The following is a 55,448-nucleotide window of genomic DNA, read 5'->3' as shown; positions in this document are numbered from 1 at the left end:
TTTGCGACGGGCTCCTGCCCTGCCCAGTATTGCTCGATCCGGGCGACCAGCGCCTTCGGCAGCGGCACGTAGCCGAGCGCGGCGGCGTCATCAGCGCCGTGCGCGAAGGCGAGCCGGAAAAGGTCGTGCACGCGGCGATAGCGATGTTCCGAACGGCCCGAGACCTGAACGACCGCGAACACCGCCGTGCTGATCGGATAGGCGGCATCGCCGTCTCGATCGGTCAGCGAGGCGAAAAAATCGGTCGTTTGCGCCCAGTCGATGGACGTCGCGGCAGCCTGCACGCCCTCCGGCCCCGGCTTGACGAACTTGCCGGATTTGTTCTCGATCAGTGCGTAGGCAAGGTTGGCGCGCTGGGCCTGGCCGGATTCGGCATAAGCGATCGCGCCCTTCGTGTCGTGCACGGCTTGGATGAGGTTCTGGGTGCCTTCCGCGTCAGTGCCGAGCGGCCACGAGATCAGCGTATTGGCTCCGTACTTGGCCTTCCACTCGCCGCTGACCGCCGACAGATATTCGGTGAAGACAAAGGTCGAGCCGGAGCCATCCTTGCGGTGAACGACGCCGATCCTGAGATCGGGCAGCGTCAGATCCGGATTCACCACCTTGATCGCGGGATCGGACCATGACTGGATCTTGCCCAGATAGATGTCGGCCAGCAGCGGCCCCGTCAGGCGAAGGCTTCCCGGGCCAATGCCGTCGAGATTGACGACGACGGCGATGGCTCCCATCACGATCGGAAACTGATGGCGGCCGGCCTTCTTGAGTTCGGCGCCATTGATCGGCGCATCCGTCGCGGCAAAGTCGATGTCCGGCTGATCGAGACGCAGGACGCCGGCGAGTGAGCCGACGATTTCATAGTCGACCTTCCAGTCGGGCGAGACATAGTCGCCGCCGTCGGCGCGGGCGTTCTCGTAGGCCGTTGCCCATTTGCCGATGATCGGGGCGGCCAGTGTCGATCCGGTGCCGCGGATAGGCTCGGCCTGTGCAGCGGCCCCGATCATCAAGCCAACAGCAAGCGTGACGGCGCCGCTTATTTTCGCCGATTTGCGCCGTAGTGACGCAAAGCTTGCTGGAAACATCATGGCGATCCCCGACGCGCGAACAAATAGCTAGTTTTCAGTCTTGGCAGATATCAACAGTCATCCGCCCGGCGAACGAACGCCGGCAGAGAAACAACACCGCTCACCGTATGAACCTTGGTTATCGATTGGATGACAAAGATCTTTGCGGGTGAGGTTTTATTCGGACTTCCGCAATCGCTTGTCCCGACCGTCCCTCGGACTCGAAGAATTGGGGTCCGATGCACTGGACTCCAACGTTGCGGCTCGCGCGGCTCACCCTTCTCCCCTTGTGGGAGAAGGTGTCGCCGAAGGCGACGGATGAGGGGTGCTCCAGCTTGGCAACGACGGCGCTCCGTCCAACACCCCTCAACCGTCTTGGCGCTACGCGCCAATCCGCCTCTCCCACAAGGGGAGAAGGGAGAAGGAAGTCGACAACACCTTTACTTCGCGTCGTGGAAGATAATGCCGACGGTGTGGCGCAGGCCGGAGCGAAGCCGGCTGACGCCGTGCCTGAGATTGACGCGGTAGCTGCCTTTGCTGCCCTGGACCGGGCGATTGTGAACCGCGAAGGCGACGGCGTCGCCCTGACGCAGCGGCACCACCTCGGCGCGGCTCTGCATGCGCGGTCGCTGTTCGATCAGCACGAACTCGCCGCCGGTAAAATCCTTGCCGGGTTCGGACAGCAGGATCGCCACCTGCAGCGGGAAGGCAAGATCGCCGTAGAGATCCTGATGCAGGCAATTGAAGTCGCCGGGACCGTATTGCAGCAGGAGCGGCGTCGGCCGCTTCTGGCCCTGCTCGTGGCATTGTTTGAGGAACGCGGCGTGTTCGTCCGGGTAGCGCTGGGCGATGCCCATGCGCTCGTTCCAGTCGTTGGCGACCGCGGCGAGGCGCGGATAGAGCGCGGTGCGCAAGCCGCCGATCAGCTCGGGCAAGGGATAGCGGAAGTAACGATACTCGCCCTTGCCGAAGCCGTGCCGCGCCATGTGGACATGGCTGCGGAAATGGCTTTCGTCGGGATAGAGCCCGGCGATCTCCCGGCATTCTTCCGGTATCAGCAGCTTTTCCATCACGGCGCAGCCATAGCCGCTCATCTCCTCGGCCAATGCCTGCCAGTCATATCCGGCGACGCGCGCTTCCGCCGATCGGACCGCTGCTTCTGGAACCGTGTGTATGGTCATGGCTCTGCCTCCTCTGGCATCATCGGCTTCTGCAATCAGATGGGTGAATCGGCGCGTGCAAACCACCCGTTTCCTGCCAACCGGTTTAGGCACAACGCAAGGTTGCCATGGATCAGCTTCACCGCCGCGACGCAGCATGGATTTTGGCAAAATCGAGCCCATATCCCTGATAGGGAGCTTTGAGCGTGAAACTCGCGCGTGTAGCCCTGATTGCCGCGGCTTTTGTAGCCGCTGTGGCTGTTTGTTCTTCTTCCGCAGCAACAGGAGAAGCAAACGGCCAGGGGAGGACTGCGCTGCGCATCGAGATAGACGGCGCCATCGGTCCGGCGAGCGCCATGCAGTTCGAGGAAGCGCTGGCGGTGGCCGCAGAACGGAACGCCGAGGTTTTCATCCTGCAGATGAACACGCCGGGCGGGTTGGTCACCAGCATGCGTGAGATCATCGCCGACATCCTCGCCTCCCCGGTTCCCGTCATCGGCTATGTCGCGCCCGCCGGCGGGCATGCGGCGAGCGCCGGAACCTACATCCTCTACGCAACCCATGTGGCGGCGATGGCGCCCGGCACCAATCTGGGCGCGGCAACGCCCATCGAGATGGGCGGGCCGATGCCATCCTTTCCCGGCGACGACAAGAACAATGGCCCGGAAGCCGGCAAGGACCCGAAGAATCCACCGGCGGGCAATGCGATGATCGCCAAGGCGACGAACGACGCGGTTGCCTTGATCCGCAGCCTGGCCGAACTGCGCGGGCGCAATGCCGATTGGGGTGAAAAGGCGGTGCGCGAGGCGGCCAGCCTGTCGGCCAGCGCCGCACTGCAGGAAAATGTGATCGACTTTGTCGCCCGCGACACGACCGAACTGCTTCAGCTGGCCGACGGCCGGACGGTCGAGATCGCCGGCAGGAAAAAGGTGCTGGCGACCAAAAGGCTGCCGGTTGAAACGCTCGAGCCTGGCTGGCTCATCCGGCTTCTCGCCGTCATCACCGACCCGAACATCGCCGTCATCCTGATGCTGATCGGCGTTTATGGCCTCGTCTTCGAGTTCACCAGCCCGGGCGCGGTCGCGCCAGGCGTGATCGGCACGATCTGCCTGCTGCTCGGGCTCTATGCGCTCAATCTCCTGCCGATCAGCTATGCCGGCCTTGCCCTGATGCTGCTTGGCATCATCTTCCTCGTCGTCGAGGTCTTTAATCCCACAGTGGTGCTTGGGCTGGGAGGCGTGGCTGCGTTTCTGCTGGGCGCTGCCATGCTGCTCAGGATCGAAGGTCCCGGCTTCGAGATGTCGTGGGCCGTCATCGGCACCGCCGCCATCCTGACGCTCGGCCTGGCGCTGCTGACCGGCAGCTATCTGTGGGCGGCCCGCAAGAACGTTCCCCGTGTTGGCGCCCAGGCCATGCAAGGGCTGCCGGCCAAGGTCCTCGACTGGCAGGGCAGCGAGGGACACGTGCTGGCCCGGGGTGAGCGCTGGCGGGCGAAAGCCGACGAACCCATTGCGGTGGGCGACAGCGTCGAGGTGGCTGATGTCAGGGGTCTCGTGCTGACGATACGGCGCCGCAATGTGCGAAGCGATGGAGCAAGGCAATGATGCTCGGATATGTGGCCTATCTGGTGGCAGCGCTCGTCGTGGTCATGTTCCTGTCCGCGGCCATTCGCATCCTGAGGGAATATCAGCGCGGCGTGGTCTTCACGCTCGGCCGCTTCACCGGGGTCAAGGGGCCCGGCTTGATCATCCTCATCCCCTTCGTGCAGCAGATGGTGAAGGTCGACCTGAGGGTGGTGGTCCAGGACGTGCCGCCGCAGGACGTGATCTCGCGCGACAACGTCTCGGTGAAGGTCAACGCAGTGCTGTATTTTCGTATCGTCGACGCCGAGCGGGCGGTGATCCAGGTCGAGGACTTCATGACCGCCACCAACCAGCTGGCACAGACCACGTTGCGCTCGGTGCTCGGCAAGCATGAACTCGATGAAATGCTGGCCGAACGCGACAAGCTCAACAGCGATATCCAGGAGATCCTCGATCAGCGGACCGATGCCTGGGGCATCAAGGTCTCCGATGTCGAGATCAAGCATGTCGACCTCAACGAGAACATGGTCCGCGCCATCGCCAAGCAGGCCGAGGCCGAACGGCTGCGGCGTGCGAAAGTGATCAATGCCGACGGCGAACAGCAGGCGGCGGCAAAACTCGTCGAGGCCGGCAAGATGCTGTCCGAGACCCCGCAGGCCATGCAGCTGCGCTATTTCGAGGCGCTCCATGACATCGCCGGTGAACGCTCGTCGACGGTGGTGTTTCCGGTGCCGATGGATTTGCTCGGCCATTTCATCAGGCCGACCGGCGAGAAGACGTGAGCTCGAAGGCCGGCGATCCTTCAACCCCCTCTGCCCTGGCAGGCATCTCGCCCCACAACAATGGACCACTTCGTGGGGGCGAGGAACCCAAGCTGGAATGAGGCCGCGATCCTTCATGCCGGCCATCTCCGCCACGAGCGGGGAGATCGGCAGGTCGCCGCTGCGCGCCAATCAACCGTTCGTTGGCCGAACAGGGCTAACGGAAAAATCAGACATTCATGGCAATGTTGAACCCGCCTGCCCGAATGAAAGTCAGGCGACGGCTGGGTGCTGGCCCATCGAGAAGAAAAGGATTGCGCATGTCATCCTTGCTCAACACCGGACTATCATCGCTCAAGCGCAGTCTGATCATGCTGGCAGTCCTGGCCTTTTGCATCTTGCCGGCCGGGGCGTTGGAGCCCGTTGATCTCCCGGAACCGCCAGACACTGTGGCCTTCAATGTTCAGAACAACGGCAAGTCGGTCCCAGTAACGTTGCGACAGCTGGAAAAGCTCGGTCTCTACCGGGTCACCACCGCAAGTCCATTTGAAAAGGGGCAGCTTACATTTGAAGGCGTCCTGTTCCGCGATGTGCTCAAGGTCGTTGGATTGGAAGGCGAGGATTCCGTTGTTCTGCGGGCGGTGGACGAATATGTGCAGATAATTCCGCGCCAGGATTGGACGGAAGGTCCTCTCCTGCTTGCCACCCGCCAGAATGGAAAATTGCTGAACCGGCGCACGCAAGGTCCGACCCGGCTGGTCTATCCGCTCAACGACCACCCGGCCTTCGACACGCCAGTCCACAAACCACGGTGGGTCTGGCTGATCAAGACGCTCGAGCCTGGCGGCTGATCGAGCTCCGGCGTGGCTCGAATGGCACGCTTTGAAGGCTGGCGCGTTCCCGTCACCTACGGGACCGCCATCGCGGCTGCAGCAGCCAGCTCTGCGGTCCTGATCACCGTACTGTTTCTCAGCCTCAGCAAGATCGAATATTCGCTGCCGCGGTTCGGCTTTTTCGCCATCCGCGAGTTCCATATTGCAATACGCGATGTAACTCACCTCAAGGACATGACATCGCTCGCCAAGGCCGCCCCCGGCTCTGCAGACAGCCTTGAGCAGTTATCAGCGGCGAACGACCTGGTCTACATCCGCTTCAAGCGGATCGACGGCACCGGGACGGCAAGCGAGATTCCCGCCTACGCAAGTATCGTTCCGCGTATCGTTGACGCGGTGACACGGCTTGATGCCATGATTGCGGCCGGGCTGCCTCTCGACGAAAAGATTTTGAAGGAAATGGGGTTGGAGCTCGAGCATCTCGTAGCGAGGATGAACGACGAATATTACAAATATGGAGATGAGATCAACGTGGATCTCTATTCGGCGGAAAAAAGCCTGAAGAGATTCAACTACCAGATTGCATTCGCTCTGGCGGTCTTGTCGCTGCTGGCGATCGGAACTGCCGTATTGCTTATCGGCCGTCGGGAAACGATAAGGAAACTGGAGTTTCTGGCCTGGCGCGACGCGACGACGGAACTGAAGAACCGTGCCTGGATGTCAGCCAACAGGGACGTGATGCTGGACCAAGCAAGGCTGGCCGGCAAGCAACTCCGGCTTTTCCTGATAGATTTGGATCATTTCAAGAGCGTGAACGATACGTTCGGTCATCACATCGGTGATCTCTTGCTGAAAGCCGTCGCCGAAATCCTGCAATCGGTCGAACGGCCCGACGAAGTTGTCGCCATCCGTCTGGGCGGTGACGAGTTCGCCGTCATGGCGATCGGGGACCGGCACGCGGCAGCCGATGCGCTCGGCGATCGGCTTCGCGAGCAATTGAACCGGTTTGCCGAACTCGCTGGCCACCATGTGCGGATGGGAGCCAGTATCGGCATGGCGTGTTTCCCCGAGCATGGGTCGGATATTTCCACCCTGTTGCGCAACGCAGACAGCGCTCTTTATGTCGCCAAAGCGGAAGGACGCTCTGGCTTCGTGACGTTCTCGCCTGCAATCCTCAATCAGTTCGATATGCAGTTCGGCGAAGAGGCCGGGATCAAGCGTGCGCTTAACTGCGACGAGTTCTTTCTGGTTTGGCAACCGCAGTTCGAGCTGGCAACCGGCCGCATGATCGGCGCCGAGGCGCTTGTGCGCTGGCGCGACCCCGCTTCGGGAGCGATTCGTCTGCCGATGTCATTCATTCCAATTGCCGAACGAAGCGACCTGATACTGGAAGTCGACAAGGTCGTGCTGAGCAAGGCTTGCCTGCAGGCAGCTCGATGGGCGCCTGTTTCTGCCGATGATTTCGTTTGCTCGGTCAATCTTTCGGGCAAAAGCCTTCAGAACGATGCGTACTTCGCCCACCTTGTTCTGGTGCTGCAACAAACAGGACTGCCGCCCTCGCGCCTGCAACTGGAAATAACGGAGGGGGTGCTTATCCAGAACAGCCGAAACGCCTTGAACATGCTGACGGAAATTCGAAATATCGGCGTCGGTCTGGCACTCGACGATTTTGGATCCGGCTATTCAAGTTTCGGCTATCTTGCCGATTTCAACCTGGATCGGTTGAAGATCGACCGATCGTTCTTGAGCGGTCTGGAAGCGTCGAAGAAAAAACAGAACGTCGTTCGAGGCATTATAGCACTGGCCAATTCCCTCGGCTTGACCGTTCTGGCAGAGGGGGTGGAAAACGAAGCGCAGCTCGATTTCCTGATCGCCGAGCGTTGTCACAGCGCTCAGGGGTTTTTCCTGTCACAGCCGATCGAAGAAAATCGGCTGACGAACCATCTGGCTGCGAGGCGAGGCAGGATGAAAGATACGGACAAGTTCAGGCTGGGCCTTTCTGCGTAGAGCATTTGCACAGAGGATGTGGTCCTGAGCCTGAAAGCGTTGCTGCCGGCCGGCCGGCCTGCAGATGCGAAATCCTATGCGAACAAGCCGACTGCTCGATCGTAAAAATGGTCGAGAGCGCAGCGCCTGGCGGCAATCCGGGCGGCTTCAACCAATTCCTCGCGACCCGAGGCGCCGTCCTTGTAGGTTGCGATGACCACGCGCGCGATCATTTCGGCGTCCTCGTTGTCGAGCTCCGCTTCGCCGGACCGCAAAATTTCCCGAACCACACCCCTCAAGAGATCCAGTTCAATGGTTGAAAAGACGCCCATATAGGGCGCGGATTTGCACTCCACGGCCATCTGAATTCCTCCCGCCGTGACGATATCAAACATGCGACAGATTACAACTAAAGTATTAGGCGAGCGCGCGCTTTGGGGGTCGCCCATAGGCGTTGAAACGGAATGGGATTAGTCTGCGCGGTCCGGGGCTTCAGGGACGCGGCAAGAGAATGGATTTCAGTTCAGGGCAAGGCTATTTCCTCATCGGCGGCCTCATCCTGGTCGGTGCCGGGCTGCTGATCCTTTCGCTGATCGTCAATGCTCGTGTGGCGCACAGCGTGCGCCACGACATGCGCCATCGTGAAAAGCTGCTGGAATATTACCGCAACATCTTTTCCCAGCTCGGCGTCATCCTGATCGGAATTGGCGTTTCTCTGTTCATCTTCTTTTTTCAGCAGAATTATCAGGACCAGCGCAAACGCGAAACGGAACTCCAGCTGGTTCTCGCCAAACTGGCCGCGCGCATTGCTCGCGGGGCGGCCGTCGTCGAATACCTCAGCGAATTCGATGCGCTGCTGGATGATGGCGGACCCTATATCAGTCCGGAACTCGGTGGAACCAACGCCGCGATCAGCGCGCACGGGGCGGAAGTCGGCAAGCAGGTCGCCGAGATCCTTTTGGTTGAGCGCGATGTTGAGGTTCAAGGGTTCGAGATCCTGAACCTATCGCGCGACTTCGAGGCATCGTTCGTCGTCAACGAGCTCGATCCCGCGCTGTGGTTCAACATCGTCCGGGATGAGAGCGAGATCAAATATGCCACCACTCAGCTCGCCCTCGACTACAAGGACCTGCAGGATGCGATCGGCGGAGACTCGATCGCGGTTGCGATCGCAAATCCTGAAAAGGAGGCAAAGATCAAGCAGGAGGTGCTCGACATCTTTTATGATGCCGACCTCTTGCGCCAGCGCAGCCGGAGACTTCTCGGCCGTGCGTGCTGGCTTTTCAGCCAGGGGCGCAGCTTCGTCAAGCTTGGACCGATCGACGAGATCGAAGCCGATGCCAGGTCGCACCAGGAATGGATCGACCGGTCGAAACGCTTCCTGACGCAGTTGAAGTCGGGAAGCGGCGATTGTTTCAAATTGCTCCAGTTCAACCCGGCGCCCTGAGTTGAGAACGCGCCGGCAAGCGGCCCGCCGCCCCGGCGCGGCCTGGCCTAATCGCTGCTCATGCAGAACCGGATGACCATTCCGATCCAAGGCTCTATAACGGGCCGACAGAATTGCGATGATCAAGGGGAGACGATGCGCTACATACGTCCGCTTTCAATGGAAGATGCCGTTGGCCAGTTGGCCGGCTCGCCCGGCACCGCCGCCATTCTCGCCGGAGGCAGCGACCTCCTGGTGAGGATGAAAGGTGGCTTTATCGAGCCCGACCTGATCGTCGACATCAAGGCAATCGACGGACTGGGCGAGATCAGGGAAACGGCGGAAGGCTTCAGCATCGGTGCCGCGGTGTCCTGCGCCCTGATGGGAGAGAGCGCGGCCTTGAACAGGGAATGGCCGGGCGTCGTCGAAGCGGCCAAGCTGATTGGCTCTAAACAGGTGCAGGGTCGCTGCACGATCGTCGGCAATCTTTGCAACGCCTCGCCGGCCGCCGACAGTGTGCCGGCGCTGGTGGCCGCCGGCGCCAGGGCATTGATCGTCGGGCCAGGAGGCAGGCGCGCGGTCGCGGTGGAGGCAGTCCCGACCGGGCCTGGCAAGACGTCGCTCGCCAAGGGAGAAATCATCGAGGCGATCCTGCTCGACAGGCGCGCGCCGCGCTCCGGCGATGCCTATCTGCGTTTCATTCCACGCACGGAGATGGACATCGCCGTGGTCAGCGCCGGGGTGAACCTGACGCTCGACGAGCAAGGTGTCGTCAAATCGGCCCGCGTGGCGCTGGGTGCCGTGGCGCCGACGGTGCTGCTTGTGGAAGAGGCGGCCGAGGCCCTCATCGGCAGGAAACTTGACGAAGCAGCACTTGAGCGGCTCGCCAAGGTCTGCTCGGGGGCCTGCCGCCCCATCGACGACAAGCGGGGCACGGTCGAGTTTAGAAGAAAAGTTGCGGGTGTGCTGGCCAGGCGGGCCGCCACGACCGCCTATGCGCGTGCAGGAGGCAAGTGATGGCCGCAATTGCAGTCTCAACGACGATCAACGGCGACAATGTCGAGTACCTTTGCCACCCGGACGAGACGCTGCTCGACGTGCTGCGCGACCGCCTCGGGCTGACCGGCGCCAAGGAAGGCTGCGGCACCGGCGACTGCGGCGCCTGCAGCATCATCCTCGACGATCGGCTGGTATGCTCGTGCCTGGTGCTTGGCGCGGAGACCGAGGGCCGGCGCGTCGAAACCATCGAGGGCATGGCGCACGGCGACAGGCTGCATCCGCTGCAGCAGAAGTTCCTCGAACACGCAGCGCTGCAATGCGGCGTCTGCACGCCGGGCTTCCTGATCGCGGCGAAAGACCTGCTGGCCAAGAACCCCGACCCGACCGAGGAGGAAATCCGCTTCGGCCTCGCCGGGAACCTCTGCCGCTGCACCGGCTATGACAAGATCGTGCGCGCCGTCCAGGACGCCGCAAGCGTGATGAAGGGAGCCTGACGATGAACTTCGATCCGCGTTATTCCGGACGCAATTTCGCCTCCGTCGGCACGCGTCCCATCCGCCCCGACGGCGTCGACAAGGTAACGGGCCGCGCGCGCTATGGCGCGGATTTCAACATGGCCGGCCAGTTGGTCGGGCGTGTCCTGAGAAGCCCGCACGCGCACGCCACGATCAGGAAGATCGACACGTCGAAGGCGGAGAAGCTCAACGGCGTGAAGGCGGTGATCACCGCGGCCGACCTGCCCGACCTCACCGACGGCGATGCCGCCATGTACGACATCCTCGACAACTGCATGGCGCGCAAGAAGGCGCTCTATGACGGCCATGCGGTGGCCGCGGTCGCCGCGGTCGACGCCCGCACGGCAAGGCAGGCGCTGAAGCTGATCGAGGTCGACTATGAAGTGCTGCCGCACGTGACCGATGTCGACGAGGCGATGAAGCACTCGGCGCCCGTGCTCGACGACACCATCTTCACCGAGGGCCTTGAGCAAAAGCCCGTCAAGCCGTCCAACGTCACCAAACGCAGCCAGTACGGCCATGGCGACATCCATGAGGGATTTGGCCAGGCCGATTACGTCGTCGAACGCTCCTTCAAGACCGAGCAGACGCACCAGGGCTATATCGAGCCGCATGCCTGCGTGGCGAGCGTCAGTTCCGACGGCACCGCCGACCTCTGGGTCTGCACGCAAGGCCATTTCGTCTACCGCCAGCACTGCGCTCAGCTGCTTGGCATGGAAGCCTCCAAGCTGCGCGTCACCTCGTCGGAGATCGGCGGCGGTTTCGGCGGCAAGACCCACGTCTGGGCCGAGCCGGTGGCGCTGGCGCTGTCGCGCAAGGCCGGCCGGCCGGTCAAGCTGGTGATGACGCGCGACGAGGTGTTCCGCGCCTCCGGGCCGACCAGTGCCACCTCGATCGACGTCAGGATCGGCGCCCGCAAGGACGGCACGATCACCGCGGCCGAGGCGACGCTGCGCTATTCCTGCGGCCCCTATGCCGGCATGTGGGCCGAGCTCGGCGCCATGACCGCGTTCGCCTGCTACAATCTCGCTAACGTCAGGACGGTCGGCTACGAAGTGCTGGTCAACCGGCCAAAGACGGCGGCCTATCGCGCGCCATCGGCGCCGATGGCGGCGTTTGCAGTGGAAAGTGCCGTCGACGAGCTGGCCAAGGAGATCGGCATGGATCCGGTCGAGTTCCGGATCAGGAACGCCGCCCAGGAAGGCACCCGATCGTCCTACGGCCCGGTTTACGGCCCGATCGGCATCGGCCCAACGCTGGAGGCGGCGAAGAACCATCCGCACATGCAGGCGCCGCTGGGCAAGAACCAGGGCCGCGGCATGGCTTGCGGCTTCTGGTTCAACTTCGGCGGCCAGACCTGCACCGACCTCAACATCGGCATGGACGGCTCGGTCTCGCTTGCCGTCGGCACGGTCGATGTGGGTGGTTCCCGCGCGTCGCTGTCGCTGGTGGCGGCGGAGGAACTCGGCATCACCTATGAGCAGATCAAGGCGGTGGTCGCCGACACCTCCAGCCTCGGCTACAACGACATGACGGACGGCAGCCGCGGTACCTTCTCCTCCTCGATGGCGACGATCTCGGCCGCCCGCAACGCCATCAAGATCCTGCGGGAACGCGCCGCGCAGATGTGGGATGTTCCCGTCGACGACGTGCTCTGGGAAAACGGCCACGCCATCGCCAAAGGCGAGAAGTACGGCAACCTTGCGGCGCTGTCTCTGAAGGAGATCGCGGCCGGGTCAGGAAAGACCGGCGGGCCGATCGCCGGCCACAGCGAGCTCGTCGCCGACGGCGCCGGCGTCTCCTTCGCCACCCATATCTGCGATATCGAGGTCGATCCGGAGACCGGCGCCACGAGGGTGCTGCGCTACACGGTCGTGCAGGATGCCGGCAAGGCGGTGCACCCGACCTATGTCGAGGGGCAGTACCAGGGGGGTGCCGCGCAAGGCATCGGCTGGGCGCTCAACGAAGAGTACGTCTACGGCAAGGACGGGCGGCTGCAGAACCCCGGCTTTCTCGACTACCGCATCCCGGTCTGCTCCGACCTGCCGATGATCGACACGCAGATCCTCGAGATCCCCAATCCCAACCACCCTTACGGGGTGCGGGGCGTCGGCGAAACCTCGATCGTGCCGCCGCTGGCGGCGATCGCCAATGCGGTGTCGAACGCCGCGGGCGTGCGGATGACGCATATCCCGATGTCGCCGCCGCGGATTCTCGCGGCGATCGAGGCGGAACGGGGAGGCCGATGGTCGAAGTAACGCTCTGGGGATCGCTCGGCGCAATCGCCGGAGGCAAGAGCAAGGTCGAGATCGAGGCGAAGGATATTCGGGAGCTGTTCAGGAAGCTGGCTGAGCAGTATCCCGGCTTCGAGCCCTACATCGACCGCGGCATCGCAGTCGCCATAGACGGGGTTATCTATCGCGACACCTGGTCGAAGGAATTGCCGCAGGGCGCTGAGATATTCCTGCTGCCGAGACTGGCGGGAGGATAGTTGGCACCATCTTACCTCGGAGCGCTGCTGCGGTGCAGAACCTTTGATCGCGGAGGAACAGCGCGAGGGGGCGCGAAAGATCGCTACAGAGCGCTTTTATTCTGAGCCGCAGCATTCTTCGGCTTATGTAACGGAATGGATCCCAGGGTCTGCGCCGCGTCGCTTCGCTCCTTGCTCCGCCCCAGGATGACGAAGGCGCAGAGGAACTCTAATCTCCGACGCGCTGCAGCGTGCCGAGATTGTTATCGTTGAGAAACTCTATGGTTATGGCCGACGCCTTGCCGTCGGGGCCGATGTCAAAGCCTACGCCCGATGGCCTGTCCGGCGTCTCGGCGTCCGGGAAGGTCAGGAAGAGGTCGCCGTCGAAATCCTTCAACGAATATGACCGGGCGCCGGCCGGCCCGACCTTGAGCACAAGAGTGTCTCCCGCAGTCGACACGACCGCATCGCCGATGAAGTCGTTGGAGTAACGGCCTGCATAGGCGCTGGCTGGCCGGGCCGGACTTGCCGGAGACGGTGGCGCGGCATAGGTGGCCTTGGCCGCCGCGATTGCCGGGCCGAACAGACCCGCATAGGTATCGTCCCATGCCTTGATCCAATCCTTCTCGACCGTTCCGTCGAAGACGAGATCGGCGAAACTGTCGGACAGCCCTTCCGGCACGCCTGTCGAAAAGGCGTTGGCGACAATCACGATGCCAAGCTTCTGCTCGGGAAAGAGCGTCACCAGCGTGCGGGCGCCGACGCTGAAGGCGCCGGCATGGCCCCAGCTCAGGCCGTGCCGGCCGAATTCGACATTCCAGCCGAGGCCGTAGAAGGACGTGCCGCCTGAGACGGGGTTCCTGCCGCGCGCCATCAGGGGAACATGCGTCTGGTCCAGTGCATCGGCCTTAATGAGTGTCTCGCCGCTATAGACGCCGTTGCCGAGCATGAGGCGCACCCATTGCGAGAGATCGCGCGCCGTGGAGCTGACGCCGCCCGCGGGCGCCTGCGCATCCGGATCGCGCTTTACCTTCGCGGCCCAGACGCCGTCGATCTTGACGTGGAGCGCGGCGCGATTGGCCTGCTTGATGAAGTCCGCATGACGGGAGCTGGTCGAGGTCATTCCAAGCGGCCGGTAGAGCTTCTCCTCGGCGACCTCCTCCCACGATTTGCCTGTCGGCTTCGCGGCCGCGGTGGCACCCTCGGTCAGTCCGAAATTGCTGTAGGAGTAGCCGGCGCGAAAGCTCGACGATGGCGACACGAAGCGCAGACGACGCAGGATCTCCGCGCGATCGTAGCCAATGTCCTCAAGATCGTCTCCGGCGGTGCCGGGAAGCCCGCTGCGGTGCGAAAACAGGTCGCGGACCGTGAGTTCACTGGTCGGATAGGGCTCGGCGAGCCGGAAGGCGGGATCGAGATCGACGATTTTCGCATCCCAGGATACGATGCCCTCGCTGACCAGCGCCGCCACTATCGTTGCCGAGACTGGCTTGGAGAGGGAGGCGATCTGGAACACCGTGTCGGCGTCGACGGTCTCCGGCTTGCCGGCCTCGCGACGCCCGAACCCTCTGAGAAAGACCACCCTGTCGTCATGCACGACGCCGATGGCGAGACCAGGTACGGCACCGTCCGCGACGACACCTTCGGCGAGCAGTTCGAGCTTCGACAGGGCGGCAGTGATCCGGTCGGGCGTAAGGCTGTCGGCCGACGCCGCCTGCGGCGAAAGCACCATGACGGCGATGAAGGCCAACGTCCCCCAACGGCGGAAATTCCGACCCAACCCCACGCTCGAGCTCCTCCCCTGCAAGCACTGTCATACTACAGGCCGACGCAGGGAAGGCCAGCCCTCGCGTGCGCGATACAGCAAAGTCCGCTACGCGACGCCAAGCGGCCATCCCCGGTAGCCAACCGGTCAAAAATATCGAACGGACCATCGCTCGGCGGCGACGACAGTCATGAAGAACCCGAACGACAACAGCGATGAGAGCACGATAGCGGCGTCGAGCCGGTCGGACCAATAGTTGAAGGTCGCGTCGACGATCGTCGCCAAGACCTTGTCGGACCGGATCCATTCGCCAACGATCGCGCCGATCACCGCGGTCGCATCGCGGCGGTAAGCCGCCGGAGGCGGCGCCTAGTGGTGAAAGCCTGACGCTTGCTACCCGACGCGTAGGGCAGCTCAGGGTGGAAAGTTCACGTTGCCGTCATCGATCTGAACTGACAGGAAGGGCCAATTTCCGACATTGGCACTCAGTCGCTAACCGACCATTCCAGAAGTTCCGGTGAGAGCCTAGCGCACGGACAGCCGTCACTCCTCCGGCAAGCCCGCGAACCGCATGTCCTTGATCCAGCGTTCGAGGCTTCCGGGGGCGGTCCATATCTTCTCCCACTTCCTGCGTTCTTTACTGATGGATTGGCCGGGAGAGTCTTTGAGGAAAACCGCAAGCGCTTCCCTTGCCTCCCGCTCGTTTCCCAGACAAGCGTGGATCCCCGCAAGCATTCGGTGTGCGCCTGTCGGGATTCTAGACATTTTCCGCATCGCCGCCAGCGCAGCCCGGCAATCGTTCTTTTCCCAGAGCGCCCAGCTCATCTGCCAGTGGAGCAAATCAGAGTGAAAAGGATCGATGCCCTTGGCCTGCTCGATCCGATCGATCGCTTCGTCGATGCGGCCAACATACAGCAGCGGGTCCGTACTGCCGTGAAGGATGCTTGAATTGCTGGGGTTCAGCGCAATTGCCTGATCGAACTGTGCCAGGGCCTGCTCGATCTCTCCAGCTTCAGTATGGATGCGGGCGCGGATATGATGTGCCTCGGCATCGTCCGGAGCGAGCAGGATTGCCTTGTCGGCGTACTCGGCGCCACGCTTCAAGGCCTCGTCCCGGTTATGTTCCTTCTCGTGCCACCCGAATGTCACATCATGGCGATAGGACCAGGCCAGCCCGATATAGCCGAACTGGGCGTTTGGATCCGCTTCGATCGCCTTGAGGCTCAGTTGCCGCACCAGTTGGTTCCCCGCGGCCGTGAAAGCACTGCTGCGCATCTCGGCAATCGCCATCAGGTGATAGTGGAGCGCGCTGACCTGCGCGGCGTCGCTCTTTGGCAGGGGGCGCTGGATCCTGCGCCCGACCCGATCCGCAAGCGTGCGGATGATCTCCTCCTGGACGACGAACAGATCACCGATCTCGCGGTTGTAGGTGTTAGCCCACAGATGCGATCCGTCATGCGCATTCAGCAACTGGGCGGTCACTTGCAGCCGGTCTCCGATCTTCTGCTGGCTGCCTTCGAGCAGGTAGTCGACGCCGAGTTCATCTCCGATCTGCCTGGCGTCGGTGGGCTTGTCGCGGTACCTGAAACTCGAGTTGCGGGCGATGACGGCGTAAGTCTTGCTCCGCGAAAGCTCGGTGATGATCCCCTCGGCGACGGCGTCGCTGAGATATCCCTGATCCGCGCCGGCACTCATGTCATCGAAGGGAAGGACCGCAATCCTCGGCATGTCGCTCACTGTCGCCGACGGCCAGAACCGCCAGGTCGTCCCGGCCAAAACCAGAATAAGGGCGAGCACCGCTGCTCCTGCCCAAACCCAGCGCGGAGGCGATGACCGCGCTGGTTGGCGTGGGGCTTGTCCCTCAAGGATGACGCGGAAGGCCTGCACCGGTTCGGCGATATTCTTCACCTTCTGCTCGCCCATCGGCTCGAAGCCGAACGCCAACTTCCTCTCAACCTCCCTGGCGACCTTTGCCGAGACACAGATGCCGCCTGGGTCGGCCAGCTGCTGGAGCCTGGCCGCGACATTGACGCCCTCGCCATACCGGTCCTCGCCCTCGACGATCACCTCGCCAAGATTGATCCCGATCCTGACCCGGATCCGCTGGTCCTCGGGAACGGCGGCGTTCCGTTCCGCCAGCCCGCGCTGCAGCGAGACGGCGCATTCCACGGCATCCACCACGCTGCCAAACTCGGCGAGCATCCCGTCGCCCATAAGCTTGAAAATCTGGCCGTGATGGCGGGCAATCTCGGGCTCAAACAGATCCTTGCGTCCGGCACGAAGGCGCTCGAAAGTGCCCGCCTCATCGCGCTCCATTAGAGTCGAATAGCCCACTACATCTGCGGCTAGAATTGCGGCAAGCTTGCGGTCCATTGTTGGCCTGGCCCCGTCGGATCATAGTATTGGTTGTTCCGATAAGAAACTGACCTCACCAGTACTCAGCAAATCGCTACTTTCCGCGCGTTCATTGATGGCTGATGCGGCGACGGTTGACCAATTTCGTATTCTACCACATTCAAGACATTCGAGCTTACCTGCCGGAATGGCTCGTTTGGGTCGGTTCTTGCCGTCCACCGGCACCAAGCGTCAGACTTTCACCACTAGGTTCTGTTGACAAAGTGCATCGGAAGACAGGCCATAGTTCCAGCACATTTTGCTAAGCAGGCTGGCATGGGACGTGAGTTCATCCATGACGCTGGCAAAGCGCTTCTCAGTTTTCGTTTTTTTGTTGCATAGGACTTTCTACGCCCGAACGCGGGTTCGGTCATCACCTGCCAATATAGGCGGCTAGTTCGTCCGGCGTCCCATTTGGGAAGGCCTGTTTTAGAAAATTCAAGAACGCCGACACTCGCGCGCTGAGTAGCCGCCGAGATGGGTAGAGCGCCCATAGAGCGATCTCGGGGCCGTCGATATCCCCCCATAGTACCAGCGTGCCGTCAGCCAAGTCGTGGGCCACCAACGAAATGGGAAGACGTGCTGCACCGACGCCGGCTCGCACCGCATCCCGGACCATGACGAGCATCGACAAAGCGAGGACAGGCTCGATTGCAATTGTTGACCGGCCACCTTGTGTCTTCACGTGCCATGTTTGCCGATCGCCCGCCCAGCGCGCGACGCCAGGAGCGGCGAGTCCACCACTCGCGCGAGGAAGGTCAGGGCTCGCCACTACGACCAGGCGGTCGCGGAGAAACGCCCGTCCAACCAGGCTTTCGTCGGGATCTGGATTGACTCGGATTGCCAGATCGTAGCCTTCCTCGATCATGTCAACAGGCCGATCCTCAGTCGTAACCTCCAGCCTCACCTCCGGATATTTAAGGGCAAACCCCGCAGCAATCCTCCCCATTGCGGTCTGAGAAAAAAGCAAAGGTGCGCTAATCCGTAATCTGCCCTTGGGTCTCTGACCGCCCGAGGCAATCGCCGAAGCCGTCTCGTCCAGTTCGGCAAGCAGCGCCCCTGTCCGCTCGAAGAGCGCCCGTCCTTCTTCGGTGAGCTTCAGGCTACGCGCACCCCGTTCAAACAGGCGCAGATCAAGGCTGCTTTCCAATTCTCCAACGCGCCGGGACAGGGTCGCCTTAGGTCGGCCGGTGGCCCTTGCCGCTTTGCCGAAACCACCGTGGCGGGCAACGAGATTAAAATCGGCGAGGGCAAGAAAATCCATGTGTGTTCCACCAGCGAGACGGTGCGTCTAAAATTTCAGCCTGTTGGACGCTCAGTGAGCCACACATATTGGCCGTGTCAAGCAACCCAACAGGAGAAATTTCATGACCATTCTCGTTACCGGGGCCACAGGCAATATTGGCCGCCAAGTCGTCGAACACCTCGTCAATCGCGGCGCTGATGTACGTGCTCTCGTCCGCGATCCGTCGAAAGCCAACTTCCCGGCAGGCGTATCCGTCGTGCAAGGCGACTTTCTCGATGTCGATTCGCTGCGCAAAGCCATGTCTGGAGTTTCCACTCTGTTCCTTTTGAACGCCGTAGTTCCGGACGAATTCACCCAAGCTTTGGTCGCGCTGAACGTCGCCCGATCGGCCGGTATCGAGCGGATCGTATATCTGTCGGTGATCCACGCTGACGGCTACGTGAACGTGCCCCATTTCGCTGGCAAGTTCGGCGTCGAGCGAATGATCGAGCAGATGGACTTCAAGGCTACGATCTTGCGCCCAGCTTACTTCATCCAGAACGATCTGATGATCAAAGACGTCATCACCGGCTATGGCACCTACACAATGCCGATCGGCGACAAGGGTCTCGCCATGATCGACGTCCGTGATATCGCCGAGATCGCCGCCCTTGAGCTGCTGCGCCGTGAACAGGCCGCAGAGCCGCTTGCGATCGACTGGATCAACCTCGTCGGTCCAGAGACACTGACTGGGGCGGATATCGCCGCCATCTGGTCAGACGTGCTCGCCCGCCCGATCAACTACGGCGGCGACAATACCGAGGATTTTGAGCAAAATCTCAAGCAGTTCGTGCCAGCCTGGATGGCCTACGACATGCGTCTGATGGGCGAGCGCTTCTTCACCAACGGGATGCTGCCTGGGGCCGGCGACGTCGAGCGCCTGACTGCCCTGCTCGGACGTCCACTGCGCCCATATCGAGCCTTCGCCTCGGAAACCGCTGCCTCCGCCTGACGGAAGCGCAGCCCCTGTCTGATCACAAGGACTGTCATCATGATTTATTCAACTGCCACAGTTCCGGTGAACGCGGAAGGCGAAGTCCCATTGACGCGCGCTCAAGTGTGGAAGGGTCTCGAGCTGAAAGCACGCGACGCCCGCTTGTTCCTCGTCACGGGTCTCTGCACCCGTTGCGACGTTGTGGAGGAAAGCGCTACCCACTTCGTGCGTGAGGACACGATCGGTGGCCACGACCTACGCGAAATCGTCACGCTCGAGCCGGAAAGCAAGGTCACCTTCTTCCAGGCATCCGGTCCGCGCGAGGGAGCGATTGTCAACGAACTGTTCGAAGATGGAGAAGGCGCACTGCAGCTTCGCTTCTACTGCTACATTGGCCTGCGCGGCAAAGAGCCAAACGGTCGAGAGGAGCAGGCCGAGCAGGCTCAGTTCGCCAACGAAAACGGCTACAAGGCCGCCCTGCTGTCGACGCTTAAGCGGACCCGCGAACTGCTCGCAGCGGGAAAGCTCTAATCATCGCCAGAAACACAAGCAACAGGGCGGCTCTCAAGGAGGCGCCCTGCCTTCGCGGGAACAAATGATGCTACGTCCGTCGCCGACGCGTTCAGCCGCCTCTAACGGTATCGAACCGACCATCGCTCAGCGGCGACGACCGTCATGAAGAACCCGATCGACAACAGCGATGAGAGCACGATGGCGGCGTAGAGCCGGTCGGACTGGTAGTTGAAGGTCGCCTGGATGATCAGCGCGCCGAGACCTTTGTCGGAGCCGATCCACTCGCCGACGATCGCGCCGATCACCGCGGTCGCTGAGGCGATCCGCAGCGAAGCGAAAAGCAATGGCAGCGCGCGCGGCAGGCGCAGGCGCCAGAATACTTCCCAGCGCGTCGCCGACAGCACGCGGAACAGCTCATGCTCGCTGGGGCTCGCCGATTCCAGACTCCGGATCATGTTGATGAGCGTTGGGAAGAAACAGATCACCGCCGCGATCACGATCTTGGGCAGCATGCCGAGGCCGAAGATGAGGATGACGACCGGGGCCAGCGCCAGCACCGGGATCGTATTGAAGAACAGCACGACCGGAAAATAGGCCGCCTGCAGCGTACGGCTGTGAACGAAGACGACCGCCAGCAGCACTGCGGCGAGGTTGCCGAGCACGAAGCCGGAGAGCGCCTCGATGGCCGTCGGCCAGAGGTTCGACAGGAGGAGCGATCCGTTCCCGGCAAACACGCCCGCTATCGCGGTCGGCGTCGGAACGATGTAAGCGGGCACGCCGGCGAGCGGCAGCAGGAATTGCCATGCGAGAATAAGCGAGCCGGCGCCGAGGATCGGCAGCGCAGCCTGTGCGAATGGCGAAAGCGCGCCCTGGTTCACGACGCCGCTCCGAGGGCGGAGCGCATCCTGGCCATTGCCGCGACGATCGCCGGATCCTCGCGCGAGCATCTGTTGTCCGGCCCCTTCAGCGGACGAAGGTCGTGGTCGGCGACGATCCGGCCGGGATGGGCGGCAAGCACGATCACACGCTGTCCGAGATAGACCGCTTCGGCAATGGAATGCGTGACGAACAGCACGGTCGTTCCGGTCCGCCGCCAAAGATTCAGCAATTCGTCGTTGAGGCGGTCGCGGGTGATCTCGTCAAGTGCGCCAAAGGGTTCATCCATCAGAAGCAGACGTGGCTCGCCAAGCAGCGCCCGGGCGATTGCCAACCTTTGGCGCTGTCCGCCGGAAAGCTGATGCGGCAGGCGCTCACTGAGGGCCGACAGGCCGACGAGTTCGAGCAGTTCGTCGGCCCGGTCGTCTATCATGCGCGACAGGCTGCGGCGGCCGACCTGGATCGGCAGCCGAACATTCTCGCGCGCCGTGCGCCACGGCAAAAGGGTCGAGTCCTGGAAGACAAAACCCACGCCGCGGCCGGAGCGCACCGCCGACGGCGTTTCGCCCATCACGTGTATCGTGCCCGCGAGCGGCGCCAGAAGATCGGCGACAACGCGCAGAAACGTCGACTTTCCGCACCCCGAAGGCCCGAGGATCGACAGGAACGTCCCGGCCTCGACTGTCAGTTCGAGGCCGGAGATCACCGTCACGGGCGAGCGCCGGCCGGGATAGCCGACGTCGAGCCCGGAGGTTTCGATGGCCGGCGCCGCCATCAAGAGGCGGGCGCGCCGAGCTTCGGCCGTTCAGCCGCAGTGAGTTCGAGGAGCTTCGTCGTATAAATGTCCTCGGCCTTCGGCCTGCCGTTCGGATACTGGCCAATCTGGTCAAGCAGCGCGATCTGCCTCTCGATCGAGGCAGGATCGAAGGTGCCCCATCCATCCTTTTTCGTGTTGTCGTCGAACGACAGTTTCAGCACCAGGGGGATCGTCTTCTTTTCCCAGCCCGCATCGATCTCGGGATAGGCCGCGACAAGCTTGTCGACCGCCTGCTCGGGATTGGCGTAGACCCAGCCCCACCCCTTGGCGACCGCGCCGATGAATTTCGCCAGGGTCGCGGAATCGGATTCGATGGCGCTGTCGGTCGCGAAGTAGACGTTGGCATAGGACGCCAGGCCGAGCTCCGACAACAGCAGATCGATGCGATCGTCACCGACGACGCTGAGCGCCTGCGTGTTGGTGATCCAGCCGCCGATCGCATCGACGTCGCCACGAACCAACGGCGCCTTGTCGAACCCGACATTGACGATAGTGACCTCGGAAGGGTCGATCTTGTTCTTCGCGAGCATCGCGTCGATGGCAAAGCGCGCGGTCGGCTGCGTGCCGATCCGCATCCCCTTCAGATCCGCCACCGACCGGATCGGCTTCTCCGGTTTCGACGTCAGCGCATAGGGCCCGGTGCGATAGCCGCAGGCGATTATCCTCACCGGAACGCCGCTCGCCCGCGCGGCATAGAGTTGAGGCGATTCGGAGAATTGGCCGAGTTGAGCGGCACCGGACACCACTGGCGGCACGGTGGCGGCGTTCGGCCCGCCGGGGCTGAACTCCACTTCAAGCCCAGCTGCGCTGAAGTAGCCATTGGCGACGGCTGCGACGTCGCCGATCTGGCCGTTCGACATCAGCCAGTCATACTGGACGACGAGCTTGGCGGCTGCCGATGCGCTGGCGCCAAACAGCTGAAGTCCCGGCCCGAAAGCCGCGAGGCCGGCGGCGCCGGCCTTCAGGATCAATCTGCGATTCCACTGCGATGCGTTCCCACTCATCTTCTTGCTCCTTTGTTGGACTGCTTGCATGCGGCGCGGCCCTTCTTGCGAGGCCGTCGCGATCCAATCACACTTGCGTGTCGTGATAGTCGCCCGGTCCGGCGCCGGTCCAGGCATAGAGTTCCCACAGCGTGCCGTCCGGATCGTGGAAGTAGGCGCAGCGCGCGTTCCAGACATAGTCGCCGGGCGGCCCGACGAACGGCACGCCCTTGTCCGACAGTTCGGTGTAGAGCCGGTCGACCTCGCCGGCGCTTTCGAGTTCCATGGCGACGCATGCCTTGTGCGCCTGCTTCGGTGAGCGGACATTCGAGACGCCGCAGTGGCGATTGATGTGGTCCAATTGCCATGCGGCGAGCGTCACGCGCTCGGAATGAAAATCGACAAAGCCCTCGGCGCGGCGTCTGATCCGGTAGCCAAGCTTCTGCGTGTAGAAGTCGATGGTGCGGTCGATATCCTCGACAAGCAGGCAGATATCGGTGATTGCCTTGGTCTGCCCGAGCGACATGGTCATTTGCCTCGATTGATCGCGGTGAGCTCGACGCCTACGCGCGATGCGGCGCCTTCGATGTGCCGGCGCATCGCCTCGCCGGCAGCCTGTGGATCATGCGCGGCGAGAGCGTCGTAAATCCGCACGTGCTCGGCGACGTTGACCTCGACCAGGTCGTGGAGCGGATTGGTGAGGCGGGCATAGTGGATCGACTGGCGGATCTGCTCGCAGACGAAGGAAATGAAGGTGTAGATGTAACTATTGCCGGTCGCCCGGGCGATCGCCCGATGGAAAAGCAGATCGGCCTCGATGCTGCCATCCTCCCAGCGCTCCTCGCCGCCCATGCGGTCCAGCGCAGCCTTGATTGCGTCAAGATCATCGGATGTACCGCGCGCCGCGGCCAGCGTGGCGGACTCGGTCTCCAGGATGCTGCGCAGCTCGAAGACCTGCTCCATGTTGCGCTGGTCTTTCAGCGCCTCACGGTCGATCCGGATGGCGGTCCGCTGTTCCGGCGCCATGACGAATGCGCCTACGCCCTGACGCGCCTCGATCATGCCATCGGCGCGAAGCTGCGCGATCGCTTCCCTGACAACATTTCGGCTGACGCCGAACTTGTCGGCGAGCTGGCTTTCGGTGGGGAGCCGGGCTCCCGGGATGATGTCGCCGCCCTCGATCTCGCGGCTCAGATGCGAAGCGACGCGATGCGGAAGCGCCTCCACGCTGCCGATGATGGACGAACGCTGCTTCATGCGGCTTTCCCCTACAAATCGCCCGGACCAGGCATGAGACACGCGGGATTGAACAGGCCTGCCGGATCGAAGGCTGCCTTGATCGCGGTATGAAGCTGCCGTTCGCGTTGCGACAGGCCGGCCCAGAACACGTGACTGCGGCTGCGACCGACGCCATGTTCGGCACTGAACGAGCCGCCGAGCGCTCCGACCAGCTCGTAGAGCCGGGCCAAAACCGCCTGCCCCACGGTCCTCGCTTCGCCGGGCTCGCAATCTATCGGAGGCAGCACGTTGAAATGGATGTTGCCGTCGCCCGCATGGCCATAGGTCAGGGATGCCCAGCCAGGCCAGTCGCGCACAATGCACGCGCGTGCTTGCTCGATCAGCGTCGGCACCTGGCTGAGACGAACCGAGAGATCGGTGCGGACATGAAAGCCGCGCCGCGCCTGCCCCTCGACCAGGCCCTCACGGATGGCCCAGAATGTGGCGGCCTGCGAGCGGCTTTGCGCGACGACGCCGTCCCTGATCAGGTCGGCCTCGAGGGCGCGCGCCAGCATCGTTTCAAGAAGGCCGCCGGCATCTATCCCTGGCCCACAGGCGAGTTCGACGATCGCGTGAACCGGACATACTCGCGTCAACGGCGAGCGCAGATTCGGATCGATGAGATGGACCAGCGGCAGGCACTCCTCGCCGATGACCTCAAACGCGCTGAGAAGGTCGGAGCAGAGATGCCTTGCCATCCGGAACAGCTCGCACGCCTGGCGGAAGCTGCCCAGTCCGACATAGGCGGTCTCGACCTGCGTCGGCCGGGGCGAGAGCCTTACTTCGACGCCGGTGACGACTCCCAGCGTCCCTTCCGAGCCGATCATCAATTGCTTCAGGCTGTAGCCGCGATTGTCCTTGCGCAGCCCGTTCATGCCGTTCCAAAGGGTGCCGTCCGGCAGGACCGCCTCAAGCCCGAGCACCAGGTCACGCGTCATGCCGTAGCGCAGCACATTGATGCCGCCGGCATTGGTCGCGACATTGCCGCCGATCGTGCAGGATCCCTGTGCGCCAAGCGCGAGCGGGAAGGTCATCTCGGATGCTTCAGCGGCGTCCTTGACGTCCTGCAGCACGGCCCCGGCATCCGCTTGCAGCGTGAAGTCGAGCGGGTCGACGCGGCGTATCCGATTGAGACGCTCAAGCGACAGCACTGCGTAGTCCGAATTGTCTGGAATGGCGCCACCGGCAAGTCCGGTATTGCCACCCTGCACGACGATGGCGATACCGCTCTGCGAGCACCATCTCACAAACGCCTGGATGTCTTCCACCGATCCTGGACGCACGATGAAGCGGGCAATTCCGCGCCTGTCGCGGCTCCAATCGATGAGGTAGCGCTCCGCCTGGGGCGACCGTCCGTCTATCAGCGCATCACCCGCCAACTGCGCAGGCAGCTCAGCAATTGCGCCGGAAGCTTCGCGTTGAGAGGGGCGATCCGTGATCATCGGGTCAGATCATACGGTCATCCTACAACTTCGCAAGTCCTATTCTTCTCGATGCTTAGGGTCCACCTGCCCCGCTAAAAACGGATACCGGTCTCCTTCGAATAAGGATTGTGTCGAATACATTTCGCTGATTAGCTATCTTGCATAAGTCCGGGACATGATTGGCAAATGTTGTCCGGGGAGGACCGCGATGCCGGTGCTTGAGGTTCGCCACGTTTCGAAGAATTTCGGGGCCATCCAGGCCCTGAGCGACGTCAGCTTCCAGGTGGAGCGAGGCGAAGTCGTGGGTCTGATGGGGGACAACGGCGCCGGCAAGTCCACCGTGGTCAAGACCGTGGCTGGCAACTTCCCGCCGAGCGACGGCGAAATTGTCGTGGACGGCGAGGTTTGCCATTTCCATAAACCTGTCCAGGCCCGCGCCAAGGGGATCGAAGTCGTCTATCAGGACCTGGCGCTCGCCGACAATCTGACGGCGGCGCAGAACGTCTTCCTGGGCCGCGAGATCAAGAAAGGTCTCTGGCCGATCAGAGTGCTTGACAAGCAGGCGATGATCGACCGCTCGGCAGCGCTGTTCAGGGAACTCAAATCGGAAACCAGGCCGCGCGATCTGGTCAAGAAGATGTCCGGCGGGCAGCGCCAGGCGGTAGCCATTGCGCGAACCCGGCTTTCAAACGCCAAGCTGGTGTTGATGGACGAGCCGACCGCTGCCATCTCGGTGCGCCAGGTGGCGGAAGTGCTCGAATTGATCCGGCGCCTGAAAGCGCAAGGCGTCGGTGTCATGCTGATCAGCCACCGCATGCCTGACGTTTTTGCCGTCGCAGATCGCATCATCGTGCTCAGGCGAGGTTCCAAAGTTGCCGACAAGGACACCGGCAACACATCACCCGAGGAAATCACAGGACTGATAACGGGAGCCATCCGTGGCGAATAGTGTTCAGGAATCGGCCGGGAATGCCGGCCAGGCGGCCATGTCGGACTTCGTCCCGACCAAGGAACAGACAGCTTTCCAACGCGTGATTTCAAGTCAGCCCTTCTGGGTGACGATCGCGCTGATCGCGCTGGTCATCTTGATGACAGCGATGGAGCCGAGCTTCGGCACCTCCGAAAACGTCGCCAATGTGACGCGCAATCTTGCGCCTTTCGGCATCATGGCGCTCGGCATGACGGTCGTCATCATCACCGGTGGCATCGATCTGTCGGTCGGCTCGATCATGGGCCTCGTGGTCATCGTCGCCGGCCTGTTCCTCACCTGGCATTATCCCTGGTACATCGCTTTCGCCATGGGCCTTTTTTCCGGCCTGGCCTGCGGCGCGGTCAACGGATTTTTTGTCGCCTATGTCGGAATGCCGTCCTTTGTCGTCACGCTCGGCATGCTGTCCGTCGCGCGCTCGCTCGCGGTGGTTTTCTCGGCCAACCAGATGCTTTACCAGTTCGGGCCCGATGCTCCGATCGTGAAGGCGATCGGCCAGGCGAAATGGCCGCGGCATGGACCCGAGGACTGGGCGCCGCACTGGATACCGGAACTGTCGTCGCAATTCTGGACCATGGTGGTCCTGGCGCTGATTGTCGGCTTCGTGTTCAACTTCACTGCCTGGGCCCGGCATCTGTTCGCAATCGGCGGCAATGAGGAGGCGGCACGGCTCACCGGCGTTCCGGTCGACTGGATAAAATTCCAGGCCTACCTTTTCTCTGCCTTCACCGCCTCGATCGCCTCGCTCCTGCTGCTCGGCTACAACGGCTCGGCCATCAATGCGATGGGCCAGGGCTACGAACTGCGCGTCATTGCGGCGACAGTGATTGGCGGCGCCAGCCTGATGGGCGGCGCCGGCACGGCTTTCGGTGCGGCCATCGGCTCGGCGTTCCTCGAAGTGATCAGGAATGCGCTGCTGATGGCCGGCATCGATTCAAACTGGCAGGGTGCCTTCGTCGGCGCCTTCATCGTTCTTGCGGTTCTTTTGGGCATGCAAACCGGCGGCAAGTCGATCCTCGCCGCGTCGCTGGCAGTCCTGATGCCCAAAAAGCACCGCTAGAAACCCGCCGGCGGGAGGCCTGCGGGACGTCACACCAAGGAGGAGAACTTCACATGAAGAAACATCTGCTGACGGCGGCTGTCGCGCTTGGCGCCATGGTGCTTGCCGTTTCCGGTGCCGAGGCGAAATACACCTTCGCCCTGGTGCCGAAGAACATGAACAATCCTTTCTTCGACCAGGCACGCGACGGCTGCAAGAAGGCCGAAGCCGAATCGAATGGTGCCCTGGAGTGCATGTATATCGGCCCCGGCGAGCATGGCGGCGGCGACGAGCAGGTACAGATCGTGCAGGATCTCGTGGCCAAGAGGGTGGACGGCATCGCCGTATCGCCATCGAACGCTGCGGCGATGGCGGTTGCGCTGCAGGCCGCCAAGGACGCGGGCATTCCGGTCCTCACCTGGGACTCCGATCTGCTGCCCGAGAACAAAGACCTGCGCGTCGCCTATATCGGCACGCACAATTATGAGATCGGCACGAACCTCGCCAAGCTCGCCATGCAGATCAAGCCCAAGGGCGGCACGATCTGTATCCAGTCGGGCGGCGCGGCGGCGGCCAACCACAATGAGCGCATGCAGGGCATTCGCGACACGCTTTCGGGGACCAAATCGGCAGCCTCACCCGGCGACCGCCTGACCGGACAGAACGGCTGGACCGAAATCGAGGGCTGCCCACTCTACACCGACGACGACTTCCCGCGCTCGGTGCAGCAGTTCGAGGACATCATGGCGAAAAACCCGAGCCTCGACGCGTTCATCCCAACCGGCGGCTTCCCGCAGTTCATCCCCGATGCCAATCGCGCCGCGGTCGCGCCGTACAAGGACAAGATCGCCTCGAAGGCCCTGGCCCTGGTCGTCGCCGATACGCTTCCCGTACAGATCGACCAGATGAAGGAAGGGTTCTCGCTCGGCCAGGTCGGCCAGCGGCCGTTCGAAATGGGCTACAAGACGATGATGGGGCTGAAGGACATGAAGGACGGCAAGGCTTCGCCGGCCGACCCGACCTATACCGGCCTTGACATTTGCACGCCGGAGACAGCGGATACCTGCATCGCCAAATAGCGCTCCAAATAGCGTTAATTGGGCGGGAGCAAACTCCCGCCCTTTTCATAGCCCGCCCTTTTCTTGGGGGATATCAATGTCGGAATTGTTCTCGCTCAACGGCCGTGTCGCGCTGGTCACCGGTGCTTCGCGTGGCCTCGGCTTCGCCATGGCCAAGGCACTTGCGGAAAACGGCGCGACGGTGATCGTCAATGCCCGCGATCCGGCCGCGCTGTCCGCGGCGGCCGAAAGGATCGGTGCCGAAGCCCAGCCGTTCGATGTCACCGACGCGGCGATCTCGAGGGCGTCGCTCGAAGGGATCGTCGAACGCCACGGCCGCCTCGATATTCTGGTCAACAACGCCGGCATCCAGCATCGAAGTCAGTTGGTCGAATGGCAGGACGAGGATTTCGACCATGTGATTGCCGTCAATCTTTCGGCTTGCTTCCGCATGATGCGCGACGCGGTGCGCCTGATGCTGCCAAACAAGTTCGGGCGCATAATAAACACTGGATCGGTTGCAGCGATCCTTGGCCGTCCCACCATTCACGCCTATGTGGCGGCAAAGGCGGGCCTGCACGGGCTGACACGCTCGACCGCCGCTGAACTGGGCCGTCACGGCATCACCGTCAACGCGATCGCCCCCGGCTATTTCGCTACTGAGCTCAACACCGCACTTATGAGCGACGAGGCCTTCACCAAATGGGTCGAGGCACGAACCCCGGCGGGCCGCTGGGCCCAGCCTGAGGAACTCGGCGGAGCCGTGGTGTTTCTCGCCTCAGACGCTGCCGCCTACGTCAACGGCCATGTGCTGGCCGTCGACGGTGGGCTGTCGGTTTCCCTCTGACCGGCGACGTGCCTTTCAGGAATAAATTTCAGCCGGGCAGCGCTGCGAAATCTGCGAAGACCGGCTGAGTTAATGCATGTCGCCCAAAAGTGCGCAGCGGTTTTGGGATAACGACATGCATAAAAACAAAAACCTAAAGCGCGTCGCAGACGCGACGCGCTTTAGCCAATTCCAAAGACCAGGCTCACGCGCCCATCTGTGAGCTGCTGAACCTTCCGCAGTTCAAGCCCGCGACGATTTTGCGTTGCTCCAAACAGCGCCTTCCCTTCGCCGACGAGCAGTGGATAGAGGATAAGCCGCAGTTCATCCACCAGCCCGGCATCGATGAGGCTCGCGGTCATTCGCGCACCGCCCATGAGATAGATATCCTTGCCCGGCTGCTGCTTGAGGCCAGCGATGTCTTCGAGGCTCCGCACGAAACGCGTCTTTGGCCAGGCCGCCGAAGTCATCGTGTTCGACAGCACATAATGCGGGGTATGTTCGGCAAAGCGGGCCCATTCGAGCTCCTCCGGCGTCGGCAATTTGCCGGTCATCGGCAACGGCTTATCCGGCTCATTCTGGATCGCGCTCCAGTAGCGCTCGTAGCCGGCGTACATGATGCTCCCGAGCAGGCAGGCATCGATTTGCGGCATCAGCCCATACTCCTCCGACCACGCGTCGACCCATTCCGCGTAACCCTCGGGTCCCTCCATCTTGCCGTCGACGGAAATCTTCATTCCGGCGATCAATTTGCGCATGACTTCCTCCATCAGGCTTGCCCAATGCAAGCACGTTTCATCGTTTCATCGTTGCTGGTGTGCGAGCCTCCACGGGCGAATGCCGGTGGAGGCTGGGCGGTGACTTCAGCCGACGCGGTCGTGTCAGGCCGGCAGGCGGCGGTCGTATTCTGCCCGCAGGCGGCTCCAGCCATCCCAGAACGAGGTCGGCGTCTTTCCGGCGAGGCGGGCGGCCAGCATGTCGAGGTGCATGTGCCAGCCCGCGGTGACGTTGAGCTGGATTGCGCGTTCCGGCAGCCGGCGATGGATGACGGTGAGCAGCACATCATTGCCCTTCGGCTCCAGCAAGAAGGAAACCCCGCCGGTGTTTCCCCAGGTAATGGCGAGCTTGTAAGGTTGATCGAGCTCGGTGATCCGGCCCTCCATCCGATGCTCTTCGGGAAAGCCCGCGGGGCGCTGGCCGGGCGGATCGGTCAGCTCGTCGTTACGCCAGATCAACTCGAACGACGTGCCGGCCTTCATTTCCATCTGGCCAGCAGCCATCCACTGCCGGCGCAGGTCGCTCTCGGTGAGATAGGCCCAGACCCGCTCGATCGGGCCGGGCAAAAGCCGCTGGATGGTGAACGTCGCTGGCTCGGTCAGCTCGCCATAGGCTTCGATGGTTTTCATCTGGTTCATTGGTCGTCTCCTTCTTTTGAGGCGGGCGATTTCCTGGAATCATCCTGGGCCCCGGAATCACCCGGGGCTTTGCGTGCGTCCTGCTCGCGAAGCAGACGCTCGAGGACGTCGAGACGGTTGGTCCAGAAGCGCTCGTAGAAGCCGAGCCATTGGTGGGCGCTGGCCAGCGGTCCGGGTTCGAGGCGGCACAGATGTGTGCGGCCCCTCACCTCGCGACGAATAAGCCCTGCATTCTCCAGCGTCTTGATGTGCTTGGAGGCGGCCGCCAACGACATGGCGAAGGGTTCCGCCAACTGGCTCACCGTTCGCTCGCCGCCGGCGAGGTCGCGAAGCATGTGCCGGCGGGTGGCGTCGCCAAGCGCGTGAAAAACCGCGTCGATCTGGGGTGTCTCTAATTCAACCATGTAGTTGAATATAGAGGCGCGCTTTCGAATTGTCAACCCATTGGCTGAATGATCTTGGAAGGGAGTTCCACAGGCGGTCTGCGGCGATCGAAGACATTCGGCAAGTGCAAGACCACGGACATGGTCACCGCGGCGTAAGCGGGACCTTCACTTGCCTTCGAAGAAAGTATGAATCGAGACTTCCAGCTTTTCGATGAGTTGAGGGTTATGGCAGCTTCCAGCCCAGATCAGGGCGTTCAGTCTCATATCCTTGTTGAGAAAGTTCATTTTCCGGGAATCAAGCAGGTATCCCGCGACCTCGTAGTGCCGTCCCTTGATAGCCTCGATAAGCGCGTTGTTTCTTCCGGTCTTGTCAGTAAGATTCACGTCGGCGCCATTCTCGACAAGCAACTTAACGACATCCAGATGCCCGTTCTTTGCTGCTTCAATAAGGGCCGTTCTGCCGTAGTAGTCGGCTCTTGCATTAATCTCTATTTCCGGATGTTTCACGAGGGCTAAAATAGAGGCGTAGTGGCCCTTGGCCGAAGCAAGGCTCAAAGGCGTGCTCTTCCATTTGTTTCTGGAATTCACATCGATTGCTGGGTGTTCGATCAACGCCTCGACCGCCGCGGTGCGGGCATTGAGGGCTGCGAGATGAAGGGCTGACCAGCCGCCGCCGTCCGCCTCGTTGATATTGGCGCCGGCCGCCAATTCCGCTCGAACGGCCCCCGCATCGCCGCTTTCTGCCGCGATCAGCAGATTCGACCAACCTCTCGCCACTTCGACTTCCAAGCTCTCGGTCAATGCAGTCGCCTCCCCGAATGCTCCCTGCAGGATACCATTGTTCCGGTTCGGCCGACATCCACCGAATGACCGGCTTCCATCAAAAAGCCTTTCTCATTCGACGGTGTCCGCAAATACAATCCGAGAGGGGAAGAAGGAGAAGATAGCGAACCTGAGCTTGAGCGAGAGGCATGATGCCTTTGAGTGCCTGACCTAAGAGCGCGACGGCGTCCGACTGACTTCACTCGCAAGCAGAGTGGCGAGGACGCCGAAGTCGGACTGGCTGGTTGGTAATCGGCATGGAAGTTCGACCGGCTCGAACGTGAAGCCAGGCCTCTGATCAAAGCGGAACTGGCCGATATCCTCCGACAGCGGAGGCCGATAAAGACGAACAGTAAGCGCGCACTCTATCGAGACAGATCATGCAGTCCTTCAGTGCATTCGTCGTCAACAATGTCCGCTGGCTCGCGGGCGCCTTTTTGCTGACCCTCGTCTCGTCTTTCGGGCAGACCTTCTTCATCGCCTTGTCGAACGGCGATATCCGCGAGACGTTCGGGTTGAGTCACGGCGAGTTCGGCGGCCTTTACATGCTGGCAACGCTGCTTAGCGCGGCGACCCTGCCGTTCCTGGGTCGGTCGCTGGACCGGTATTCGACAGTGACCATGGCGATCGCGACGATGCTCATGCTTGCCTGCGCCAGCATTGCGATGGGGTTCGCCGGGTCGCTGCCAACGCTGCTCCTTGCGCTCTATTTGCTGCGCCTTTTTGGCCAGGGGATGATGACCCAGACGGCTCTGACGGCGACTGGTCGCTGGTTCGCCGCGAACCGGGGCCGCGCCGTCTCGGTCGTCACGCTTGGCTTTCATGTCGGCGGCGCTCTGCTGCCTTTCCTGTTCGTCCTCGTGGCCGGCCTCGTCGGCTGGAGGGGAAGCTGGTTCGTCTGCGCAGCCTTCATCCTGGTCGTGGCCTTGCCTCTGGTTTGTGCGCTGGTCTGGAAGGAACGCAATCCGCAGAGCGAGGCCCAGCCGAGGGCGCAACGCGCAGTGAAGCACTGGACGCGGGCGGAAGTCCTGCGCGATCCGACCTTCTACGCCATCTGCCTGGGCGTCCTGGCTCCCGCCTTCGTCGGCACCACCATCTTCTTTCACCAGGTCTATCTAACCGAGCTCCGGGGCTGGCCGCTGCAACTCTTCGCCAGCGGCTTCGCCGTCCTGTCCGCCACGACGATGGGTTTTGCGCTTCTGGCCGGGTGGCTGATCGACCGCTTCTCGGCGGTCCAGCTGCTGCCTCTATTCCTTCTGCCGCTGGCGCTGGCATGCTTCGCGGCTGCCTATCTGACGGCGCCTTTCGCCATCTTCGTCTTCATGGCGCTGCTTGGCATCAGCTACGGCTTCTCCTCGACCCTGGAGGGCGCCATGTGGCCGGAGATCTACGGCACCGCGCATCTCGGTGCGATCCGCTCGGTTGTGGTGGCCGTGATGGTTCTGGCCTCGGCGATGGGTCCCGGCATCACCGGATACCTGATCGACGCCGGCGTCGACTACTCGCTGCAACTGGCGTTGATGGGCGTCTACAGCCTGGCCGCCGCCTTGCTGATGTGGCGGGTGTCGCGGAGGCTGACGCGGGGCCTGTCTCGCGGCTTGAATCTTTCCAGCTCCTGATCGGTCCTGAAATCGTCGAAACCAACATTTATGTCGCTACCTGCGGAATGAAGTGCTGGTCCGCGTCAGGCTGCTAATCGGATAAGGTGAGAAGCAAGATGCGAATTGGACGTCGGCGATTTCTTGTCCTGTCGCTCGGAGCGGCTGCCTTCGGCAAGGCACACGCCTCCGAGCCACTCTGGGCAGCCCTGCGATCCGGAGAAGCCATTGCGCTGCTGCGCCATGCCGCGGCCCCAGGCTCCGGCGATCCGCCTGGCTTAAGGCTCGGTGATTGCAGCACCCAGCGGAATCTGTCGGAACAAGGTCGTGCGCAGGCCCGCGCGATGGGCGACCTGTTCCGTGCGAACGGCATCTCGTCGGCAGCCGTCTATTCGAGCCAGTGGTGTCGTTGCCTCGACACCGCTCGCCTGCTCGGGATCGGCGACGTCGTGGCTCTTGAGCTGCTCAATTCGTTCTTTGGCGACAGTTCGGCCGCAGAAGTGCGCACCGCTGCCCTTTTGGCCTGGCTCCGCGGGCAGCGTTTCGGCTGGCCTGTGGTGCTTGTCACGCATCAGGTCAACATCACCGGTTTGACCGGCGAGGTGCCGGATAGCGGCGAAATGATCATCGTCCGTATTCATGAAGCTGAGCCCGTGCAGGTCATCGGGCAGGTTGCCACGCCGGCTTGAGCATCATGGCCATCGACCCCATCTCGTGCAGCACCGCTTCTGTCGCGGAACAACGACGTGCGAGGAGAAATTAAAGGGAGTGATGGCATGGCTATCGATTTCAACCATACAATACTGCCGGCCCGCGACAGCGAGGCGTCGGCAAAATTCCTGGCGGAAATGCTTGGCCTTCCAGCCGCGAGGCGCTGGGGTCCTTTCCAGATGGTCACCACCGAAAACGGTGCCAACCTCGACTATATGGATACCTCAGGCGAAATCAGGCCGCAGCATTACGCCTTCCTGGTCAGCGAAGCCGAGTTCGACGAGATCTTCGCCAGGATTCGTGAACGGAACCTCTCGTACTGGGCTGACCCCAGCCGGACGCAGTTGGGCGAGATCAACCACCACGACGGCGGCCGCGGCGTTTATTTCGAGGACCCGAACGGTCATCTTCTCGAGATCATTACCCGTCAGTACGGCAGCGGCGGATGGAACCCGTGATCGCTCGGTGGTGTAGTCAGGCGGCGAACGTTCTGCGAGCCTTGTCACGGTGTTCTGCCGCAGCCAGCTGATCAGTCTGCTGAAATCGCGTCCAAAACTCGTCGCGGTCGTGACCCGCTCGGTCGAAGCGGTCACCGTGTGCCAGGCAGGTGCTGTGGAAGGCTTCCAGTGCGCGCTCGACATCGACACCGGCGTGCACCGATGATGCCGGATAAAGGGCGGCGAATAACGTCAAGAGGAAGCGGGGCGACATTTCACGCTCCGAGCCAGCTCAAAACGGTCGACACCCTTCAAACGCTTTGCCGCCGCGATCGATCCCTCCTGGCTAAACGCCCCAAACCGACAAGGCTGGCCTCACCGCTCCTCTGGGGGCTTCAAGTGCCGGAACTGCAGCAGCAGCAGCAGGTCATAAGTGATCTTCAATGCACCGCAGATGAGGAGGGGCCAAGCTCGGAAAGAGGCAGCAAGCAGAGCGCCCGCCAGCGCCGGACTGGCTGCCGCGGCCAGACTGCGCGGGACAGATGTGAAGCTCGCGGCCGCCGCCCGCTCCGCTTCCGTGACAACGGCCATGACGTAAGATGAGCGCGTCGGGACGTCCATCTGCGAAAGCGCAGCGCGGACCAGCAGCAGGGCCAGTGTCAGAGGTAGCGTCGGCGCAAGCGCCGCCAGCATCAGGGCGATGCTGGACGGAATGTGTGTGAACACCATCGTGTTGATGAGTCCGATGTGCCGGGACAGCCAAGCTGCAACGGGGAATGAGAACGCCGAAAGCACGCCGGACCAGAAGAAGAAAAATCCCGCTTCCGAAAGCGACAGGTCGAATTTTTCGAACAGCCATAGGGCAAGCAGCGACTGGACGACAAAGCCGCCGGCGAAAGCATCAAGGCTAAAAAGAGCCGCAAGCTTGAGAACGATATTGCGCGAGGGGCCGAGCGCGGACGCGGTACCTGTGTCCGACGTGGGACGGCGCTGCGGGATCCGCGCGTAGAAGAGGCCGCCGAGCAGGCCGAGCAACGCGTAGAGCACGAACATGGCCTTGATGCCGGTGAGTTGGTCGAGGCCGGATGGAGCAACAAGATCAGGGGTCGCCGAAGCGAGTGCGCCAACGGCGCCTGCAAGCGCGCCCACCAAGCTGTAACGCGCGAACATCTTGGTCCGGGCTGCATCAGTGACTTCGCGTGTGAGCACGGCATGCTCTAATGGCACGAACACGCTGACGCTGCCGGCCGACGGGTTGATGGTGCCTGCGAACGCGATCACCAAAAGCAGCGCGTAGTCATGAACCAGGGCAAAGGCCACACCCGTGGCGACCATCAGACTGGTGGCGGCAAGCAGGAGACGGCGGTGATCGTGTCGGGCACCAAGGACTCCGACGGCGATGGTCAAGAGCGCTGAACCGAGTAGCGATGCGGTCGCGATGATGCCGACCTGCAGAGGCGTGAAACCCAATGCGAGCAGGTAGACTGGCAACAGAACGGCCACGAACCCATCGCCCATATCGCGCAGGGCTCGGGCCGCAAAAAGAAAGGTCGTCGGGTGGATCCGCTGCACTGGCCTAGCCTACTCTCATGACCTGCGTCGGCGTCACCGCGCTCGGCAGCGACGCTCGGCAAGGCGGAAAGATCATGACGGAGTCGCGTTAGATATTCCAGCGAGGCGAGTATCGGTTTTGTTGGACTGGAACAGAGAGAACCTGTTCCGGGTAGATTGACGGGCGTTTGAGGTACGGATGGATGGATGAAGGAACTTGTTAGGGCCCGTGAGCTCGCGCGGTCACTTCATCGAACGGCCGATGCCGAGCGCGTCCGTTTCGCGTGGGCACCTTCTCGCTCGCTCCACGCCTGCGAAATCCGCGGCGAAAATGGTATCGGACCGATTGGTGGTCCAATATGGACATGTAGAGTTGTTGTCTTCGAGCGTTCCGTGAGAAATGGCATCCAGGCAATGACAGACTGCCAGAGGGGGAATAGATGCGTAGCACCGCTCGGATCTCGCTTGCCATCATCCTTTCGCTAGCCGTCGCAATCCTGACTGCCTGGGCCGGACTTGCCATGTGGTATCGTCTGCCTGTGGCTGAGCTTGGACGGGCTCTGGCCGGCGTCCTGTTCATCTTGTTCGGCCTCGCCACTATCATCGCCCTCTTCAGCCGGTTTCGCATCAGGGCGCTTGTCCTGTTTGCAGCTGCGTTTGCTGTGGTTCTGGTTTGGTGGAGCACCATCAGGCCTTTCGATCACGCGGACTGGGCGCCCGACGTCGCCCGTCAGGTAACCGGCACCCGCGACGGAAACCTGTTGACGCTGACTGATGTGCGCGACTTCGAGTGGCGTAGCGCTACTGATTTCACCGAACGCTGGACAACGCGGACCTACGACCTCTCCAACGTTCAGACGGTGGACCTCTTCATGTCTTATTGGTCCGGGACCAAAATCGCCCATGTCATCATAAGCTTCGGCTTTGCAGGAGGTGACTATCTTGCCTGGTCGATTGAGGTGCGGCGCCATGGAGGCGGCAAGTTTTCACCCGTGGCAGACCTGTTCAAGAGCAATCCCCTGGTCATTATTGCGGCTGACGAGCGAGACGTCGTCGGCGTCAGGTCAAACGTTCGCGGAGAGGATGTCCAAATCTATCGGCTAAAAGTATCACCGGAAGCGGCCCGGGCGCTCTTGCTGGAATACGTCTTGGACGCAAATGCACTTTCCACGACTCCAGAATTCTATAATTCCATCACGACGAACTGCACGACCACGATCGTCAAGATGATGCGAGCCGTCGGTGACGTGGTCCCCCTTGACTGGCGCCTCATCGTTAACGGCTATCTTCCCGAGTATGCGTATGCACGGGGTGCGCTCGATGTCAGCTTGCCGATGTCGGTTTTGAGGGAGGCAGCCCACATCGACGGCCGTGCGCGGGAGTCAGGCCTTTCGCCTGATTTTTCGAGATCGATCCGGATTGGCGTGCCATCCCCCGGTCCAATTTATTGATCTCTGGAATCGTGTTTGGAAACGCTAGGCGGTTCGAACCGGACCTCATCCCGGCTTCACGGCGCACTTCTACTTTCTCCACCTGTCGACTCGCATTGGCGGACGCCGCGCCTAGATAAGCACTGCACCGGGGCGGAGCGATGCAGAAGGACCTGAGCATGCCTGAACAAATTATCCTGACTAAAGTTGAGCAGATCACATTGAATGATGGCTCAGCCATTCCCCAGATCGGCCTTGGCGTTTGGCAGGTCGATCCAGCCATTACGGCCCAAGTCGTGAGTTGGGGAATCGAGGCCGGCTACAGATTGATCGACACCGCCGAAGGCTACCAGAACGAGGAAGGCGTTGGGCAGGCGATCCGCACGGCTGGCGTACCGAGGAGCGAACTGTTCATCACCTCGAAACTGCGCAACGGCGCGCATCAGCGTGACGCCGCCCTGCGGGCTTTCGGCGAGACGATGAACAAGCTCGGCATCGAGCAGATCGACCTGTTCCTGATCCACTGGCCGGTGCCCAGCCAGGGCAAATATGTCGAGGCGTGGAAGACGCTGATCGAACTCAGGCAATCCGGCCGGATCAAGTCGATTGGCGTTTCGAATTTCAACCAGGACCATCTGGAGCGAATCATCGGCGAGACTGGTGTCACACCCTCAGTCAACCAGATCGAACTCCATCCCCGGTTTCAACAGCGCCAGACCAGAGAATTTCACAGCACGCACAACATCCGCATCGAAAGCTGGAGCCCGCTGGGCAGCGGCCGGCTGCTGAGCGACCCGACCCTCGAAAAGATCGCCGGAAAACACCGCAAGTCCGTGGCGCAGGTGATCATCCGCTGGCACCTTCAGGAAGGGCTGATCGTCATTCCAAAGTCGATCCATCAGGATCGGATTGCCGCCAATTTCGACGTCTTCGATTTCGAGCTGGATTCAAAGGACCTCAAGCTCATTCGAGGCATGGATTCATCAGACGGTCGCACCGGATCGAACCCCGCCACGGCTGCGTTCCTTTTCTAACCATCGACGGGACTCGGCCAGATCAGCGGAGGCGGATGACGTTAGGGTAGCGGCCGCTTGGCGACGGCCGGCTGCCCGATGCCCGAAACCTGCACGCCGCGATTTTTGTCGGCCAATATCAAGCAGCCGGCTTACTGACGGAGAAAAGCTGCAGGCTGCCGGGCAGCCCGCTCGCTTCCAGTTCGCCATGCTCTTCGAATGCCAGGCCGGAGCCGACTACCAGATCGCGCACCGTCCGCGACGCGATGATCTCGCCCGGCCGCGCGTGATCGAGCAGCCGCGATGACAGCTCGATCGCAACGCCAGTGAAGTCATCGCCGCGCACTTGGCATTCGCCGGTATGGACTGCCGAGCGGACATCGAGACCGGAATGCCTCAGGCGATGACGGATCGCGATCGCGCACTGGATCGACCGCGTCGGCCGTTGGAACACGGCGAAAAATCCGCTTGCGGAGCGCCTGATCTGTCTGCCTTCGGCAGCGAGCAGTTCGCCGCGGATCTCTTCGGCGTATCGCTCGATCAGATCTGCGCCGACACCAGAAGGGGGGCCGGCTATCTCGAGGGACAGCACCGACACCAGAACCCCTTCGCCCGGCGCTGCCGGCAAGGCGCCGGTGACGAAGGTCTGGATCTCGTCGACAAGCCGATCGGAATTCTCGCCCCAGATTACGTGATCACGGCCAGCGAGCTCGATGTATCTGGCGCCTTCGATATGCGTTGCCAGATAGCGCCCCTCTTCCAGCTTTGCCCAGCGGTCGCCTGCCGTCTGCACGATCAGTGTCGGGACGTGAATGGCTGGGAGAAGGGCGCGAACATCGATTTCGGTGGCCCAGCGCCACAGCGCGATCGCGTCGGCAGGCGAGGCCGAATTCCTGAGATACGCGGCGAACCATTCTCTCTCGAAACTATCATTCATCAGGCTGGGCGCGGCGTTGCTCATATCTGCCGGCTCCCCCCACTGTCTCTCGACGGCGGCCAGATCTTCTTCCACCTGCTCGCTTGTCCTTGCCCAGGGGTAATCCTTCGACCATCGGCCTCTGGCATAGGTTCCGTTGAGGACGAGAGCCGCTGTCCGCTCGGGATAGGTCGCCGCGAAGAGCATGCACATGGGGCCGCCTTCGGAGCCGCCGAACAGAACCGTGTGCTTCGAGCCGACCGCATCCAGCACCGCCCGCATGTCTTCCATTCGCTCTTCCAGCGTTGGCAAACCGACATTTCGATCGGACAGCCCCGTGCCGCGCTTATCCATGCGGATCAGGCGCGAGAAGGCGCCGAGGCGATGGAGCACATGCGAAAGCCGCGGCGACGACCAGGCAAGGTCAAGGTTGGAGACCCATCCAGGCACATAGATCAGGTCGACCGGCCCGTCGCCAGTCACCTGATAGGCGATGTTGATCCCGGCCGATTTAACATAATGGGTCGCTGGGCGCATCGGCTCGGCCGGGAACGCCGGCCGCGCGCCAGTTCGGGGTGGCGACGGTGGCGGTGTCTGGGAAGGCGGCGCCGAGGCGGCTTGCGGTGTCATGCGGCGCGTCCGCAGGTCTTCATAGAGATGTCGGGTTTCCGGCTCGGGCTGCACGTTGAGTTCCCGCTGCAGCGCACTGCGGCAATTTTCATATTGCCTCAGCGCGAGATTGAGCCGGCCCTGGACCGCATAGGCTCGCATCAGGGCGCGGTGGATATCCTCCCTCAGCGGCTCCATGGCGAGCAGGCGCGTTGCCGAGCGCACGCATGAGGCAGGATCGTTCGTGGTGCAGTAATGCGCGACGAGCTTGTCCAGTGCCGCGACGGCCATCGCCCTCAGGCGCTCGCGCTCGACCCGCAGCCAATCCTCGAACGGCTCCTCCTTCAGGCCGAAGCCGTCGAGCAGGTCGCCGCGATAGACGACAAGCGCCTGTTCGAGTTGCTCCGGTCCGGAACCGGCGGCCAGCGCCTCGAACCGCACGACATCGAAATCAAGATCGTCGAGATGGAGGGTAATGCTGTCGCCGTCGGTGAGGAACGTTCGGCCATCGGATGCGTCCATCCCTTTCCTGACGGCCGATAGGGCCTGTCGAAGGCTCATCCGGGCCTGGGCCTCACCGTTGCCGCCCCACAAAAGCGCTGCGAGCTTCTCGCGTGACTGCGAGTGTCCGGATTGCAGGGCGAGATAAGCCACCATAGCGCGGGCCTTGCGGCTGAAAACCGGGACCGCCGCGCCTCCGGCGAAGTCGAAACCGCCTAGCAGACAGAGATGAGGGTGCGCCATCGGATCCGCCACAGCCGCAACTTTGGTTGCGATCCTTTCCTGTAGTTGTCCCTAATTCAACCGTCATTTTCATCGGCCTGGCGTTTTCACGAATCCTTCACGCTGGCTCCAACGCGCCTCTCACGGCCGTGGTGGAGATTGTCCGGACGAGCAGCCGTTATTTCAGGAGGACACTATGCGACGCTCGAGTTCGTCCGAATGGCCCATCTGGCATAATGATCCCGGTCAAACTGAGCAGCCGCGCGGCGGCCCGTTACGCCACGATATTGCAATTACGCATTATCTCGAGAAGCAGCGGGCCCGCCGGGTATCAACGGTCCGCTCGTTCGATTTCCGGACCACCGCGATCCGCGCATGCGCGCTGATCGCGCGACTTGGGCGTGATTTTTTCCGGCGACTGCAGCCATTCAAACCGCGCATCGCTATGAAAAATACACTTAAGTTGACCGACGATATTGGCTTGAGGCTGGCGCAGATCGAAGCAGAGATAAGCAACTCGTTCTGGCGCCGGTGAGCACGACAGCGGGTTTCGGCTCGATCCCAATGGCCTTTTTACGGTGAAAACTCCCCTTCGCGCTCAGCCTCATATCCCCGATCCATCCAGCAGCGGGACATCTTCTTCGTCCCAGGGGCTCGGCAATGAACCCTTGCTCAGATTGGCTGTCGGCAGTGGCATCCAGCATTTCAGCTCGGGCTCGGCGTATTCAACCACGCGTCCGGGCGACGAGTCGGAAGCGCGCCAGCCTTCGCTGCCGAACTGGTCGGCTCGAGACCAGTAAGCCAGGTCGACTTCTGCCGGCCCCTGCTCCGACGGCCGAACCGTGACAAGGATTCGGCTGCCATCCCTTGGCGCGCTCGACATGTGACGCCAGCGATCGGGCTCGTCCATCGTAATCTCCTCGCGCAATCTGCATCTCGTCTGTCCAGACGAATAGTCGCTTCGCGCACAAGGCCGGTCAACCCGAACTTTGCGCCGGCAGTCTATGATTGGCCGCCTGCCCGTTTGGCGCGACATGGGCTGCCGGTCATCAGCGCACCTTCGCCTTGACTGCCCAGGCTCTGGTTTTCAGGGGAATGGACCCGCCCTCGCCGCGCGGCAGACTGTCGCGGAGCCTCTCCATCAATCTCTGGCGAGCTGCGGGGTCGAGACTCATGCAGTAGCCGGGCGCCGGTCCCGCACCCAGGGTGAAGGGACGCCAGTAGTCCTCAAAGTCCTTGAACACGGCCGGCATTTCAATCCGCGTGGAGTCGATGGAGCCCAGGCCCGCCTTCTCCGCGAGATCGGTCAATCCATCTTGTGTGCAAAATGGAAAACGCCTGTCCTCGGTAAGGTCGATGGCATCGGGGTCAAGCGCCGTCGCAGCGGTCCAGAAGGCCCGCATGAATTCCACCCCGCCGCCGGGATAATCCCACACATAGAATCCAATCGTCGCTCCAGGGCGAGCCACCCGCCGCATCTCGGCGAGCGCCTTTTGCTTGTCGGGGACGAAGTTGAGGACAAGCGCCGACACGACCATGTCCTTGCTGCCCGATTCGACTGCCAATGCCTGCGCATCGCCTGCGAGAAACGCGACACGCTTGTCCGGCACGTTTGCCCGCGCCTTGGCGAGAAAACCCTCCGACGGGTCTATGGACACCAGGCTCCTGGGATTGCAACGGGCCAGGATGGCTGCCGACAGCGCCCCGGTTCCGCAACCCACCTCCAGCCAGTCCAGATCCTCCGCCGGATCGAGCCAATCCAGGAAAGGTGGAGCGATCTGACGGCTCCATCGCCCCATATAGAGGTCGTAACTATCCCCGGCCTGCCAAGCGTCGTGGCGCGTTGCCTCAGCCATCGCAATCTCCTCCCCTGATGATTTTCGACCCGTCGGACCGCGAGAATACGCCCGCCGCGCTCGCGGGAACAGGGGCCAGGAAGGTCTGCCCGGGGGATCGTAATCGGATGCCGACACGCGCACGCCCCGGGCCGGCAAGGCAGACGATCCGCGTTCTTGCTCAGCCTGCCCGGAAAGCGAGGCTCCGCCTCATCAGTTGGATGCTGAGCGCCAGGTCTCCGCTTCCGATGAACCAGGGCGACAGTATCCGGGACGATCTCAGTCCGCGATAGAGCAGATAGGGAAATCCGAGCGACAGGGCGATCAGCGCCAACTCGGAAGACATCCCGAAGTCACGCAGCGTGAAATGAACGAACTGATGGACGAACATGATCACCAGGGAGGCGGCGCCGATTTCCGCCAGCGGAGCGATGCGCAAGCTCGGCAAATGCATGAAGCGGATGAGGCCGAGGATAAAGGCCGAGATCGCCAATGCAACGAGCAGGCCGAGAAGCGGCGGGCCGAAGATGGCGTTCTTCATGCTGAAGGTAAAGTCGGACCCCGACCGCGCCGCCGCGAGCGCAACCCCGGCAACCGCCACGACAAACACCGCCGACCACAGCGCGCTCATGCCGCGTTCGCGCAGGAAATGTCCGAACCAGAATGCGCCGATGGCGAGCGGCACGTTCGTCAGAGCCAGCGGCGCGCGCACCTCCTGCCAATAGGCCTGGATTGAATAGGCGAGGCCGACGGATGCGCCGACGAAGATCAGCATGCCGGGATCGGTCGGTCCGCTGGTCCTGATCGCGACCTCGTTGTAAACGAGTTGCGTGGCGACGAGGCAGGTGACGAACCAGAACACGCCGAGTTCGCGCGTCAGGTGCCGTCCGCCCAGCAGCGCGTCGGTGATGAGTTCCCTGATCTGCCAGGGCGCCGGGGTGTCGCCGCGCAAAAAGTCCACAACGAGCACGCTCGCCATGATCGCGCCGAGAAACATCACATAGGGGATGAGCAGGCCCTGGGCGCGCTTCCGGAAAAGCGCCTTCCTCTCCGTCACGGCAAAAAGGTAGCCGGATATGATGAAGAAAAACGGCATGAAGAACAGCGATGCCGCAAAGTAAATCGGGTGCGCCCATCGCCAGGTGCTGTGGTCGAGGACGTGGGCCATGACGACGAGGGTGATTCCCAGGCCCTTGGCGGTGTCCAGCCAGGTCTCACGTATGGGCAGGTTCAACTTCAGCGTTTCCTGGATACGGCTTATCGGCCGGCCCGGTCCTTCGGTTCGATGGCGATTGTGCACCGCATCATACTTTGTGGCAAGTGCGAACTGGCCCGGCTTGACGGATTGCCGATCGAATTTGCCGCCGACTCAATGTCACATACAGTCGGCGAAATTCTGCATTCCGCTTGATTTTCCGCCGATCTTCACCCATTGTTGCATTGCACAATAACAGCTGGTGCCGACGATGCAGTTCAAGCGATAGGAAACCTTGGCCGGCACGGGCTGCCGTTCTTGCAGCCAGCCGGCTGTTGAAATCGATCGCGCTTTGACGTCGGATCGACCAGGTCCGCATCAAGCAGAAAAGGACCAAGATGCTTCGCGACTTGTCCGCCTACAAGAAAATGTTGATGCTCGGCATTGTCGGGCTGGTGCTCGTCGCCATCCTCGACGCCTTCAGCAACCTGCCCGTCGTCTCCGGCTGCGCATTCTACGGCAATTGCGCGATCGATAGCTCCGTAGAAGCACCGATCGGGCACAGTCAGGATTCGACGCTGCAATGAAGCCATCCGGCAAGACGGCGCTTATCGTCTATGACGGCGACTGCATCTTCTGCCAGAGCTATGTCCGCTTTGCCCGGCTGCGCGACGCGGTCGGTCCTGTCGAGCTGCTCGACGCGCGCTCCGGCGACCCGCGCGTTGTCGGGTTTCAGCGCCAGGGCTTCGACCTGAACGAGGGCATGCTCTTCGTTTTCGAGGATCGCGTCTACCACGGCGAGGAAGCCATCAATCTCCTGGCGATCCTCAGTTCCTCTTCGACGCTTTTCGGCTGGCTCAACCGCAGGATTCTCTCAAACAGGACGGCCGCGCGGCTGATCTATCCGGCGCTTAAGCTCGGACGCCGGGCCACCCTGAGGCTTCGCGGCCGCTCGCTGATCCCTGCCGACCTCGAACGGCGCTAAAGCATGTTGCCCAAAAGCATGCCCTCGGGCCCTGACCCGAGGGTGCGCAGCGGTTTTGCGATAGCGACCATGAACTTAAAGCGGCGCGTTAATCTTACAGGCGCGACGCGCTTTGGACATTTCCTGACGAAATGGATGGCTTAAGTCGACGGCTCGGCGACATCTACCAATTTCATTCGTGAGAGCGGCGTTCAGTGGGTACAGGCCTTCGGCCGCGAGAAATCCACCAACTTGAACACAAGCAGCTTGCGTTCGAGGAGGCTGGGCATTGCGCCTGCGAAGGTCGACGCGTTGGCGCGGGTAATCGTCTCGCCATCCTTCACGTAAGTCACCCAAGCCTCGGGCTTCCGGCGCAGTTGTTTCTTCACATCGAGGAGGACGTGGTAATTGCCCGCCCGCGACTGCCGGACGAGATGGGGCTCCGAGGAATCAACGATCTTCACCACCTCGTTCTGATAGTTGAACAGGTATGGTGGCTTGGGAAAGAGCAGATGGTTGGTCTGGCCGGCTTCCGTGTGCAGATTGCTGAACATGTTGATGGAACTCTCCGTCTTGAGCCCGACATAGGGTGACAGGCAGGAGAGGAAGAACAAGCCCGGCACCAAATAGACCCAGAGCGGCTGGCGCGGCGAGGAGACGGTCCGGCAAGGCAGGTTCTGCAGGGCCACATGGGAGAGCACGACCATCGCCGCGCCGCCCACTACCGCCCAAATGAGGATCCAGACGGAGTGGACCATCATGTCGAAGGAGCGCCCGGGAAAAGCATAAGTGAGCGCAATGACGACAGTGACCGCGACCAGCATCACGGCGGCGCCCGGCATCAAGATCCCGATCCGGCCGAACGTCTCGCGCAGCGGATTGGTAAACTCCAGCGAGGTGCGATAGAGCGCCTCGTTGGCGGGCGTGGGGATGCTCAGCACATACAGCGCGAATACCAGGCCGGAAAAGTCCATGTACCAGGAATAAGCCGAGATCGGGATCACGTAATGGAAGACGAGTGCGAGGATGAACCCCACGGCGAAATAGCGCTTCCAGTAGAGAGACACGATCGCGATCGCCTCGATGACGAAGGTGGCGAAGATCGCAAGATACCGGCCAAACAGATTGTCCTCGAGGCCGAACGGACGAGCCAGCGGAGCGTAGAGGCCCACCGCGCAACTCACGGAAGGATCGAGGAAATCGGTGTTGATCTTGTGGAAGATGCCGTAGAAATACATGATCGCGAGCAGCGCCCGGGCGACGATCCGGATCTGTTGATAAAGCTCAATCCGGGCCAGCGCGGCGCCGCGGCCGGCGGCCCGCAGATAGAGCACTGCTGCGCTAAGCAGGATAGCCCCGTTCATCACCGCCGTGATCGTCTTGTTGTTCGAAGCGACCGGCATGCGCAGCGCGTACAGCACAAGCGATACCATCACGAGCCCGATCAAGAACTCGGTTCGCCGCGGATACAGCAGGAGTAGCAGGCTGAACAGGACGACCGACCAGCTCAGAGCGGCAAACAGCGGCCCCTTGTAGCCAAGCATGGAGTAGATATCACCGGCGATACTGAAGATCGCCGCCATTGCCCAGAACGGGGCAAATGCGGTCAACCCGTCAAACGTATCGTCCCGTCCTCTGACTTTCGTGATATTGCTGCGACCAACGTTCCATATCGGTGTCGCGCTTGAATACTGCTGCTGCCCAATAAACACCAGTTAAGCCCCCTCAAGTTCCCCTGCAGGTTCTTTTGGCGTCCAACTGCGGACGGCTGGCGCCTTCGGAACCGTTCTATGTTGCACTGCAACATCAGCACGAGCGCAGATTAAGAGTCAATCCGCCGTCGTCGGTAGCTCCTGCTGCCGAGCATCAGCCATTGGGAGAGGGTACGGCGGACCCAAAGCGGGATGCGTTTAATTTGAACTTGCCATCCCGCTGCATGATGTTTCGCCCGCGACTGCATGTCGCCCAAGGCATGCCCTCGGGCCTGACCCGAGGGAGCGCAGCGGTATCAAGAACAACGACATGTCAAGGCAACGACATGTATGGAAACAAGAACTTGAAGCGGCGCATTAATCCTGCGGATACGCCGCGCTTCGCCGACTAACGCTGCTTTGCCGTCCTGGGAAATTCCACCACGTCAGCGGGCGGACGCTTGTACTGGGCTGCGACAATTGCATCGATCAGGATGTCCAGGGCGGCGCGCGCCGCGCTGCTCGTCTCGTCATCGCCGCGCAAATACTGACAGGCTCGTTCAAGATGGAGGTGGGCTGCGGCAAAGTCACTGGTCATGGATTCTCCTTTTGCCCGCCGCTGGACAACGATGGCCCATTTCGATTTACCCAAAGGCGAACATCCACAGCTGGATTTGAATCAAATATGGCGGATTAACCAGATCTTCAGCATCGCGAGGTGACCTTGCGGCTGCGGACATGTGTTGAGTTCCGCCTCAGGCAACAGACCCGCTCCGGAGACCGGGGCGGGTTTCTGCTTGGATGGTGCCGAGTGCCTGTCCAATGCTCACGCGCTGCGCTGCCGAGGCGGAGCCGACCTAGCGTCAAGCACTGAAGCGGGCCGCCGCAAAGGGCCCGAGGCAGTCAGGATCGCCGCGTCCGGCAATCAGGTCGGCGACCAGGCGGGCGGTGATAGGCGCCAGGGTGAGGCCGAGATGACCATGACCGAAGGCATGGATCACCCTGGGGCTGCCACGTGACCGACCGATGACGGGCCGGGAATCGGGCAGCGACGGCCGGAACCCGAGCCATTCGGATGAGGACCGGCCGAGTGAGGGGAAGAACTGCCTGGCACCGCGATCCAGTAGCGCCAGCCGGCGCGGATTTGCCGGCGCTGCAAGCCCGCCGAGCTCGACGGTTCCGGCCACACGCAGCCGGCCGGTCATCGGCGTCATGTAAAAGCCGAGATCGACAGGACAGACCGGACGATTGAGCAAAGGCGCTTCGATCGGGAATTCGAGATGATAGCCGCGTTCGGTCTCGAGCGGGATGCTGTCGCCGGCCTGCATGGCCAACGCCCGCGATTGCGCACCCGCGGCGATCACCACCGTGCTCGCCTTGATGCGAAGGCCGCAACCGCTGAGCCTGGCACCGTCCGCCTCGATCTGCAGCCCTGATATAGCAGCCTGCGCCACCGACACGCCGCGGGCGGTTGCGGCATCGAGCAGCCGCCGCATCAGCGTCTTTGGATCGGTGAGGTTCATCGAGTCCGGGAAGTACAGTCCGCGGGTTCCGGTCGGCGGCAAGCGCGGCTCCAGCGCGGCCACCTCTCCCGGCGTCAGGACCTCCTGATGCACGCCAAACCCGGCGCGCAGCGCCCTGCCCCCAGCGGCCTTGCCGAAATCGCTCTCGCGACGATACAGGTAGAGGCAGCCGTTGCGGCGCAGCAGGTCGGCCATATCGGCCTCTTTCGCCATCTCCTCCCAGGCCGGCAGGGCCTCGGCCAGAAGCCCGGCGAGCGCCAGCGCATTGGCACGGGTGGCCGCCGGAAGCGACTCTCTGACAAAACTGACCAGCCACGGCGCCAACTGGAACAGAGCCGGCCAGCGCAGCGAAAAAGGGCTGTCTGGATCGAGCAGCAGTTTTGGCAGCGCGCGCAGAACGGCCGGATTGCCGACCGGCATACAGGCATATTCGGCGATCGTTCCTGCATTGCCGAACGAAGCGCCGGAGCCCGGCTCATTGGGGTCGACAAGCAAGACTTCGCGGCCCTCGGCGGCAAGGCGGAGCGCCGTCGCCAGCCCGATAACGCCAGCGCCGACAATGGCGATTTCAACGGTTTCCGCTGCTGCCATGACTAAACCCCTAGACGAAGCCAGGCAGTTGCAGATGCCCGGCCGCGAGCAGTTCCGCCATGGTGTTCAGTGCCGTGCGCAGATCGTCGAGCGAGCGCGCGGCGCCGACATTGATGCGCACCCCGTGCTGTACCGGTTCGCGCCCAACCGCGAAGGCATCGCCGGGAAGAACGGCAACGCCACGTTCCAGGCAGGTGCGAGCGAAACCCGCGCCCCGCCACGGCTCCGGCAGGCGCAGCCAGGCATGGGTCGAGGTGGCGTGGCTCTGGAAATCGTAGCGGCCGAGGATTTCGGTGAGGATGGCCTGGCGCTGGCGAAGCTCCTGCTTCTGGGCTTCGATGATACGCGCCGCCGAGCCATCTTCTATCAGCCGTGCGCCGATCAGCGCGGTCAGAGGGCTGATGCTCCAGCAGTTTATGCGCAAAGCCGCGGCGACCTGCCCGGCTATGGCGCGTGGCGCGATCACAAAACCGAGGCGCAGTCCCGGGGCAAGGCATTTCGACAAGGCGCCGATGTGAACCGTCAATTCGGGCTCGAGGCTGGCAAGCGACGGCGGCGGATTGTCCGCCAGCGGCCGATAGACGTCATCCTCGATGATGAGGACGTTATGGCGACGGGCGACAGTCACCAATTCGTGCCGGCGCTCCTCGCCCAGCGTGATGGTGGTCGGGTTGTGCAGGGTCGGCACCAGGAAGACCGCGCGCGGGCGCAGCTGCGCGCAGGCCGCCTCGAAGGCGTCGGCCCGCATGCCGCCACGGTCCATGGCGATGCCTCTGAGATCGAGCCCATGCACCCGGCATAGCGCATTGATGCCCTGATAGGTCACTTCGTCGGCGAGCACGACCTCGCCCTGCCTGGTCACCGCGCCAAGCACGCAATCCAGCCCATGCTGGGCACCCGCCGCCAGCACCACCCGGCCGGGATCGCCGTCGCCGGCGACCGGCTGCATCCACTCGGCAATCGCCGCCCTCGCCCACAGCGGCCCCTCGGGCGGGTGATAGTCCTGAAGCGTGGCGTAGTGCCGGTCCTTAGCCAAGCGCGGCAGCAGCAGGGCCAGGGCTTCGAGATAGGCCGAGGTTGCCGGCCGGTTGACGGAAAGGTCGATGACGCCGCTGTCGTCGCTTGGTGCCGACACGAAACCGGGTCCTTCGCCGCCGTTGCGGGCAGCCACCGTCGTGCCGCGTCCAGGCCGCGCTTCGAGCAGGCCGCGCTGCTGCAGCGTCGACAGCGCCCGCGTCACCGTGGTGACGTTGATGCCCAGTGCGCGGGCAATCTCGCGCTGCGGCGGCAGCCTGTCTCCAACGGCAAGCGTGCCGGCTGTAATCCGTTCGGCAATAGCGTCAGCAAGGCGCCGGTAGACCGGGCCTTCCTCCGAGGCGAGTTGCAGGTCCTGAAGCATGCGGATTGGCGGTTTCGGTGTGTTGACACTCTGGCTACCGGCGCATCTAGCATAAGACAATGTTCCGGACAATAGCGCTTGTCCGGTGCCTAATTCCAAAATCCGGGCTGAAAATCTCACACAACACCGAAGAAAGCCGCTTGACGGGCAAACTTGTCTGCATCTATGGTTCTTTGGCGAGTTATTGTGTGAGCATACAAGTTTGGTTTGCCGCCTTGCGCGGCCAGCGTCAAGCGAGACCGGCACATGGACGGCAAGCACCATTTCGTTTCGACAAGCGGCCATTGCCGGCGCTCAACGGAATTCCGTCCGTGATCGCCGAAGCGACAGGCCTGTCACGCGACAGCGCGGGTCCGGCACCGGAGGTCAACGTCGGCAGCCCCAATACCGGTGGCCGGGGATTTGTCGAGTTCGTCGATGTCGAGAAATCCTATGACGGCCGCACGTTCGCGGTGACACGGCTGAACCTCAGCGTGGCGCGCGGCGAGTTCCTCACCCTTCTCGGCCCCTCAGGTTCGGGCAAGACGACGACGCTCAACATGCTTGCCGGCTTCGAACGGCCGACTTGCGGCGTCATCACGCTTGAAGGCCGGTCGGTCGACAGGCTGCCGCCCTACGAACGCAACATCGGCATGGTATTCCAGAACTACGCGCTGTTTCCGCACATGAGCGTCGAGGAGAACGTCGCCTTCCCGCTCTCGGTCCGGAAGACCACCAGAGCGGACGTGGCATCCCGCGTCGGCCGCGCGCTCGACATGGTGCGGTTGCGGCAATTCGGCGACCGGCGGCCGGCGCAGCTTTCCGGCGGCCAGCAGCAGCGCGTCGCGCTCGCCCGCGCGCTGGTGTTCGAGCCAAGCCTGGTGCTGATGGACGAGCCGCTCGGCGCGCTCGACAAGAAGCTGCGCGAGCACATGCAGATCGAGATCAAGCAGTTGCACACCATGCTCGGCGTCACCATCGTCTATGTTACGCACGACCAGAGCGAGGCGCTGACCATGTCGGACCGCGTTGCCGTGTTCAACAATGGCGGGATTGCCCAGCTCGGTTCGCCTGACGATCTCTACAACACGCCGGAGAGCTCGTTCGTCGCCAGCTTCATCGGCGAAAACAACACGCTGGAAGGCAAGGTCGAGCGCGTCTCCGGCAAGGAGTGCCGCGTCGCGCTGCACGGCGGCGGTTCGGTCGCCGCGCTGGCCATCGGCGTCGCCGAAGGCGCGGCCTGCCATGTCGCTATCCGCCCGGAACGGTTGAAGCTCGCGCCCGCTTCGAACGGTGCAAATGCGTTAGCCGCCACGGTCGAAGGCCGCATCTATCTCGGCGACCACCAGCGTCTTCTGGCCAGGCTGGAAAGCGGCCAGCTGCTGACCGTCAAGGTCGGCCCCGAAGCGACCATGGGCAACGGGGAGCCGGTCACGGTTTCCTGCGCGCCCACCGACTGCCGTGCCTTTCCGGCCGATGCCGGAACGGGCGGTTCCATCTCGAAAACAGGGGAATAAGAACAATGAAGATCACAAAAGCCCGGCTGTTCGCCTTCGCGGCAGCCACAGCATTCATCACCATGGGAAATGCCGCCTTCGCCGACGAACTTTCGATCATGGCCAGCGGCGGCGCCTGGCAGGATGCCCAGCGTAAGGCATGGTTCGAGCCGTTCAGCAAGGAAACCGGGATCAAGATCGTCGAGCAGGAATATCTTGGCGATCTCGGCAAGGTCAAAGCGATGGTCGATACCGGCAACGTGCCGATCGATCTGGTGACTGTCGAGACGGCGACTGTGCTGCAGGGTTGCGACGCCGGCATTCTCGAGCGGCTCGACTATTCCAGGATCGCCCCCCGTGAAAGGTTCATCGAAGGTTCGGCGCTCGACTGCGGCGTCGGTCTCGACGCCTATGGCGATGTCCTTGCCTATGACCCCAACGTGCTGAAGGAGGCGCCAACCTCGGTCCTCGACATCTTCGACACGACGAAGTTTCCGGGCAAGCGCGCGATGCGCAAGTTTCCGGCACAGAACCTCGAATGGGCACTGATGGCCGACGGGGTCGCGGCGGCCGATGTCTACGAGGTGCTGGCAACCCCCGAAGGCGTCAACCGCGCTTTCAAGAAGCTCGACACCATCAAGCAGGACATCGTCTGGTGGGATGCCGGCGCACAGCCGCCGCAGCTCCTCGCATCCAAGGAAGTGGTGATGACCACCGCCTGGAACGGCCGTATCCAGAACGCCATCGACAAGGACGGGGCGCCGTTCAAGATCGTCTGGAACAACCAGATCCTCGAATATGATATGATCGCCATTCCGAAGGGCGCCAAGAACCCGGATCTGGCCTACAAATACCTTGCCTATATCAGCCAGCCGGAAATCAACGCCAAGCTCGCCAGCTACATCACCTACGGGCCGGTGCGCATCGATGCGGCCTCCTTCGTCGCGCCGGACGCCCTGCCGAAATTGCCGAACGCACCTGACCACATGACTGCTTACCTGGTCGCCGATACCGAATTCTGGGGCGACTATGGCGAGGATCTGGTCAAGCGCTTCAACGCCTGGCTCGCGCAGTAGGGAAAAATGTCGGCGCTTGAGCACACGAAACTGGACCGGCCGCGGGCAAGCCGCGACTGGTCGGCCGCCGATTCCGGCACCGCAAGGTCGGTCGCGGCGGCGCTTCGCCGCGCCGATCTCGGCGACCGTCTGCGGTCGCTGGCGCTGGCGGCACCTTTGCTTGTGCTGCTGGCGCTGAGCTTCGGCATCCCGATCGTCCTGCTTCTGTCGCGCGCTGTTTATGATCCGACGATTGCCGACGCCTTGCCGCAGACCAGCCAGGCATTGGCCGGCTGGAACGGCACGGGACTGCCCGACGATGCTGCGTTCCTGGCCCTTGCCGCCGATCTCCGCAGCAATCAGGCCAAGGGCACCGCCTACGAACTCGCCAAGAGCCTGAACGCCCGTCTACCAGGTGCACGCAGCCAGGTGCTCAAGACGGTGCGTCAACTCGAGGCCGCCGACCGGCCGCCGCTGGAGGTGATGAAAGCGGTGCCGTTCTGGTCGGCGCCGGGCACATGGCCGGTCATCGAGAGCGGCACCCATAGCGTGACGTCGTTCTATCTGCTGAGCGCGCTTGACCTGCGCTGGAATGCCGATGGCGGCATCGAAAGAGTGCCACCCGAACAGGCGATCTTCGTGCAGGTGTTCCTGCGCACATTTTTGGTCGCCGCAGCGGTGACGCTGGCCACGCTGGTCCTGGGCTTCCCCCTCGCCTATCTCATCGCCAGCGTGCCCAAGGGCCTCGCCGCAATTCTCATCGTCGCGGTGCTGCTGCCGTTCTGGACGTCGATCCTGGTGCGAACCGCGGCCTGGACGGTGCTTCTGCAGAAATTCGGCCTGGTCAACGACCTGCTGCTGTGGCTCGGTGTCGCCGACGACCGGCTCGATTTGATGTACAGCCGCATCGGCCTGATCATCGCCATGACCCACATCCAGCTGCCGTTCACCCTGCTGCCGATCTACAGCGTCATGCGCACCATCCAGCCCTCGCAGATGAAGGCTGCCTATTCGCTCGGCGCAAAACCGTTCACCGCATTTCGCCGCGTCTACCTTCCACAGGTCTTTCCGGGCGTCATGGCCGGTTGCCTGCTCACCTTCATCCTTTGCCTCGGCTATTACATCACGCCGGCGCTGATCGGCGGCGCCAGCGACCAGCTGATCAGCAATTTCATCGCCAGCTATGTCAATGTCGAACTGAATTGGGAGATGGCGGCGGCGCTCAGCTTCATCCTGCTCGTCTTCACCCTGGCGCTGTTCGGCATCTTCGCCCGCATCCTCGGCCTCGACCGCCTCAAGCTGGTGTAGCCATGCTGCTGTCTCCCTATCCAACGACTGGCGAAAGAATCCGCATCGCACTGCTCTGGCTGTGGTGCGGCATGGTGATCCTGTTCCTCCTCGTGCCGATCCTCATTCCCGTTCCCTTGTCGTTCAACAGCGGCGCCTTCTTCATTTTTCCGCTGGAGGGAATTTCGACGCGCTGGTACGAGGTCGTGCTTGGAACCCAGCGCTGGCAAGCAGCAATCGGCAACAGCCTGATCGTTGCGTTCGGGACGACGCTGATCGCAACGATACTCGGCACGTTGACGGCGATTGCACTTTCAGACGAAAAATTTCCCGGCCGCCGCATCGTCATGCCGCTGCTGCTTTCGCCGCTGATCGTGCCGGTGGTGATCACCGCCGTCGGCTCGTATCTGTTCTATGCGCGCGTCGGCCTCGCCAGCACCTATGCCGGGATCATCCTGGCGCATACCGCGCTCGCCAGCCCCTTCGTCGTCGTCACGGTGGGGGCGAGCCTCTCCGGCTTCGACCGCAATCTGATGCGCGCCGCCGCCATCTCCGGAGCAAGGCCCATCACATCGTTCTTCAGGGTGATGCTGCCGCTGATCCTGCCCGGCGTGCTGTCAGGGGCGGCCTTCGCGTTCGTCACCTCGTTCGACGAGGTCGTCGTGGCGCAGTTTCTGGCCAGCGCCAATCAGCGCACCATGCCGCTCGAGATGTTCATCGGCCTGCGCGAGAAGCTGAGCCCGGCAATCACCGCTGCCGCGACGCTGATGATGGCACTGTCGATCGTCCTGCTCGTCGTTGCCAATCTTCTGGCCCGCCGTGGCAAGCAGCGACCGCGCATCGACTAGCTAGGAATGTCGTGCGGCGGTCGGCCAAAGCCTCCATAGGCTGCCCGCGTCAGGCCGCTTTACGATGCGATTTCCATGTCTCGTGGTGCTTGCCCCACGCCGACATGACTGCCATCGCATCGTTCAGGCTAAAGCCGAGCGGCGTGATCGAGTATTCCACGCGAGGGCGGTACCTCGTCATAGGCGCGCGGCTGATCAGCCCGTCGGCTTCCATCTGCCGCAATTGTTGCGTGAGCACCTTTTCGCTGGCCAAGCATAGCCGCATCGCACGCGCAACCAACATATTAAAGGAAATCCAAAAGCGGATGCCGTCGAGCGGAAGCTTATAGGGCTGCACAGTTTGTCTTGTTTGGCAGCCGTTGATCCAAGTGTCGGGCATCGCGCCTGCAGACAATGTCGTCTGCTACGCCATCAAATCCATTGCGGCAGCGAGATTTCGAACGAGGTTGCCGAAGGCGCAATGTCGTCTTTTCGACAAAAGGATCTCGTGGACGGAGTGGACCGACACGCCTTTCGTGCGAGCGGCTATGGTTACCAGATCGAAGTCAGCCAATTGATGCACTCGGGCAGCGGCGAACCCTACCGGATCGCGATCTGCGGCCGCGAGTCGACGGAACCGTGGCCGGAAGCGACGGCTCCGGTCGAGGCCGGCCTGCGCGAGAAGGCGATGGCCTTGGTCGGGCGGAGCTACGAGGAAGCAGGGCTGAGGCCGCAGCCGGACCTCGAAGTCGACATCACTCCGGCCGCAGGACTGGGACCTTTCGGACCTGACAATCTCGGATCCCGATCCGGGTGGCGGAACGCAATGTCCCACCTGCTTGTTGCACTTGACCTGACTTCCGGAGGGGCTTACGCCGTGGCGATGGCGAGCAACGCCTAAACGCGACCAGAGCGGACCGTAAAACCTCTTCACCGCGAGGAGTGGTCGTGTCCCACCGCGTGGTGTAGGTCGGCGATAGCGAAGCCGCTCGCGAGCGCCCTCAACAGCGCTGTAGCGAGC

General features: G+C 62.3%; 56 protein-coding genes (1 of these 56 running past the window's edge). 28 read left to right on the top strand and 28 right to left on the bottom strand.

Going from position 1 to position 55,448, the window contains the following annotated elements:
* Together pstS and AC0L15_RS27320 are read right to left on the bottom strand one after the other, a co-directional pair.
* Window positions 1-1,082: the 5' portion of a phosphate ABC transporter substrate-binding protein PstS gene (gene pstS, locus AC0L15_RS27325; RefSeq protein WP_287250186.1), read on the bottom strand. It extends 4 nt beyond the left edge of the window; only the first 1,082 of its 1,086 coding nucleotides appear in the window; its start codon is at window positions 1,080-1,082; the stop codon falls past the left edge of the window.
* Between the two features lie 419 nt (window positions 1,083-1,501).
* On the bottom strand, window positions 1,502-2,242 hold the full coding sequence (locus tag AC0L15_RS27320) for a 2OG-Fe(II) oxygenase (RefSeq protein WP_287250188.1): 741 nt from the start codon (window positions 2,240-2,242) through the stop codon (window positions 1,502-1,504).
* Window positions 2,243-2,427: 185 nt separating this feature from the next.
* Here AC0L15_RS27320 and AC0L15_RS27315 point away from each other — a divergent pair, with 185 nt between their 5' ends.
* The 4 genes from AC0L15_RS27315 (at window position 2,428) to AC0L15_RS27300 (ending at window position 7,405) form a co-directional block, all read left to right on the top strand.
* Entirely contained in the window at window positions 2,428-3,825 is a 1,398-nt protein-coding gene (locus tag AC0L15_RS27315) for an NfeD family protein (RefSeq protein ID WP_023799094.1), read from the top strand.
* A complete protein-coding gene (locus AC0L15_RS27310; protein WP_023799095.1) occupies window positions 3,822-4,586 on the top strand; it encodes a slipin family protein in 765 nt (254 codons plus the stop codon). The genes AC0L15_RS27315 and AC0L15_RS27310 overlap by 4 nt, the downstream gene beginning before the upstream one ends.
* A 299-nt stretch (window positions 4,587-4,885) precedes the next feature.
* Window positions 4,886-5,416, top strand: coding sequence for a putative pterin-binding protein (locus tag AC0L15_RS27305; RefSeq protein ID WP_287250190.1), 531 nt, complete (start codon window positions 4,886-4,888; stop codon window positions 5,414-5,416).
* A gap of 21 nt (window positions 5,417-5,437) precedes the next feature.
* Window positions 5,438-7,405, top strand: a complete 1,968-nt coding sequence (locus AC0L15_RS27300) for a putative bifunctional diguanylate cyclase/phosphodiesterase (RefSeq protein ID WP_473497661.1) — start codon at window positions 5,438-5,440, stop codon at window positions 7,403-7,405.
* A 74-nt stretch (window positions 7,406-7,479) separates the two neighbouring features.
* Here AC0L15_RS27300 and AC0L15_RS27295 read toward each other — a convergent pair whose 3' ends face one another.
* Window positions 7,480-7,746, bottom strand: a complete 267-nt coding sequence (locus AC0L15_RS27295; protein ID WP_091598752.1) for a hypothetical protein — start codon at window positions 7,744-7,746, stop codon at window positions 7,480-7,482.
* Window positions 7,747-7,895: 149 nt separating this feature from the next.
* Between AC0L15_RS27295 and AC0L15_RS27290 the strand changes: the two genes are divergently transcribed.
* The 5 genes from AC0L15_RS27290 to AC0L15_RS27270 all read left to right on the top strand — a co-directional run bounded on the left by AC0L15_RS27290 (window position 7,896) and on the right by AC0L15_RS27270 (window position 12,815).
* Entirely contained in the window at window positions 7,896-8,831 is a 936-nt protein-coding gene (locus AC0L15_RS27290) for a hypothetical protein (protein WP_287250193.1), read from the top strand.
* Between the two features lie 135 nt (window positions 8,832-8,966).
* Entirely contained in the window at window positions 8,967-9,827 is an 861-nt protein-coding gene (locus AC0L15_RS27285; RefSeq protein WP_287250195.1) for an FAD binding domain-containing protein, read from the top strand.
* Window positions 9,827-10,303 (top strand): (2Fe-2S)-binding protein, encoded by a 477-nt coding sequence (locus tag AC0L15_RS27280; protein WP_128246968.1) that lies wholly within the window; start codon window positions 9,827-9,829, stop codon window positions 10,301-10,303. The genes AC0L15_RS27285 and AC0L15_RS27280 overlap by 1 nt, the downstream gene beginning before the upstream one ends.
* A gap of 2 nt (window positions 10,304-10,305) precedes the next feature.
* On the top strand, window positions 10,306-12,582 hold the full coding sequence (locus tag AC0L15_RS27275) for a xanthine dehydrogenase family protein molybdopterin-binding subunit (protein ID WP_287250197.1): 2,277 nt from the start codon (window positions 10,306-10,308) through the stop codon (window positions 12,580-12,582).
* Window positions 12,570-12,815, top strand: coding sequence for a MoaD/ThiS family protein (locus tag AC0L15_RS27270; protein WP_023799104.1), 246 nt, complete (start codon window positions 12,570-12,572; stop codon window positions 12,813-12,815). Before AC0L15_RS27275 ends, AC0L15_RS27270 begins: the two co-directional genes overlap by 13 nt.
* A 208-nt stretch (window positions 12,816-13,023) precedes the next feature.
* On the opposite strand, the gene AC0L15_RS27265 is transcribed toward AC0L15_RS27270, so the two are convergent.
* The 4 genes from AC0L15_RS27265 to AC0L15_RS27250 form a co-directional block, all read right to left on the bottom strand.
* Window positions 13,024-14,580, bottom strand: a complete 1,557-nt coding sequence (locus AC0L15_RS27265; protein ID WP_473497658.1) for a serine hydrolase — start codon at window positions 14,578-14,580, stop codon at window positions 13,024-13,026.
* A 126-nt stretch (window positions 14,581-14,706) separates the two neighbouring features.
* Window positions 14,707-14,889, bottom strand: coding sequence for a hypothetical protein (locus AC0L15_RS27260; RefSeq protein WP_287250199.1), 183 nt, complete (start codon window positions 14,887-14,889; stop codon window positions 14,707-14,709).
* Between the two features lie 213 nt (window positions 14,890-15,102).
* Window positions 15,103-16,932, bottom strand: coding sequence for an adenylate/guanylate cyclase domain-containing protein (locus AC0L15_RS27255; RefSeq protein ID WP_473497656.1), 1,830 nt, complete (start codon window positions 16,930-16,932; stop codon window positions 15,103-15,105).
* A 394-nt stretch (window positions 16,933-17,326) separates the two neighbouring features.
* Window positions 17,327-18,217: a LysR family transcriptional regulator gene (locus AC0L15_RS27250; RefSeq protein ID WP_287250201.1), complete on the bottom strand. Its 891-nt coding sequence runs from the start codon at window positions 18,215-18,217 to the stop codon at window positions 17,327-17,329.
* A gap of 103 nt (window positions 18,218-18,320) precedes the next feature.
* On the opposite strand from AC0L15_RS27250, the gene AC0L15_RS27245 reads away from it, so the two are divergent.
* Complete coding sequence (locus AC0L15_RS27245; RefSeq protein ID WP_287250202.1) at window positions 18,321-19,190, top strand: SDR family oxidoreductase; 870 nt, start codon at window positions 18,321-18,323, stop codon at window positions 19,188-19,190.
* Window positions 19,191-19,229: 39 nt separating this feature from the next.
* Window positions 19,230-19,703, top strand: coding sequence for an AtaL-like protein (locus AC0L15_RS27240; RefSeq protein WP_287250203.1), 474 nt, complete (start codon window positions 19,230-19,232; stop codon window positions 19,701-19,703).
* Window positions 19,704-19,804: 101 nt separating this feature from the next.
* On the opposite strand, the gene AC0L15_RS27235 is transcribed toward AC0L15_RS27240, so the two are convergent.
* From AC0L15_RS27235 to AC0L15_RS27210, 6 genes are all read right to left on the bottom strand, one after another.
* Complete coding sequence (locus AC0L15_RS27235; protein WP_473497653.1) at window positions 19,805-20,563, bottom strand: ABC transporter permease; 759 nt, start codon at window positions 20,561-20,563, stop codon at window positions 19,805-19,807.
* Window positions 20,560-21,336: an ABC transporter ATP-binding protein gene (locus tag AC0L15_RS27230; protein ID WP_419693948.1), complete on the bottom strand. Its 777-nt coding sequence runs from the start codon at window positions 21,334-21,336 to the stop codon at window positions 20,560-20,562. Before AC0L15_RS27230 ends, AC0L15_RS27235 begins: the two co-directional genes overlap by 4 nt.
* Window positions 21,336-22,382, bottom strand: a complete 1,047-nt coding sequence (locus tag AC0L15_RS27225; protein ID WP_287250209.1) for an ABC transporter substrate-binding protein — start codon at window positions 22,380-22,382, stop codon at window positions 21,336-21,338. Before AC0L15_RS27225 ends, AC0L15_RS27230 begins: the two co-directional genes overlap by 1 nt.
* A gap of 67 nt (window positions 22,383-22,449) precedes the next feature.
* The gene (locus tag AC0L15_RS27220) at window positions 22,450-22,887 is read right to left on the bottom strand and encodes a VOC family protein (RefSeq protein ID WP_473497651.1); all 438 of its coding nucleotides are present in this window, start codon (window positions 22,885-22,887) and stop codon (window positions 22,450-22,452) included.
* A gap of 2 nt (window positions 22,888-22,889) precedes the next feature.
* Window positions 22,890-23,618: a FadR/GntR family transcriptional regulator gene (locus tag AC0L15_RS27215; RefSeq protein ID WP_287250212.1), complete on the bottom strand. Its 729-nt coding sequence runs from the start codon at window positions 23,616-23,618 to the stop codon at window positions 22,890-22,892.
* Window positions 23,619-23,629: 11 nt separating this feature from the next.
* On the bottom strand, window positions 23,630-25,081 hold the full coding sequence (locus AC0L15_RS27210) for an FAD-binding oxidoreductase (RefSeq protein WP_287250213.1): 1,452 nt from the start codon (window positions 25,079-25,081) through the stop codon (window positions 23,630-23,632).
* Window positions 25,082-25,271: 190 nt separating this feature from the next.
* Between AC0L15_RS27210 and AC0L15_RS27205 the strand changes: the two genes are divergently transcribed.
* From AC0L15_RS27205 to AC0L15_RS27190, 4 genes are all read left to right on the top strand, one after another.
* Window positions 25,272-26,012 (top strand): ATP-binding cassette domain-containing protein, encoded by a 741-nt coding sequence (locus tag AC0L15_RS27205; protein WP_287250215.1) that lies wholly within the window; start codon window positions 25,272-25,274, stop codon window positions 26,010-26,012.
* Window positions 26,002-27,111 (top strand): ABC transporter permease, encoded by a 1,110-nt coding sequence (locus AC0L15_RS27200; RefSeq protein ID WP_473497649.1) that lies wholly within the window; start codon window positions 26,002-26,004, stop codon window positions 27,109-27,111. The genes AC0L15_RS27205 and AC0L15_RS27200 overlap by 11 nt, the downstream gene beginning before the upstream one ends.
* A 53-nt stretch (window positions 27,112-27,164) precedes the next feature.
* The gene (locus AC0L15_RS27195; protein WP_473497647.1) at window positions 27,165-28,169 is read left to right on the top strand and encodes a sugar-binding protein; all 1,005 of its coding nucleotides are present in this window, start codon (window positions 27,165-27,167) and stop codon (window positions 28,167-28,169) included.
* Between the two features lie 76 nt (window positions 28,170-28,245).
* A complete protein-coding gene (locus tag AC0L15_RS27190) occupies window positions 28,246-28,995 on the top strand; it encodes a glucose 1-dehydrogenase (protein ID WP_091599240.1) in 750 nt (249 codons plus the stop codon).
* Window positions 28,996-29,156: 161 nt separating this feature from the next.
* Here AC0L15_RS27190 and AC0L15_RS27185 read toward each other — a convergent pair whose 3' ends face one another.
* The 4 genes from AC0L15_RS27185 to AC0L15_RS27170 all read right to left on the bottom strand — a co-directional run bounded on the left by AC0L15_RS27185 (window position 29,157) and on the right by AC0L15_RS27170 (window position 31,576).
* Window positions 29,157-29,723: a dihydrofolate reductase family protein gene (locus AC0L15_RS27185; RefSeq protein ID WP_473497645.1), complete on the bottom strand. Its 567-nt coding sequence runs from the start codon at window positions 29,721-29,723 to the stop codon at window positions 29,157-29,159.
* Window positions 29,724-29,855: 132 nt separating this feature from the next.
* The gene (locus tag AC0L15_RS27180; protein ID WP_128173048.1) at window positions 29,856-30,389 is read right to left on the bottom strand and encodes an SRPBCC family protein; all 534 of its coding nucleotides are present in this window, start codon (window positions 30,387-30,389) and stop codon (window positions 29,856-29,858) included.
* Complete coding sequence (locus AC0L15_RS27175) at window positions 30,386-30,793, bottom strand: ArsR/SmtB family transcription factor (RefSeq protein WP_287307580.1); 408 nt, start codon at window positions 30,791-30,793, stop codon at window positions 30,386-30,388. Before AC0L15_RS27175 ends, AC0L15_RS27180 begins: the two co-directional genes overlap by 4 nt.
* Before the next feature lie 147 nt (window positions 30,794-30,940).
* Window positions 30,941-31,576: an ankyrin repeat domain-containing protein gene (locus tag AC0L15_RS27170; protein WP_287250222.1), complete on the bottom strand. Its 636-nt coding sequence runs from the start codon at window positions 31,574-31,576 to the stop codon at window positions 30,941-30,943.
* A gap of 401 nt (window positions 31,577-31,977) precedes the next feature.
* Between AC0L15_RS27170 and AC0L15_RS27165 the strand changes: the two genes are divergently transcribed.
* The 3 genes from AC0L15_RS27165 (at window position 31,978) to AC0L15_RS27155 (ending at window position 34,364) form a co-directional block, all read left to right on the top strand.
* Entirely contained in the window at window positions 31,978-33,216 is a 1,239-nt protein-coding gene (locus AC0L15_RS27165; protein ID WP_287250223.1) for an MFS transporter, read from the top strand.
* A 98-nt stretch (window positions 33,217-33,314) separates the two neighbouring features.
* The gene (locus AC0L15_RS27160; protein WP_287250224.1) at window positions 33,315-33,884 is read left to right on the top strand and encodes a histidine phosphatase family protein; all 570 of its coding nucleotides are present in this window, start codon (window positions 33,315-33,317) and stop codon (window positions 33,882-33,884) included.
* Window positions 33,885-33,971: 87 nt separating this feature from the next.
* Window positions 33,972-34,364 carry a VOC family protein gene (locus AC0L15_RS27155; RefSeq protein WP_128173052.1) on the top strand — a complete coding sequence of 131 codons (393 nt, stop codon included), beginning with the start codon at window positions 33,972-33,974 and terminating at the stop codon, window positions 34,362-34,364.
* A gap of 16 nt (window positions 34,365-34,380) precedes the next feature.
* Here the strand turns inward: AC0L15_RS27155 and AC0L15_RS27150 are convergent, their stop codons facing one another.
* Together AC0L15_RS27150 and AC0L15_RS27145 are read right to left on the bottom strand one after the other, a co-directional pair.
* On the bottom strand, window positions 34,381-34,617 hold the full coding sequence (locus tag AC0L15_RS27150) for a hypothetical protein (protein ID WP_128173053.1): 237 nt from the start codon (window positions 34,615-34,617) through the stop codon (window positions 34,381-34,383).
* A gap of 101 nt (window positions 34,618-34,718) precedes the next feature.
* Window positions 34,719-35,861: an MFS transporter gene (locus AC0L15_RS27145; protein WP_473497664.1), complete on the bottom strand. Its 1,143-nt coding sequence runs from the start codon at window positions 35,859-35,861 to the stop codon at window positions 34,719-34,721.
* 473 nt (window positions 35,862-36,334) lie between these two features.
* On the opposite strand from AC0L15_RS27145, the gene AC0L15_RS27140 reads away from it, so the two are divergent.
* Together AC0L15_RS27140 and AC0L15_RS27135 are read left to right on the top strand one after the other, a co-directional pair.
* Window positions 36,335-37,345: an Lnb N-terminal periplasmic domain-containing protein gene (locus tag AC0L15_RS27140; protein ID WP_287250225.1), complete on the top strand. Its 1,011-nt coding sequence runs from the start codon at window positions 36,335-36,337 to the stop codon at window positions 37,343-37,345.
* Between the two features lie 158 nt (window positions 37,346-37,503).
* Window positions 37,504-38,358, top strand: coding sequence for an aldo/keto reductase (locus tag AC0L15_RS27135; protein ID WP_287250226.1), 855 nt, complete (start codon window positions 37,504-37,506; stop codon window positions 38,356-38,358).
* Between the two features lie 118 nt (window positions 38,359-38,476).
* Here AC0L15_RS27135 and AC0L15_RS27130 read toward each other — a convergent pair whose 3' ends face one another.
* Complete coding sequence (locus tag AC0L15_RS27130; RefSeq protein WP_287250227.1) at window positions 38,477-40,384, bottom strand: alpha/beta fold hydrolase; 1,908 nt, start codon at window positions 40,382-40,384, stop codon at window positions 38,477-38,479.
* Window positions 40,385-40,781: 397 nt separating this feature from the next.
* On the opposite strand from AC0L15_RS27130, the gene AC0L15_RS27125 reads away from it, so the two are divergent.
* Complete coding sequence (locus AC0L15_RS27125) at window positions 40,782-41,120, top strand: hypothetical protein (RefSeq protein ID WP_287250229.1); 339 nt, start codon at window positions 40,782-40,784, stop codon at window positions 41,118-41,120.
* Window positions 41,121-41,189: 69 nt separating this feature from the next.
* Here AC0L15_RS27125 and AC0L15_RS27120 read toward each other — a convergent pair whose 3' ends face one another.
* The 3 genes from AC0L15_RS27120 to AC0L15_RS27110 form a co-directional block, all read right to left on the bottom strand.
* Window positions 41,190-41,495 (bottom strand): hypothetical protein, encoded by a 306-nt coding sequence (locus tag AC0L15_RS27120; RefSeq protein ID WP_023799134.1) that lies wholly within the window; start codon window positions 41,493-41,495, stop codon window positions 41,190-41,192.
* A 139-nt stretch (window positions 41,496-41,634) separates the two neighbouring features.
* Window positions 41,635-42,441: a class I SAM-dependent methyltransferase gene (locus tag AC0L15_RS27115; RefSeq protein ID WP_287250231.1), complete on the bottom strand. Its 807-nt coding sequence runs from the start codon at window positions 42,439-42,441 to the stop codon at window positions 41,635-41,637.
* A gap of 160 nt (window positions 42,442-42,601) precedes the next feature.
* The gene (locus AC0L15_RS27110; protein ID WP_287250232.1) at window positions 42,602-43,654 is read right to left on the bottom strand and encodes an acyltransferase family protein; all 1,053 of its coding nucleotides are present in this window, start codon (window positions 43,652-43,654) and stop codon (window positions 42,602-42,604) included.
* A gap of 359 nt (window positions 43,655-44,013) precedes the next feature.
* Between AC0L15_RS27110 and AC0L15_RS27105 the strand changes: the two genes are divergently transcribed.
* A complete protein-coding gene (locus AC0L15_RS27105) occupies window positions 44,014-44,202 on the top strand; it encodes a hypothetical protein (RefSeq protein ID WP_287250235.1) in 189 nt (62 codons plus the stop codon).
* The gene (locus AC0L15_RS27100; RefSeq protein WP_287067109.1) at window positions 44,199-44,600 is read left to right on the top strand and encodes a DCC1-like thiol-disulfide oxidoreductase family protein; all 402 of its coding nucleotides are present in this window, start codon (window positions 44,199-44,201) and stop codon (window positions 44,598-44,600) included. Before AC0L15_RS27105 ends, AC0L15_RS27100 begins: the two co-directional genes overlap by 4 nt.
* 191 nt (window positions 44,601-44,791) lie before the next feature.
* On the opposite strand, the gene AC0L15_RS27095 is transcribed toward AC0L15_RS27100, so the two are convergent.
* The 4 genes from AC0L15_RS27095 to AC0L15_RS27080 form a co-directional block, all read right to left on the bottom strand.
* On the bottom strand, window positions 44,792-46,291 hold the full coding sequence (locus AC0L15_RS27095) for a thiol-disulfide oxidoreductase (protein ID WP_287250238.1): 1,500 nt from the start codon (window positions 46,289-46,291) through the stop codon (window positions 44,792-44,794).
* A 388-nt stretch (window positions 46,292-46,679) separates the two neighbouring features.
* A complete protein-coding gene (locus tag AC0L15_RS27090) occupies window positions 46,680-46,868 on the bottom strand; it encodes a hypothetical protein (protein WP_287250240.1) in 189 nt (62 codons plus the stop codon).
* Between the two features lie 265 nt (window positions 46,869-47,133).
* Entirely contained in the window at window positions 47,134-48,384 is a 1,251-nt protein-coding gene (locus tag AC0L15_RS27085; protein ID WP_287250242.1) for an NAD(P)/FAD-dependent oxidoreductase, read from the bottom strand.
* A gap of 10 nt (window positions 48,385-48,394) precedes the next feature.
* Window positions 48,395-49,783, bottom strand: a complete 1,389-nt coding sequence (locus AC0L15_RS27080) for an aminotransferase-like domain-containing protein (protein WP_287250244.1) — start codon at window positions 49,781-49,783, stop codon at window positions 48,395-48,397.
* A 311-nt stretch (window positions 49,784-50,094) separates the two neighbouring features.
* Between AC0L15_RS27080 and AC0L15_RS27075 the strand changes: the two genes are divergently transcribed.
* The 4 genes from AC0L15_RS27075 to AC0L15_RS27060 are packed head-to-tail and all read left to right on the top strand — an operon-like array spanning window position 50,095 to window position 54,448.
* Window positions 50,095-51,279 (top strand): ABC transporter ATP-binding protein, encoded by a 1,185-nt coding sequence (locus AC0L15_RS27075; protein ID WP_287250245.1) that lies wholly within the window; start codon window positions 50,095-50,097, stop codon window positions 51,277-51,279.
* A 5-nt stretch (window positions 51,280-51,284) separates the two neighbouring features.
* Complete coding sequence (locus tag AC0L15_RS27070; RefSeq protein ID WP_287250246.1) at window positions 51,285-52,334, top strand: ABC transporter substrate-binding protein; 1,050 nt, start codon at window positions 51,285-51,287, stop codon at window positions 52,332-52,334.
* 6 nt (window positions 52,335-52,340) lie between these two features.
* Window positions 52,341-53,621 (top strand): ABC transporter permease, encoded by a 1,281-nt coding sequence (locus AC0L15_RS27065; RefSeq protein ID WP_287250247.1) that lies wholly within the window; start codon window positions 52,341-52,343, stop codon window positions 53,619-53,621.
* 2 nt (window positions 53,622-53,623) lie between these two features.
* Window positions 53,624-54,448, top strand: a complete 825-nt coding sequence (locus AC0L15_RS27060; RefSeq protein WP_287250248.1) for an ABC transporter permease — start codon at window positions 53,624-53,626, stop codon at window positions 54,446-54,448.
* A 49-nt stretch (window positions 54,449-54,497) separates the two neighbouring features.
* Here the strand turns inward: AC0L15_RS27060 and AC0L15_RS27055 are convergent, their stop codons facing one another.
* A complete protein-coding gene (locus AC0L15_RS27055; protein ID WP_287250250.1) occupies window positions 54,498-54,842 on the bottom strand; it encodes a winged helix-turn-helix transcriptional regulator in 345 nt (114 codons plus the stop codon).
* A gap of 102 nt (window positions 54,843-54,944) precedes the next feature.
* On the opposite strand from AC0L15_RS27055, the gene AC0L15_RS27050 reads away from it, so the two are divergent.
* Window positions 54,945-55,328 carry a hypothetical protein gene (locus AC0L15_RS27050; RefSeq protein ID WP_287250251.1) on the top strand — a complete coding sequence of 128 codons (384 nt, stop codon included), beginning with the start codon at window positions 54,945-54,947 and terminating at the stop codon, window positions 55,326-55,328.
* Window positions 55,329-55,448: the final 120 nt, after the last annotated feature.

The organism is Mesorhizobium sp. WSM4846 (assembly GCF_055811415.1).
The sequence above is the reverse complement of the archived record's forward strand: the minus strand, read 5'-3'. Positions and strand labels throughout refer to the sequence as shown.

Excerpts from the sequence above, each read along its gene's own strand:
- AC0L15_RS27175 (WP_287307580.1), bottom strand. The coding sequence starts at position 30,793 with ATGGTTGAATTAGAGACACCCCAGATCGACGCGGTTTTTCACGCGCTT.
- AC0L15_RS27115 (WP_287250231.1), bottom strand. The coding sequence starts at position 42,441 with ATGGCTGAGGCAACGCGCCACGACGCTTGGCAGGCCGGGGATAGTTAC.
- AC0L15_RS27155 (WP_128173052.1), top strand. The coding sequence starts at position 33,972 with ATGGCTATCGATTTCAACCATACAATACTGCCGGCCCGCGACAGCGAG.
- AC0L15_RS27240 (WP_287250203.1), top strand. The coding sequence starts at position 19,230 with ATGATTTATTCAACTGCCACAGTTCCGGTGAACGCGGAAGGCGAAGTC.
- AC0L15_RS27320 (WP_287250188.1), bottom strand. The coding sequence starts at position 2,242 with ATGACCATACACACGGTTCCAGAAGCAGCGGTCCGATCGGCGGAAGCG.
- AC0L15_RS27245 (WP_287250202.1), top strand. The coding sequence starts at position 18,321 with ATGACCATTCTCGTTACCGGGGCCACAGGCAATATTGGCCGCCAAGTC.
- AC0L15_RS27160 (WP_287250224.1), top strand. The coding sequence starts at position 33,315 with ATGCGAATTGGACGTCGGCGATTTCTTGTCCTGTCGCTCGGAGCGGCT.
- AC0L15_RS27230 (WP_419693948.1), bottom strand. The coding sequence starts at position 21,336 with ATGGCGGCGCCGGCCATCGAAACCTCCGGGCTCGACGTCGGCTATCCC.
- AC0L15_RS27290 (WP_287250193.1), top strand. The coding sequence starts at position 7,896 with ATGGATTTCAGTTCAGGGCAAGGCTATTTCCTCATCGGCGGCCTCATC.
- AC0L15_RS27225 (WP_287250209.1), bottom strand. The coding sequence starts at position 22,382 with ATGAGTGGGAACGCATCGCAGTGGAATCGCAGATTGATCCTGAAGGCC.
- AC0L15_RS27310 (WP_023799095.1), top strand. The coding sequence starts at position 3,822 with ATGATGCTCGGATATGTGGCCTATCTGGTGGCAGCGCTCGTCGTGGTC.
- AC0L15_RS27130 (WP_287250227.1), bottom strand. The coding sequence starts at position 40,384 with ATGGACGCATCCGATGGCCGAACGTTCCTCACCGACGGCGACAGCATT.
- AC0L15_RS27210 (WP_287250213.1), bottom strand. The coding sequence starts at position 25,081 with ATGATCACGGATCGCCCCTCTCAACGCGAAGCTTCCGGCGCAATTGCT.
- AC0L15_RS27105 (WP_287250235.1), top strand. The coding sequence starts at position 44,014 with ATGCTTCGCGACTTGTCCGCCTACAAGAAAATGTTGATGCTCGGCATT.
- AC0L15_RS27305 (WP_287250190.1), top strand. The coding sequence starts at position 4,886 with ATGTCATCCTTGCTCAACACCGGACTATCATCGCTCAAGCGCAGTCTG.
- AC0L15_RS27295 (WP_091598752.1), bottom strand. The coding sequence starts at position 7,746 with ATGGCCGTGGAGTGCAAATCCGCGCCCTATATGGGCGTCTTTTCAACC.
- AC0L15_RS27180 (WP_128173048.1), bottom strand. The coding sequence starts at position 30,389 with ATGAACCAGATGAAAACCATCGAAGCCTATGGCGAGCTGACCGAGCCA.
- AC0L15_RS27205 (WP_287250215.1), top strand. The coding sequence starts at position 25,272 with ATGCCGGTGCTTGAGGTTCGCCACGTTTCGAAGAATTTCGGGGCCATC.
- AC0L15_RS27285 (WP_287250195.1), top strand. The coding sequence starts at position 8,967 with ATGCGCTACATACGTCCGCTTTCAATGGAAGATGCCGTTGGCCAGTTG.
- AC0L15_RS27145 (WP_473497664.1), bottom strand. The coding sequence starts at position 35,861 with ATGGGCGATGGGTTCGTGGCCGTTCTGTTGCCAGTCTACCTGCTCGCA.
- AC0L15_RS27150 (WP_128173053.1), bottom strand. The coding sequence starts at position 34,617 with ATGTCGCCCCGCTTCCTCTTGACGTTATTCGCCGCCCTTTATCCGGCA.
- AC0L15_RS27250 (WP_287250201.1), bottom strand. The coding sequence starts at position 18,217 with ATGGATTTTCTTGCCCTCGCCGATTTTAATCTCGTTGCCCGCCACGGT.
- AC0L15_RS27275 (WP_287250197.1), top strand. The coding sequence starts at position 10,306 with ATGAACTTCGATCCGCGTTATTCCGGACGCAATTTCGCCTCCGTCGGC.
- AC0L15_RS27090 (WP_287250240.1), bottom strand. The coding sequence starts at position 46,868 with ATGACCAGTGACTTTGCCGCAGCCCACCTCCATCTTGAACGAGCCTGT.
- AC0L15_RS27140 (WP_287250225.1), top strand. The coding sequence starts at position 36,335 with ATGCGTAGCACCGCTCGGATCTCGCTTGCCATCATCCTTTCGCTAGCC.
- AC0L15_RS27070 (WP_287250246.1), top strand. The coding sequence starts at position 51,285 with ATGAAGATCACAAAAGCCCGGCTGTTCGCCTTCGCGGCAGCCACAGCA.
- AC0L15_RS27195 (WP_473497647.1), top strand. The coding sequence starts at position 27,165 with ATGAAGAAACATCTGCTGACGGCGGCTGTCGCGCTTGGCGCCATGGTG.
- AC0L15_RS27255 (WP_473497656.1), bottom strand. The coding sequence starts at position 16,932 with ATGGACCGCAAGCTTGCCGCAATTCTAGCCGCAGATGTAGTGGGCTAT.
- AC0L15_RS27165 (WP_287250223.1), top strand. The coding sequence starts at position 31,978 with ATGCAGTCCTTCAGTGCATTCGTCGTCAACAATGTCCGCTGGCTCGCG.
- AC0L15_RS27220 (WP_473497651.1), bottom strand. The coding sequence starts at position 22,887 with ATGTCGCTCGGGCAGACCAAGGCAATCACCGATATCTGCCTGCTTGTC.
- AC0L15_RS27125 (WP_287250229.1), top strand. The coding sequence starts at position 40,782 with ATGCGACGCTCGAGTTCGTCCGAATGGCCCATCTGGCATAATGATCCC.
- AC0L15_RS27085 (WP_287250242.1), bottom strand. The coding sequence starts at position 48,384 with ATGGCAGCAGCGGAAACCGTTGAAATCGCCATTGTCGGCGCTGGCGTT.
- AC0L15_RS27135 (WP_287250226.1), top strand. The coding sequence starts at position 37,504 with ATGCCTGAACAAATTATCCTGACTAAAGTTGAGCAGATCACATTGAAT.
- AC0L15_RS27300 (WP_473497661.1), top strand. The coding sequence starts at position 5,438 with ATGGCACGCTTTGAAGGCTGGCGCGTTCCCGTCACCTACGGGACCGCC.
- AC0L15_RS27080 (WP_287250244.1), bottom strand. The coding sequence starts at position 49,783 with ATGCTTCAGGACCTGCAACTCGCCTCGGAGGAAGGCCCGGTCTACCGG.
- AC0L15_RS27190 (WP_091599240.1), top strand. The coding sequence starts at position 28,246 with ATGTCGGAATTGTTCTCGCTCAACGGCCGTGTCGCGCTGGTCACCGGT.
- AC0L15_RS27215 (WP_287250212.1), bottom strand. The coding sequence starts at position 23,618 with ATGAAGCAGCGTTCGTCCATCATCGGCAGCGTGGAGGCGCTTCCGCAT.
- AC0L15_RS27120 (WP_023799134.1), bottom strand. The coding sequence starts at position 41,495 with ATGGACGAGCCCGATCGCTGGCGTCACATGTCGAGCGCGCCAAGGGAT.
- AC0L15_RS27270 (WP_023799104.1), top strand. The coding sequence starts at position 12,570 with ATGGTCGAAGTAACGCTCTGGGGATCGCTCGGCGCAATCGCCGGAGGC.
- AC0L15_RS27280 (WP_128246968.1), top strand. The coding sequence starts at position 9,827 with ATGGCCGCAATTGCAGTCTCAACGACGATCAACGGCGACAATGTCGAG.
- AC0L15_RS27100 (WP_287067109.1), top strand. The coding sequence starts at position 44,199 with ATGAAGCCATCCGGCAAGACGGCGCTTATCGTCTATGACGGCGACTGC.
- AC0L15_RS27060 (WP_287250248.1), top strand. The coding sequence starts at position 53,624 with ATGCTGCTGTCTCCCTATCCAACGACTGGCGAAAGAATCCGCATCGCA.
- AC0L15_RS27065 (WP_287250247.1), top strand. The coding sequence starts at position 52,341 with ATGTCGGCGCTTGAGCACACGAAACTGGACCGGCCGCGGGCAAGCCGC.